The 57,333-nt window shown below is 51.1% G+C and carries 54 protein-coding genes and 6 pseudogenes (1 of these 60 running past the window's edge); 28 read left to right on the top strand and 32 right to left on the bottom strand.

From position 1 onward, the window contains the following. Positions 1-26 precede the first annotated feature (26 nt). A complete protein-coding gene (locus OQV00_RS16400) occupies positions 27-821 on the bottom strand; it encodes a triose-phosphate isomerase (protein ID WP_163980652.1) in 795 nt (264 codons plus the stop codon). A 245-nt stretch (positions 822-1,066) separates the two neighbouring features. On the opposite strand from OQV00_RS16400, the gene pdxA reads away from it, so the two are divergent. The 7 genes from pdxA to tkt all read left to right on the top strand — a co-directional run bounded on the left by pdxA (position 1,067) and on the right by tkt (position 8,807). Further along, complete coding sequence (gene pdxA / locus OQV00_RS16395; protein ID WP_004860567.1) at positions 1,067-2,074, top strand: 4-hydroxythreonine-4-phosphate dehydrogenase PdxA; 1,008 nt, start codon at positions 1,067-1,069, stop codon at positions 2,072-2,074. A gap of 36 nt (positions 2,075-2,110) precedes the next feature. Then, on the top strand, positions 2,111-3,829 hold the full coding sequence (locus tag OQV00_RS16390) for a four-carbon acid sugar kinase family protein (RefSeq protein WP_088402228.1): 1,719 nt from the start codon (positions 2,111-2,113) through the stop codon (positions 3,827-3,829). Between the two features lie 92 nt (positions 3,830-3,921). Next, positions 3,922-4,941, top strand: a complete 1,020-nt coding sequence (locus OQV00_RS16385; RefSeq protein ID WP_004860575.1) for a 2-keto-3-deoxygluconate permease — start codon at positions 3,922-3,924, stop codon at positions 4,939-4,941. Between the two features lies 1 nt (position 4,942). After that, positions 4,943-5,317 carry a PTS glucitol/sorbitol transporter subunit IIA gene (locus OQV00_RS16380; RefSeq protein ID WP_032717213.1) on the top strand — a complete coding sequence of 125 codons (375 nt, stop codon included), beginning with the start codon at positions 4,943-4,945 and terminating at the stop codon, positions 5,315-5,317. 28 nt (positions 5,318-5,345) lie between these two features. Then, positions 5,346-5,804, top strand: a complete 459-nt coding sequence (gene rpiB, locus OQV00_RS16375) for a ribose 5-phosphate isomerase B (protein WP_004860583.1) — start codon at positions 5,346-5,348, stop codon at positions 5,802-5,804. A gap of 30 nt (positions 5,805-5,834) precedes the next feature. Then, positions 5,835-6,785 carry a transaldolase gene (gene tal, locus OQV00_RS16370; RefSeq protein ID WP_004860586.1) on the top strand — a complete coding sequence of 317 codons (951 nt, stop codon included), beginning with the start codon at positions 5,835-5,837 and terminating at the stop codon, positions 6,783-6,785. A gap of 18 nt (positions 6,786-6,803) precedes the next feature. Further along, positions 6,804-8,807 carry a transketolase gene (gene tkt / locus OQV00_RS16365; protein ID WP_266279050.1) on the top strand — a complete coding sequence of 668 codons (2,004 nt, stop codon included), beginning with the start codon at positions 6,804-6,806 and terminating at the stop codon, positions 8,805-8,807. A gap of 104 nt (positions 8,808-8,911) precedes the next feature. Here tkt and OQV00_RS16360 read toward each other — a convergent pair whose 3' ends face one another. Genes OQV00_RS16360 through OQV00_RS16350 form a run of 3 tightly spaced genes read right to left on the bottom strand, consistent with a single transcriptional unit; the run spans position 8,912 to position 10,662 of the window. Next, complete coding sequence (locus OQV00_RS16360; protein WP_032717221.1) at positions 8,912-9,202, bottom strand: pentapeptide MXKDX repeat protein; 291 nt, start codon at positions 9,200-9,202, stop codon at positions 8,912-8,914. A 49-nt stretch (positions 9,203-9,251) separates the two neighbouring features. Continuing rightward, a complete protein-coding gene (locus OQV00_RS16355; RefSeq protein ID WP_370590903.1) occupies positions 9,252-9,998 on the bottom strand; it encodes a molybdopterin-dependent oxidoreductase in 747 nt (248 codons plus the stop codon). A gap of 52 nt (positions 9,999-10,050) precedes the next feature. After that, on the bottom strand, positions 10,051-10,662 hold the full coding sequence (locus tag OQV00_RS16350; RefSeq protein ID WP_416309822.1) for a cytochrome b/b6 domain-containing protein: 612 nt from the start codon (positions 10,660-10,662) through the stop codon (positions 10,051-10,053). Positions 10,663-10,806: 144 nt separating this feature from the next. Here OQV00_RS16350 and OQV00_RS16345 point away from each other — a divergent pair, with 144 nt between their 5' ends. Next, a complete protein-coding gene (locus OQV00_RS16345; RefSeq protein WP_004860603.1) occupies positions 10,807-11,526 on the top strand; it encodes a response regulator transcription factor in 720 nt (239 codons plus the stop codon). Positions 11,527-11,831: 305 nt separating this feature from the next. Further along, positions 11,832-13,469 carry a long-chain fatty acid--CoA ligase gene (locus OQV00_RS16340; protein WP_044351710.1) on the top strand — a complete coding sequence of 546 codons (1,638 nt, stop codon included), beginning with the start codon at positions 11,832-11,834 and terminating at the stop codon, positions 13,467-13,469. 24 nt (positions 13,470-13,493) lie between these two features. Here OQV00_RS16340 and OQV00_RS16335 read toward each other — a convergent pair whose 3' ends face one another. The 5 genes from OQV00_RS16335 to potA form a co-directional block, all read right to left on the bottom strand. Further along, positions 13,494-14,015, bottom strand: a complete 522-nt coding sequence (locus OQV00_RS16335; protein WP_088884055.1) for an isoprenylcysteine carboxylmethyltransferase family protein — start codon at positions 14,013-14,015, stop codon at positions 13,494-13,496. A 106-nt stretch (positions 14,016-14,121) separates the two neighbouring features. Beyond that, the gene (gene potD, locus OQV00_RS16330; RefSeq protein ID WP_004860611.1) at positions 14,122-15,168 is read right to left on the bottom strand and encodes a spermidine/putrescine ABC transporter substrate-binding protein PotD; all 1,047 of its coding nucleotides are present in this window, start codon (positions 15,166-15,168) and stop codon (positions 14,122-14,124) included. Further along, entirely contained in the window at positions 15,165-15,950 is a 786-nt protein-coding gene (potC, locus tag OQV00_RS16325; protein ID WP_004860615.1) for a spermidine/putrescine ABC transporter permease PotC, read from the bottom strand. Before potC ends, potD begins: the two co-directional genes overlap by 4 nt. Next, positions 15,947-16,804 (bottom strand): spermidine/putrescine ABC transporter permease PotB, encoded by an 858-nt coding sequence (gene potB, locus OQV00_RS16320; RefSeq protein ID WP_266279043.1) that lies wholly within the window; start codon positions 16,802-16,804, stop codon positions 15,947-15,949. Before potB ends, potC begins: the two co-directional genes overlap by 4 nt. Beyond that, entirely contained in the window at positions 16,788-17,906 is a 1,119-nt protein-coding gene (potA, locus tag OQV00_RS16315) for a spermidine/putrescine ABC transporter ATP-binding protein PotA (protein ID WP_004860620.1), read from the bottom strand. Before potA ends, potB begins: the two co-directional genes overlap by 17 nt. A gap of 274 nt (positions 17,907-18,180) precedes the next feature. Between potA and pepT the strand changes: the two genes are divergently transcribed. Further along, a complete protein-coding gene (pepT, locus tag OQV00_RS16310) occupies positions 18,181-19,410 on the top strand; it encodes a peptidase T (RefSeq protein WP_004860623.1) in 1,230 nt (409 codons plus the stop codon). A 299-nt stretch (positions 19,411-19,709) separates the two neighbouring features. On the opposite strand, the gene OQV00_RS16305 is transcribed toward pepT, so the two are convergent. From OQV00_RS16305 to rluE, 8 genes are all read right to left on the bottom strand, one after another. Beyond that, positions 19,710-20,831, bottom strand: a complete 1,122-nt coding sequence (locus tag OQV00_RS16305; protein WP_004860624.1) for a ribosomal protein uL16 3-hydroxylase — start codon at positions 20,829-20,831, stop codon at positions 19,710-19,712. 124 nt (positions 20,832-20,955) lie between these two features. Further along, positions 20,956-22,422: a two-component system sensor histidine kinase PhoQ gene (gene phoQ, locus OQV00_RS16300; RefSeq protein ID WP_266279040.1), complete on the bottom strand. Its 1,467-nt coding sequence runs from the start codon at positions 22,420-22,422 to the stop codon at positions 20,956-20,958. Continuing rightward, positions 22,419-23,093 carry a two-component system response regulator PhoP gene (gene phoP / locus OQV00_RS16295; RefSeq protein ID WP_004860631.1) on the bottom strand — a complete coding sequence of 225 codons (675 nt, stop codon included), beginning with the start codon at positions 23,091-23,093 and terminating at the stop codon, positions 22,419-22,421. Before phoP ends, phoQ begins: the two co-directional genes overlap by 4 nt. 690 nt (positions 23,094-23,783) lie before the next feature. After that, a complete protein-coding gene (purB, locus tag OQV00_RS16290; RefSeq protein ID WP_004860634.1) occupies positions 23,784-25,154 on the bottom strand; it encodes an adenylosuccinate lyase in 1,371 nt (456 codons plus the stop codon). A 3-nt stretch (positions 25,155-25,157) separates the two neighbouring features. Next, positions 25,158-25,799, bottom strand: a complete 642-nt coding sequence (gene hflD, locus OQV00_RS16285; protein ID WP_004860640.1) for a high frequency lysogenization protein HflD — start codon at positions 25,797-25,799, stop codon at positions 25,158-25,160. 59 nt (positions 25,800-25,858) lie between these two features. Then, entirely contained in the window at positions 25,859-26,965 is a 1,107-nt protein-coding gene (gene mnmA, locus OQV00_RS16280; RefSeq protein WP_015584630.1) for a tRNA 2-thiouridine(34) synthase MnmA, read from the bottom strand. Positions 26,966-27,021: 56 nt separating this feature from the next. Then, on the bottom strand, positions 27,022-27,480 hold the full coding sequence (locus OQV00_RS16275; protein WP_004860645.1) for an NUDIX hydrolase: 459 nt from the start codon (positions 27,478-27,480) through the stop codon (positions 27,022-27,024). Between the two features lie 20 nt (positions 27,481-27,500). Further along, entirely contained in the window at positions 27,501-28,151 is a 651-nt protein-coding gene (rluE, locus tag OQV00_RS16270) for a 23S rRNA pseudouridine(2457) synthase RluE (RefSeq protein WP_044351071.1), read from the bottom strand. Between the two features lie 233 nt (positions 28,152-28,384). On the opposite strand from rluE, the gene icd reads away from it, so the two are divergent. Continuing rightward, complete coding sequence (gene icd, locus OQV00_RS16265; protein WP_004860652.1) at positions 28,385-29,635, top strand: NADP-dependent isocitrate dehydrogenase; 1,251 nt, start codon at positions 28,385-28,387, stop codon at positions 29,633-29,635. Between the two features lie 100 nt (positions 29,636-29,735). Here icd and OQV00_RS16260 read toward each other — a convergent pair. The 4 genes and pseudogenes from OQV00_RS16260 to OQV00_RS16245 all read right to left on the bottom strand — a co-directional run. After that, positions 29,736-29,855: pseudogene (locus OQV00_RS16260) on the bottom strand (integrase); the annotation flags it as partial. A gap of 53 nt (positions 29,856-29,908) precedes the next feature. Beyond that, entirely contained in the window at positions 29,909-30,670 is a 762-nt protein-coding gene (locus OQV00_RS16255) for a GDSL-type esterase/lipase family protein (RefSeq protein WP_266279037.1), read from the bottom strand. Positions 30,671-30,679: 9 nt separating this feature from the next. Further along, the gene (locus tag OQV00_RS16250; protein ID WP_266279035.1) at positions 30,680-31,906 is read right to left on the bottom strand and encodes a hypothetical protein; all 1,227 of its coding nucleotides are present in this window, start codon (positions 31,904-31,906) and stop codon (positions 30,680-30,682) included. A 251-nt stretch (positions 31,907-32,157) separates the two neighbouring features. Beyond that, positions 32,158-32,541: pseudogene (locus tag OQV00_RS16245) on the bottom strand (hypothetical protein); the annotation flags it as partial. Between the two features lie 90 nt (positions 32,542-32,631). On the opposite strand from OQV00_RS16245, the gene OQV00_RS16240 reads away from it, so the two are divergent. The 3 genes from OQV00_RS16240 (at position 32,632) to OQV00_RS16230 (ending at position 34,428) form a co-directional block, all read left to right on the top strand. Further along, positions 32,632-33,180 (top strand): recombinase family protein, encoded by a 549-nt coding sequence (locus OQV00_RS16240; protein WP_088884171.1) that lies wholly within the window; start codon positions 32,632-32,634, stop codon positions 33,178-33,180. A gap of 158 nt (positions 33,181-33,338) precedes the next feature. Continuing rightward, complete coding sequence (locus tag OQV00_RS16235; RefSeq protein WP_088884049.1) at positions 33,339-33,956, top strand: hypothetical protein; 618 nt, start codon at positions 33,339-33,341, stop codon at positions 33,954-33,956. Next, on the top strand, positions 33,949-34,428 hold the full coding sequence (locus OQV00_RS16230; protein WP_073972301.1) for an NUDIX hydrolase: 480 nt from the start codon (positions 33,949-33,951) through the stop codon (positions 34,426-34,428). Before OQV00_RS16235 ends, OQV00_RS16230 begins: the two co-directional genes overlap by 8 nt. Positions 34,429-35,021: 593 nt before the next feature. Here OQV00_RS16230 and OQV00_RS16225 read toward each other — a convergent pair. Then, a complete protein-coding gene (locus tag OQV00_RS16225) occupies positions 35,022-35,567 on the bottom strand; it encodes a hypothetical protein (RefSeq protein WP_266279031.1) in 546 nt (181 codons plus the stop codon). A gap of 85 nt (positions 35,568-35,652) precedes the next feature. Beyond that, complete coding sequence (locus tag OQV00_RS16220) at positions 35,653-35,898, bottom strand: hypothetical protein (RefSeq protein WP_126509804.1); 246 nt, start codon at positions 35,896-35,898, stop codon at positions 35,653-35,655. 587 nt (positions 35,899-36,485) lie between these two features. Between OQV00_RS16220 and OQV00_RS16215 the strand changes: the two are divergent. Next, positions 36,486-37,750 (top strand): annotated as a pseudogene (locus tag OQV00_RS16215) (Y-family DNA polymerase). Positions 37,751-37,915: 165 nt separating this feature from the next. Here OQV00_RS16215 and OQV00_RS16210 read toward each other — a convergent pair. Together OQV00_RS16210 and OQV00_RS16205 are read right to left on the bottom strand one after the other, a co-directional pair. Continuing rightward, the gene (locus OQV00_RS16210; RefSeq protein WP_266279029.1) at positions 37,916-38,629 is read right to left on the bottom strand and encodes a hypothetical protein; all 714 of its coding nucleotides are present in this window, start codon (positions 38,627-38,629) and stop codon (positions 37,916-37,918) included. 129 nt (positions 38,630-38,758) lie between these two features. Next, positions 38,759-39,430: an SOS response-associated peptidase gene (locus OQV00_RS16205; RefSeq protein WP_266279027.1), complete on the bottom strand. Its 672-nt coding sequence runs from the start codon at positions 39,428-39,430 to the stop codon at positions 38,759-38,761. Between the two features lie 864 nt (positions 39,431-40,294). On the opposite strand from OQV00_RS16205, the gene OQV00_RS16200 reads away from it, so the two are divergent. From OQV00_RS16200 to OQV00_RS16185, 4 genes and pseudogenes are all read left to right on the top strand, one after another. Next, a complete protein-coding gene (locus tag OQV00_RS16200) occupies positions 40,295-41,152 on the top strand; it encodes an endonuclease/exonuclease/phosphatase family protein (RefSeq protein WP_266279025.1) in 858 nt (285 codons plus the stop codon). A gap of 3 nt (positions 41,153-41,155) precedes the next feature. Further along, a complete protein-coding gene (locus OQV00_RS16195) occupies positions 41,156-42,487 on the top strand; it encodes a phospholipase D-like domain-containing protein (protein WP_266279023.1) in 1,332 nt (443 codons plus the stop codon). Next, entirely contained in the window at positions 42,471-42,950 is a 480-nt protein-coding gene (locus OQV00_RS16190) for a hypothetical protein (RefSeq protein ID WP_266279021.1), read from the top strand. Before OQV00_RS16195 ends, OQV00_RS16190 begins: the two co-directional genes overlap by 17 nt. Positions 42,951-43,030: 80 nt before the next feature. Further along, positions 43,031-43,099 (top strand): annotated as a pseudogene (locus OQV00_RS16185) (HumD family translesion DNA polymerase); the annotation flags it as partial. A gap of 193 nt (positions 43,100-43,292) precedes the next feature. On the opposite strand, the gene OQV00_RS16180 reads toward OQV00_RS16185, so the two are convergent. Beyond that, positions 43,293-44,090 (bottom strand): hypothetical protein, encoded by a 798-nt coding sequence (locus OQV00_RS16180; RefSeq protein ID WP_266279019.1) that lies wholly within the window; start codon positions 44,088-44,090, stop codon positions 43,293-43,295. Between the two features lie 196 nt (positions 44,091-44,286). On the opposite strand from OQV00_RS16180, the pseudogene OQV00_RS16175 reads away from it, so the two are divergent. Both OQV00_RS16175 and OQV00_RS16170 read left to right on the top strand, forming a co-directional pair. Beyond that, positions 44,287-44,454 (top strand): annotated as a pseudogene (locus OQV00_RS16175) (NADP-dependent isocitrate dehydrogenase); the annotation flags it as partial. 100 nt (positions 44,455-44,554) lie between these two features. Next, a complete protein-coding gene (locus tag OQV00_RS16170; RefSeq protein WP_266279017.1) occupies positions 44,555-45,523 on the top strand; it encodes a hypothetical protein in 969 nt (322 codons plus the stop codon). Here OQV00_RS16170 and OQV00_RS16165 read toward each other — a convergent pair. After that, positions 45,513-46,236 (bottom strand): annotated as a pseudogene (locus OQV00_RS16165) (tyrosine-type recombinase/integrase); the annotation flags it as partial. The gene OQV00_RS16170 and the pseudogene OQV00_RS16165 sit on opposite strands and share 11 nt — an antisense overlap. 120 nt (positions 46,237-46,356) lie before the next feature. Between OQV00_RS16165 and OQV00_RS16155 the strand changes: the two are divergent. Next, positions 46,357-46,548, top strand: coding sequence for a hypothetical protein (locus tag OQV00_RS16155; protein ID WP_146106762.1), 192 nt, complete (start codon positions 46,357-46,359; stop codon positions 46,546-46,548). A 9-nt stretch (positions 46,549-46,557) separates the two neighbouring features. Here OQV00_RS16155 and OQV00_RS16150 read toward each other — a convergent pair whose 3' ends face one another. Beyond that, complete coding sequence (locus OQV00_RS16150) at positions 46,558-47,241, bottom strand: class I SAM-dependent methyltransferase (RefSeq protein ID WP_075808703.1); 684 nt, start codon at positions 47,239-47,241, stop codon at positions 46,558-46,560. Positions 47,242-47,606: 365 nt separating this feature from the next. Further along, positions 47,607-48,833 carry an MFS transporter gene (locus OQV00_RS16145; protein ID WP_162661444.1) on the bottom strand — a complete coding sequence of 409 codons (1,227 nt, stop codon included), beginning with the start codon at positions 48,831-48,833 and terminating at the stop codon, positions 47,607-47,609. Positions 48,834-49,566: 733 nt separating this feature from the next. Between OQV00_RS16145 and OQV00_RS16140 the strand changes: the two genes are divergently transcribed. The 6 genes from OQV00_RS16140 (at position 49,567) to OQV00_RS16115 (ending at position 54,345) form a co-directional block, all read left to right on the top strand. Beyond that, the gene (locus tag OQV00_RS16140; RefSeq protein ID WP_004860689.1) at positions 49,567-49,695 is read left to right on the top strand and encodes a hypothetical protein; all 129 of its coding nucleotides are present in this window, start codon (positions 49,567-49,569) and stop codon (positions 49,693-49,695) included. Between the two features lie 431 nt (positions 49,696-50,126). Beyond that, positions 50,127-50,765, top strand: a complete 639-nt coding sequence (locus OQV00_RS16135; RefSeq protein ID WP_004860693.1) for a LysE family translocator — start codon at positions 50,127-50,129, stop codon at positions 50,763-50,765. A 35-nt stretch (positions 50,766-50,800) separates the two neighbouring features. Next, positions 50,801-50,995, top strand: a complete 195-nt coding sequence (locus OQV00_RS16130; RefSeq protein ID WP_266279014.1) for a hypothetical protein — start codon at positions 50,801-50,803, stop codon at positions 50,993-50,995. Between the two features lie 278 nt (positions 50,996-51,273). Further along, positions 51,274-52,818 carry a sensor domain-containing diguanylate cyclase gene (locus OQV00_RS16125; protein ID WP_004860698.1) on the top strand — a complete coding sequence of 515 codons (1,545 nt, stop codon included), beginning with the start codon at positions 51,274-51,276 and terminating at the stop codon, positions 52,816-52,818. A gap of 405 nt (positions 52,819-53,223) precedes the next feature. Continuing rightward, entirely contained in the window at positions 53,224-53,763 is a 540-nt protein-coding gene (locus tag OQV00_RS16120) for a DUF2058 domain-containing protein (protein ID WP_004860702.1), read from the top strand. A gap of 105 nt (positions 53,764-53,868) precedes the next feature. Continuing rightward, positions 53,869-54,345, top strand: coding sequence for a GNAT family N-acetyltransferase (locus OQV00_RS16115; RefSeq protein WP_004860706.1), 477 nt, complete (start codon positions 53,869-53,871; stop codon positions 54,343-54,345). 172 nt (positions 54,346-54,517) lie between these two features. On the opposite strand, the gene OQV00_RS16110 is transcribed toward OQV00_RS16115, so the two are convergent. From OQV00_RS16110 to OQV00_RS16100, 3 genes are all read right to left on the bottom strand, one after another. Continuing rightward, positions 54,518-55,549 (bottom strand): methionine synthase, encoded by a 1,032-nt coding sequence (locus OQV00_RS16110; RefSeq protein ID WP_032717234.1) that lies wholly within the window; start codon positions 55,547-55,549, stop codon positions 54,518-54,520. 27 nt (positions 55,550-55,576) lie between these two features. Further along, positions 55,577-56,560 carry a DUF1852 domain-containing protein gene (locus OQV00_RS16105; protein WP_004860711.1) on the bottom strand — a complete coding sequence of 328 codons (984 nt, stop codon included), beginning with the start codon at positions 56,558-56,560 and terminating at the stop codon, positions 55,577-55,579. A 395-nt stretch (positions 56,561-56,955) separates the two neighbouring features. Then, positions 56,956-57,333, bottom strand: the 3' portion of a protein-coding gene (locus tag OQV00_RS16100) for a cold-shock protein (RefSeq protein ID WP_032717235.1). The gene runs 99 nt beyond the window's last position; 378 of the gene's 477 nt are visible here — the last part of the coding sequence; its start codon lies beyond the right edge, outside the window — the gene reads right to left on this strand; it ends in the stop codon at positions 56,956-56,958.

Genomic DNA, 57,333 nt, shown 5'->3' with positions numbered 1-57,333 from the left:
TTTCCATCTCTGATGTCCGCCTAATATTACTGCGACTTAAGAATAAATTCCTGTGTAACGCGTTGAACGATTTCACAATAGCCAGTGGCGTCCCAGGCCGCCCGGCCAATGAAGAGACCGTCGACATCCTCTTGTTGCAGTAATTCCACCGCATTTTGCTTGTCAACGCTGCCGCCGTAGAGCAGGGGGATTTGCAGCCCGGTTTCCTGACCAAAAAGTTCACATAGCCCCTGGCGTAGCGCCCGATGGATCTCTCCTGCTTGCTCCGGACGGGCCGGCGTACCCTGTTCGCCAATCGCCCAGATTGGTTCATAGGCAACAAGCGTGTCTACAACCTGCTGCCGGCTTAAGCCATGAAGGGCGATTTTCATCTGACGGACGACCGTTTCGCGCGAGACCTGCCAGCTTTTCTCTTCGGCGCTGTCGCCAATACATATCAGCGGACGCAAGCCATGACGCAACGCGCTATGGACCTTTCTGTTAATGGCGGCGTCGGTTTCGTTGAAGGCACCGCGTCGTTCGGAATGACCGAGCTCAACAAGCGTCGCTCCCGCTTCCAGCAGCATGTCTGCGGATATTTCACCTGTCCATGGACCGCTGTCGGCTTCATGCATATTTTGCGCGCCGGTCAGACAGCGAATATGTCGCTCCTGCAAATAGCGGCTGACCGGATGAATGGCCGTAAAAGGAGGGATGACAAAAGGCTGAATATCCGGATGAACAACCTGCCCCAGACGCTGCGCCAAAATCTCGCACCATTGCATCGCTTCGGAAAGCGGCTTGTTCATCTTCCAACTGGTGCCTAACCAAATTGTCTTCATCTTTCGTTCTCCATCGTAAGTAAATCAATGCGTTGTGAACATGGTTTATTCACCGCTGTGAAAGATTGAACTTTTTATCACTGTGTGAACATATGTTAGATCACATTTTTTTATTAAATAATTCGGTTGATTTTTTTATGTGACAAAGATCACCAATATCTTCTTAATCCTCAGGTAATGTTTTGCTCATATGATTAGCAAGTGAACATATGAACAAAATGACGTTCAACTACGAGAGGCCCACGATGTCACAAGAAAAAAAACCTGTTGTCGCAATCACTATCGGCGATCCTGCTGGGATCGGCCCGGAGATCACCGTTGCCACCATGATGGATAAAAGCGTGTATGACGAGTGCCAACCTTTTCTGATTGGATCGATCCCCATTGTCGCCCGGGCGATGAAGATCATGGGATGTGATTTTGCGTTGAACAAAATCACACACCCGGAGGAAGCGCTGTATCGCTGGGGAACCATCGATGTGATGGAAACCGGCGATTACGATTGCGACAGCATTGAATGGGGAAAAGTGCAGCAGTTGGCGGGAAAAATGTCGCTAGATTATGTGATGAAATCCATCGAATTAGGTAAAGCAGGCCTGATTGATGTGGTCTCGACGGCGCCGATTCATAAAGAAGCGATTAAGCTGGCAGGCTGTAAATTACCGGGTCATACCGAGATCTATCAGGTTGAAACGCAGTCAGATTATGGCCTGACGATGTTTCATGTTCAAAAATTGCGGGTGTTCTTCGTCAGTCGCCACATGGCGTTGAAAGCGGCGTGTGATTATGCCAACAAAGAACGCGTGCTGGCCTGCGTACAGCAAATTCACCATGAGTTCACCGCCCTCAAAATTGCCAATCCGCGTATCGCGGTTGCGGCGCTTAACCCGCACGCTTCTGATAACGGCCTGTTTGGTCACGAGGAAGCGGACAACCTGATTCCGGCGGTGAAGGCGGCGCAGGAGATGGGAATCAATGCGATTGGCCCGGTTCCGGCGGATTCGGTATTCCATCTTGGCAAGCAGGGACGTTATGACGCGATCCTTTCCCTGTACCACGACCAGGGGCATATCGCCTGCAAAACCCTCGACTTTGAACGCTCCATTACTATCACCTTCGGCCTGCCGTTTATGCGCAGCTCCGTTGACCACGGGACCGCTTTCGATATTGCCGGTACTGGCAAAGCAGGAACCGTCAGCATGCTGGAATCGACGCTGGTCGCGGCGCGTTACTGGAAAATGAAACATCAATAATCGCGGGCGTTAATGCGAATCAATGAGGACAAAGAGATGGAAAAGCATCTGTTGATTAGCAAAGGCAGTAAAGGCTGGGGTGGGCCGCTGACGATTGATATCCATCAGAGCAAAAAGATTGCTTATATCACCGGGGGATTGGTTCCCCCGGTTGTTGAACGACTGAGTGAGCTGACCGGCTGGCCTTCCGTTGACGTCTTTAAGAACGGCGAGCCACCGGAAGACGAAATTGGTTTGATGGTTATTGATTGCGGCGGTACGTTGCGCTGTGGGCTCTATCCGAAACGGGGTATTCCGACTATCAACCTGCATCCAACCGGTAAAAGCGGTCCGCTGGCGGAGTTTATTCATGAAGGCATCTATGTTTCCGGCGTGACGCCGGCCTGCATCGAAATGGTCTGGCCGCAAGGGGAAGGCGGTAAGCTGGGGATCGTCGCCGACGATCTGACCGGTGCGACCACCGTTGGGGTATTACTGGCGCGCAGCGGTTTAAAAACCGCCGCGTTCTTCGATACCGAATCCTTCGCTCGCAATGAGGTGGAGTATCCGGCGATGGTGGTCAGCAGCGACAGCCGTCCTCTGCCGAAAGCGGAAGCCCAGCAGCAGGTCAGCGCCGCGGTGAAACAGCTGCAGACCCGCGGCGCGCACTACTTTACCAAGCGTATCGATACCACCCTGCGCGGCGGCATAGGTTTTGAAATCGACGCCATGCTGGAGCAACTGCCGCTGGAAACGGTTGCCGTTGTGGTGCCGGCTATGCCGCAGTCGCGGCGTATTCTGGTTGGCGGCTACTCGGTGATTGACTCCGTCGCGCTTTCACGCACAGATGTGGCACGCGATGTACGCACTCCGGTTACCGAGTCCTGGGTGCCGGGGCTGCTGGCGGCGCAGACTCATCATCAGGTTGGACATATCGCGCTGGCCTCGGTGATGAAAGGCGAGGGGCAGTTGCAGGAGGATCTCCAGGAACAGCAGCAGCGCGGCGTGCGGGTGATTGTGGTCGATGCCATTACCGTGGAAGATGTCGATGCGATTGCCGGGGCGGTGGTTGCGCTGAACTGGAACGTACTGGCGGTCGACCCGGGCCCCTTTACCGAACGACTGGCGGTGCGTCGTGGCCTGATGCGGGAGACGCGAAGTAGCGTATCAGCGACGACGGCAGCGGAAAGCCAGCGCGGATCGATTCTTGTGGTTGCCGGCAGCGCAACGCCGGTGACGAAAAAGCAGCTCCAGCATCTGATCGCCAATGATGAAAGGGTTTGCCACATCCCCGTTGACGCCGAACTGTTGGTCGACAGGAAAAACGCCGCTGAAATCGAAGTTAATCGCGTGGTACAGCATGCCCGGCAGTGCGTACCGGCGCAGCAGAACGCCATATTCGTTTTTGAATCAGCGTTAACCGGACGACTGCTGGATCTACAGGAAGAAGAACAGCGCTTTGGTCTGGCGCACGGTCAGGCTGCGAAAAATATTAACCAGGGATTGGGGAATATTGTCCGTGAAGTGCTTAGCTGCGCGTCGGGAGAAATTAAAGGTCTGTATATGACCGGTGGCGACACGATGGTGAATGTTCTTAAAGAACTCGGCGCCACGGGAATTGAAATGATTGACTATGTGATACCGCAAACCGATATGGTGCGTATTATCGGCGGCGATTATGCCGGCCTGATTTGCATTGGCAAAGGCGGTTTAACCGGGCCGGATGATATTATTAGCACCATTGTCGAAAGAATTTATAAAGAAGCACAGCAATAATTAATAATTCATATAAATAAAAATCGGCGTAATGGTCGTCTGGGTAGTATTGCGTCGTTATCTCTGTCAAATCATAATTTATGAGTTACCCTATGAACATAAATATACTTGAAAAGATGAATAAGGTGCCAGGCGGTTTAATTATTATCCCACTGCTTGCGGCGATTTTTATTAATACCCTGGCCCCCGAAGTGCTGGGCATCGGCGGCCCGACAACCGCATTATTCAAAGTCGGTTCCAGCGCGATGATGGGGATTTTCCTACTCATTTGCGGCACCTCGATTAATATCCGTCAGGCCGGGCTGCCGCTTTATAAAGGTGCGGTACTGCTATTCCTTAAATGTCTCGCCGGCGCGCTGGCAGTGTGGGCTGCGGGGGCGCTGTTCGGCCCTAACGGTTTCCTCGGGATTTCCACGCTGGCGCTGATTGCCTGTTTAACCAGCTCCAACAGCTCGCTGTATATCGCGCTGTGCAGCAACTACGGCGATGCCAGCGACGCCGGGGCGATCTCCGTCTTCTGCGTCAAGGACGGCCCGTTTGTTACTATGATGGTGCTGGGGGTCAGCGGCCTGGCCAATATTCCTTTCGCCGCGCTGCTGTCGATGCTGATCCCGCTGCTGATTGGGATGCTGTGGGGCAACCTTGATGAGCGCTTTAAACAGCTGTGCGCCGCCGCTCAGCCGCTAATCATTATTATTATGTCGTTTGCTATCGGCGCCAATTCCAGTATCAACACGGTATTTACCGCCGGTCTGTCGGGGATCCTGCTCGGCATTATCTCTGCGGTGACCGGCATTGTGTTCTATTTTATCTACAACCTGTTCCTGAAGAAGAAAACCGCGCTGGGAGCCGCGCTGGGTACGACGGCAGCCAGCTCGGCGCTGACGCCAGCAATGGTCGCTCAAGCCGACCCCTCGCTGGCGATGTACGTTGATGCCGCCACCGCACAGCTGGCGACGGCGAGCATCATCACGATGATTACCGCGCCGGTACTGGTGGCCTGGTTTGATAAACGTCTGAAAAAGCGCGCGCCGGTGGTTGAACCGGTGAAAGAAAAGAGCAGTGAAGAGAAGGTGGCATTATCTTCTCATGCCGCAAAAGGAAACAAATAATATGACTGTGCCGTTGTATTCATTACTTATCACGGCTGTCGGGGAGTATGTTGAAAACTATCTGCAGGAACAGAAGCTAATCTTATTCTCTGAGCCCGTTCCTGACGATATTGCGATGTATTGCGCGGTACACCGGGGCAGTGAGCTAACGGCTGAATTATCACCCGGGCAGATAATGAAAATAAATCAGGCTATTTATCGGGTGACGGCGGTAGGTAGTGTTGCAACGGCAAATTTAAAACAGCTTGGCCATATCACTTTAAATTTTGATGGTGCTGCAACGGCTGAATTACCGGGGATGGTACATCTGTGTGGTCAATCACCACATGATATCCAGCGTGGTGACCGAATATCTTTCTATCAGGATCTAAATTAAGACCTGGAGCTAAATTAAGGAAATTATCATGAAAACAATCGCTATTGGTGCGGATGATGCCGCCTATGCTTTCCGCGACGCTATCGTCGCTTATCTGAATGGGCTCGGGATGAAGGTCGCGGATTACAGCAGCGATAAACGCCAGGGCAGTACGGTCTATCCGGATGTTGCTCATGCGGTGGCGATGTCGATAAAGCAGGGCGAGCACGATCGCGGCATCCTGATTTGCGGCACCGGTATTGGGATGAGCATTGTGGCGAATAAAGTACCGGGAGTACGTGCCGCCCAATGCCACGATACTTTCTCCGCCGAGCGGGCGCGCAAAAGTAATAACGCGCAGATTATTACCCTTGGCGCGCGCGTGATTGGTCCGGAGCTGGGCAAAAAAATTATTCAGGCCTGGCTTGAATCCGAATATGAAGGCGGCGGCTCCGCGTCAAAAGTGGAGCGTATCGACTATTACGAACACCAGCACGCCAGAGATTAATATCCGCAGTCGTAATATAAGGAACAGACTATGAGCCAGTTAGACGAGCTGAAAAAATATACCACCGTGGTGGCCGATACCGGTGATATCGAATCGATTAAAAAGTTTGCCCCGCAGGATGCCACCACCAACCCTTCGCTGGTGCTGAAGGCCGCGCAGCTCCCGCAATATCAGGCGCTGATTGCCGACGCAATCGGCAAGGCGCGTCAGCAGGGCGGCAGCGCAGAAACCCAGCTGATTAACGCCTGTGATCAGGTCGCGGTGGATATCGGCACTGAGGTGCTACGTCACGTGCCGGGGCGTATTTCTACCGAAGTCGATGCCCGTTTTGCCTGGGATCGCGGGATGTGCGTGTCGAAAGCGCGCAAGCTTATCCAGATGTATGCAAAGAACGGCATTGGGCCGGAGCGCATCCTCATCAAACTCGCCGCCACCTGGGAGGGCATTCGCGCCGCAGAGGAGCTGGAGCAGAGCGGCATCAACTGTAATCTGACCCTGCTGTTCTCCTTCGCACAGGCGCGGGCCTGCGCCGAAGCGGGCGTCTTTTTAATCTCGCCGTTCGTCGGGCGTATTTATGACTGGTATCAGAAAAACCAGCCGCAGGCTGAGTATCAGGTCGACAGCGATCCGGGCGTGGTTTCCGTGCGCCAGATTTATCAGTACTACAAATCTCACGGCTACGACACCGTGGTGATGGGGGCTAGCTTCCGCCGCATTGAGCAGATCCAGGCGCTGGCGGGCTGTGACCGTCTGACCATCTCCCCGGCGCTGCTCGATGAGCTGGCCGCCAGTGCAGGGACGCTGAGTCGCCAGCTGGCGCCAGGCTGCGTCACGGAAACTCGCCCCAGCCCGATGACGCAGGCGGCGTTCCTCTGGCAGCATCATCAGGATCCGATGGCGGTGGAAAAACTGGCGGAAGGTATCCGGCTGTTCGCCGTCGATCAGGTCAAACTGGAAAACCAGATTCAGCAGATGCTGTAAGGGCAGGGAAAGAAGCTCATGAACACCACGAAAACCCCCCGCCGTCTGTGCGCCAACGCGCTGCGTGCGCTGAGCATGGACGCGGTACAGAAAGCCAAATCCGGCCACCCCGGTGCCCCGATGGGGATGGCTGACATTGCGGAGGTCCTGTGGCGGGACTTCCTGAGACATAACCCGAACAACCCGGCCTGGGCCGACCGCGACCGCTTTGTGCTGTCCAACGGCCACGGCTCGATGCTGATTTACAGCCTGCTGCACCTCACCGGTTATGATCTGCCGATCGAAGAGCTGAAAAACTTCCGTCAGCTGCACTCTAAGACGCCGGGCCACCCGGAAGTGGGCTACACCGCTGGCGTAGAAACCACCACCGGCCCGCTGGGTCAGGGTATTGCTAACGCCGTGGGCATGGCTATCGCGGAAAAAACGCTGGCCGCGCAGTTCAACCGTCCGGGCCACGATATCGTTGACCACTTCACCTACGCCTTCATGGGCGACGGCTGCATGATGGAAGGGATCTCTCACGAGGTCTGCTCCCTGGCCGGTACCCTGAAACTGGGTAAACTGGTGGCGTTCTATGATGACAACGGTATCTCCATCGACGGTCGTGTGGAAGGCTGGTTCACCGACGACACCGCTAAACGTTTCGAAGCCTACGGCTGGCACGTGGTGCGCGGCGTTGACGGTCACGACGCAGACGCCATCAAACGTGCGGTAGAAGAAGCGCGTGCGGTCACCGACAAACCGTCCCTGCTGATGTGCAAAACCATCATCGGTTTCGGTTCGCCGAACAAAGCCGGTACCCACGATTCCCACGGCGCGCCGCTGGGCGATGCAGAGATTGCGCTGACCCGCGAACAGCTGGGCTGGAAATACGCGCCGTTCGAAATCCCGTCTGAAATCTACGCACAGTGGGATGCGAAAGAAGCAGGCCAGGCGAAAGAAGCGGCCTGGAACGAGAAGTTCGCTGCTTATGCGAAAGCCTTCCCTCAGGAAGCCGCTGAATTCACCCGTCGTATGAAGGGCGAAATGCCGGCTGACTTCGACGCCAAAGCCAGTGAATTTATCGCTAAGCTGCAGGCTAACCCGGCGAAAATCGCCAGCCGTAAAGCGTCGCAGAATGCGATTGAAGCATTTGGCCCGCTGCTGCCGGAATTCCTCGGCGGCTCTGCTGACCTGGCGCCGTCCAACCTGACTCTGTGGTCTGGTTCGAAAGCGATTAACGAAGACACCGCCGGTAACTATATCCATTACGGCGTGCGTGAATTCGGCATGACCGCGATCGCCAACGGGATCGCTCTGCACGGTGGTTTCCTGCCGTACACCTCCACCTTCCTGATGTTCGTGGAATATGCCCGTAACGCGGTGCGTATGGCGGCGCTGATGAAACAGCGTCAGGTGATGGTCTACACCCACGACTCCATCGGTCTGGGCGAAGATGGCCCGACGCACCAGCCGGTAGAGCAGGTGGCGTCCCTGCGCGTGACCCCGAACATGTCCACATGGCGTCCGTGTGACCAGGTGGAATCGGCGGTGGCGTGGAAATATGGCGTTGAGCGTCACGACGGCCCGACCGCGCTGATCCTCTCCCGTCAGAACCTGGCGCAGCAGGATCGTACTGCAGAGCAGCTGGCGAACATCGCTCGCGGTGGCTACGTGCTGAAAGAGTGCGCCGGTCAGCCGGAGCTGATCTTCATTGCCACCGGCTCTGAAGTGGAGCTGGCGGTGGCCGCGTGGGACAAACTGACTGCCGAAGGGGTGAAAGCGCGCGTGGTCTCCATGCCGTCTACCGACGCGTTCGACAAGCAGGATGCGGCGTACCGTGAATCGGTGCTGCCGAAAGCGGTCTCTGCTCGCGTGGCCATTGAAGCCGGCATCGCCGACTACTGGTTCAAATACGTCGGCCTGAATGGCGCTATCGTTGGCATGACCACCTTCGGTGAGTCTGCGCCGGCAGAGCAGCTGTTCGAAGAGTTCGGCTTCACCGTCGACAACGTGGTCGCGAAAGCGAAAGCGCTGCTGTAGTCATAGCGTCGCAGAACGCGCGGGCTTTGGCTCCATGAAATGAAAAGGGGGTTACCTGACCAACCGGCAGGCAACCCCTTTGACCTCGTCGCCGGGCGGCGCGGTTATTGTTTACCCATCGCGTCTTTGCCCATTTTGTCTTTCGACATTGAATCTTTGGCCATACCATCTTTGCTCATGGCGTCCTTGCTCATACTATCCTTCGACATAGCGTCCTTTGACATCCCATCTTTCGACATACACTCTTTTTTCATGCTATCTTTCGTGCAGTTGTGAGACATCTTACCCATATTATCTTTGGCCATGTTATCTTTCGCCATATTATCGGCAGCGTAGACGCTGGATATACCGAAAAATAAAGCAGAGCACATCAGTAAGGTATTCATTTTTTTCATTTGGTAATTCCTTCATGTTGTATAAATAACGGATGATGACGGCCATAAATTAACTACCCGCGAACCAGTTATAACCCTGGTCTTCCCAGTAGCCGCCGGGGTAACGATTGGTCACTTCAATCGCCATAATATGCTTCGGGTTTTTATAGCCGAGCTTGGTTGGAATTCTTAACTTCATCGGAAAACCATATTTACGCGGCAATAGCTGGCCATCGTAGGTTAATGCAATAATCGTCTGGGGATGGAGCGCAGTGGCCATGTCAATACTGGTATAATAATTATCAGCACAGCGAAAACTGACGTAGCTGGCGCGCAGATCGGCACCGATCCTTTTGAGGAAGAGGGCAAAAGGAACCCCGCCCCATTTACCAATGGCGCTCCATCCTTCCACGCAAATATGCCGTGTGACCTGGCTGACCTGCGCCATTGTATGGAGTTCGGCCAGTGTCCAGGGGCGTTTGTCCGTTACTAATCCCGTAATTTCAAGGCGATAATCGCCGGCATCGATCGTAGGCGCCTGATCCTCGCTATAAAATGCATTAAACGGGAAAGGGCGAGCGATCCTACTTTCGGGATAAACCGGCGCAAGGTTATCAGGATTAAATAACCAGTGTTGAATACGATCGTTAAATCGGGAGATCTGGCTTAAGGTTTTTTCGACCTCGCTGTTATTGCTGATATCGCAACCGGTTAACAGCATCAGGCCGCCAAAGGTTAATCCCTGCCTGATAAAGCGGCGGCGGCCTTCCGATGAGAGCTGCTTGTTAATTTCCCGGCTCGCCTCCTGAACGACGATTGTCTTGTCGGCTGCGGAGAGTAAATTTTTATGATTGTTCACTGTATTATCCTTATCGTCCGCGGAGCATCGCCAGTAACGTTTTCGGGACCAGCAGCACCATCAGCAGATGAATAACGACAAACCCCATCAGCGCGGACATCGCCAGGAAATGAATCACCCGTGCATTGTCATATCCCCCGAGTAAGGTTCGTAGCAGCGGAAACTGCACAGACTTCCAGATAACCAGACCGGATAGCGCCAGAATAATGCTATCGAGCATGACGAAGAGATAGGTCAGTTTCTGGACGTAGTTATAATGGCCGGGATTGTCATGTGTCAGCCTGCCGCGTAATGCGGAAATAAAATCGTGAATGACCCCTCGTGGCGACAGCGGCCAGAATTGTTTTTTTAAGCGTCCGCTGACAACATTCATCAGCAGGTAAAATACACCGTTAAGAGCAAATAACCACATTGCTGAAAAATGCCATTGCAATGCGCCGGCCAGCCAACCGCCAAGAGTCAGTGCATCCGGAATATCAAAATTAAACAACGGTGATGCGTTATAAATACGCCAGCCGCTGGTCACCATAATTAATATCGAAAGCGCATTGACCCAGTGGCAAATTCTTAACCACAAAGGATGAACGATAGCGGGTTTCACCTGACCTGAGGGGCTGTTCATCATGATATTCCCGGTTATTGCGTTAATCACAGTGTGGCCTGAATCTGTTCGCCGATGTATCACGAAAAGTTAAATTAAATGTGATAACTCGCGATGCAAATGTCGTATAGACTTTCTCTGAAAGCGATCAATAAGGCGGCAGCGATGAAGCCCAAAAAAGTGTTAATTATTGAAGATGATGAAAATATCGCGGAGCTTCTGCAGCTACATTTATGCGAAGAGGGCTATGAAATCAGCCATGCTGCTGAAGGCGTCGGTGGGCTGGCGATGGTCAGGCAGGGCGGCTGGGACGCGCTGATCCTCGATCTGATGTTACCGGGCATCGACGGTCTGGAGATCTGCCGGCATGCTCGCACTATGGCAAGCTACATGCCGATAGTGATAATCAGCGCGCGCTCAAGTGAAGTCCATCGTGTCCTGGGGCTGGAGCTCGGGGCAGATGACTACCTCGCGAAACCCTTTTCAATGCTTGAACTGGTGGCGCGAGTGAAGGCGCTCTTCCGCCGTCAGGAGGCCATGACCCAGAATCTGATGCAGGACGCCGGCATGTTGCATATTGACCGGCTGGCCATCGACCCGCTTGCGCGCGAAGCGCGCCTGCGCGATCTCCCGCTTGACCTGACGCCGCGCGAGTTCGACCTGCTGTGGTTCTTTGCCAGGCATCCCGATAAGGTCTTTTCCCGCATCAGCTTGCTCAACCAGGTCTGGGGCTATCAGCATGAAGGGTATGAGCATACGGTCAACACGCACATTAATCGGCTGAGGATGAAAATAGAAGATAATCCGGCGGAGCCGGAGTTTATCCTGACGGTTTGGGGAAAAGGCTACAAATTTACGGCCCCGCACCCCGAGCCTGGCTGCTGAAACATTCCGCCGGCGCGAGTCGAATGCGGCGCGAGTACCACTCGTACTTTCTTCGCTGCGCGCCGCTGTCTCGCTCGCCGTTCACCGGCTTCTCTTCTGCCGATAGCGCGCGCTGTCGCGGCGGGTGAAAAGCCATCTCCCATCACATTCCCCGCCGCCAGACGAGAATTGTTGTGCGTGAACGCTAAATTTTGCACATCTGTTTTGGTTGGCTGCCCGGGTTGTTGCCAGATTTAGTGAGAGTTCGCGTGCACACCGGACCGCATCACTTACACAACATATCAGCCAGTCGCGGAGTATCAGTCATGCATCCACCGATGATGTATCAGGATTTAACGACCCGGGCGCTCATTGAACATGCCGCGCGATATCATAGCGATACGGGAATTGTCTCGGTCGGGACGTTGGGGGGAAGGGAGTACAGTACCTGGGGAGAGGTGGCGGATAACGCCCGGCATCTGGCCTCCGCCATGCATCTGCTGGATCTCCCGGCAGGCGCCCGTTGCGGCACGCTGGCGTGGAATAATCGCCGTCATCTGGAAATCTATTTTGGCATCAGTTCTGGGGGATGGGTGACGCATACCATCAATCCACGCCTGTCCGCGGAACATCTCGCCTTTATCATCAATGATGCCGCGGACGAGATTCTGTTTTTCGACTACACCTTTCTGCCGCTTATCTGCGCGCTGCGGCCCCAATTGCCAACGGTAAAGCATTTTGTTCTGCTGGCGCCGCGGAATGACGAAGCGCTCGCCGCGCTGGATGCGCTGCTGTTTTTTGATGAGCTGGTCGCTGAAGCGGATCCGGCGTATCGCTGGCCCGAGGTGAGCGAAGATTCTCCAGCCTCGCTGTGCTATACCTCCGGGACCACGGGGAAGCCGAAAGGGGTGCTGAATACCCACCGCTCGCTGGTACTGCATACGCTGAGCGGCAATCAGCCGGATGCGGCCGGTATATCGGCACAGGACACGCTGCTGCCGGTGGTGCCGATGTTCCACGTCAATGCCTGGGGCACGCCTTTTATTGCCGCGATGGCGGGCGCTCGCCTGGTTCTGCCGGGGCCGAATCTGGACGGCGACAGCCTGCTGCGGCTGCTGAGCGAAGAGCAGGTCAGCGTCGCCTTCGGCGTTCCGGTCATCTGGGCCGGTTTGCTTGCCGCGCTGCGTAAATCGGATATTCGCCTGCCGCATTTTAAACGATCTTTTGTCGGCGGGTCGGCGCTGCCGCCGTCGATGATTGAAGTCTTCCGCCGCGATTATGATATTGCGCTGATTCATGCCTGGGGGATGACCGAGACTTCGCCCATCGGCACCATCAACACGCCGCTGAGCAAACATAAGGCCCTGACCCAGGAGACACAGGAAAAACGGGGGCACGGTCAGGGACGCGTCATTTTTGGCATCGATCTGCGGGTGGTGGATGCGCAGGGCCAGACGCTGGCCAACGATGGCGAAAGTCAGGGCTATCTGCAGGTGCGCGGCCATTGGGTGGCGGCAAATTACTATGGTCGTCCCGATACGGCGTTGACCGATGACGGCTGGTTCGATACCGGCGATATTGGCACTCTTGATGAGAATGGCTACCTGGTGATTCACGATCGGGCGAAAGATATCATTAAGTCCGGCGGAGAGTGGATCTCGACGGTGGAGCTGGAGAATATTGCCCTTGCCCATCCGGCGATTCGCAGCGCGGCGGCGATTGCGGCGCAGCATCCGCGCTGGGATGAGCGTCCGGTGCTGCTGTGCGTCAGGGCGGAAGGGGGCGAAATTGAAGAGCCGGAGCTGCTGGCCTGGTACCAGGCACGGGTGCCGAAATGGCAGCTGCCGGACCGGATTCTGTTCATCGATGCGCTCCCCGTCAGCGCCACCGGTAAAGTCCTGAAAAACCGACTGCGCGCCGAGTTCGGTCAGATTCTGATGGCGGATGGGCGCGAGGCGGGCTAAATCGGTTTCTGGCCGCCCTAAGGTTTATGCCCCGTGAGCCAGGGGCATAAGCATTTTGCTTTCTCTGTAAGCGGCGAACAGTAAAAAAATGATGATATAAAGACAACAGATCAACGCCATCGCGCTGATGTAAGCCGGCAGGTGGGTGACGTAAATCATGCTGCACGAGAGAATGACCAGAACGATGCCGGTATACATAGGGTGGGGAAGCCATCTAAAAATGCCGGTTCTGATAGCCGACACGCCGGGCAGATAGTAACCCGCCCAGGTATGGCACCGGCCTAAATCAAGTTTGCCTTTTATCATCAGGATATTACCGATCACGGCAATCGCCAGACATCCCCATTCAATCAGGCTAATGGTTGCCACCAGAGACAGGCTATAGCCAAAAATAAGGATCGGAACCAGCCACATGAACCTTAAGAGTTTGATCGCGGCGACAGGAAACAGAGGAGAGGCCTCGGCCGGCTGCTTGCGCGGAATGATAAAGGCGGTAAATACGACCAGATTGAGCAGTGCCAGAAACAGCCATACCGTCGCCATCATGATTAACCTCGAGCCGGACATTCAGCGGTGTCATGAGGAAAAGTGTAGCTGAGCCACGCAGAGAGAGGACAAAAAAACGGCGGAGCCGGGGCTCCGCCTGACGGGATTAACGGCCCGCTTTTAGCTTCTGATAATACTCTTCATACAGGGTGCTGGCGCTGCCGACATCGTTTTGCCATTCGCCTTTGGCGATGGTGTCGGCATCCGGGTAGAGTGACTTATCATTGGCGACTTCCGGGCTGAGCATTTTACGCGCGGCGAGGTTTGGCGTCGGGTAGCCGATGGTTTCCGCCACCTGTTTTGCCACTTCCGGGCGCAGCAGGAAGTTAATCAGCTTGAGCGCGCCGTCGACGTTTTTCGCATTCGCCGGAATCGCCAGGCTATCCATCCAGAAGATCCCGCCTTCTTTCGGCCAGACGACCTCGAGCGGCGTGCCTGACTGGCGGGCAACCCATGCCGAACCGTTCCACACCATGCCGAGATTCACTTCGCCTTCCATATAGGGGTTGGCCGGGTTATCGGAGTTAAACGCCGCCACGTTAGGCATCAGTTTTTTCAGCTCGTTGTAGGCGGCTTCAATCTCTTTCGGGTCGGTAGTATTGCCGGAATAGCCCAGCTTACGTAAGGCAACCTGGAACACTTCCCGCGCATCGTCGGTCAGCAGCAGGCTGCTCTTATACTCTGGTTTCCACAGGTCGGCCCAGCTGGTGACGGTTTTCGGGTCGATAGCATCGCTATTGACGCCAATGGCCGTAGCGCCCCAGATGTAGGGAATGGAATAATCGTTGCCCGGATCGAACGGTTTATTCAGCATCTGCGGATCGAGGTTATTGAAGTGAGTCAGCTTGCTCTTATCGATCTTCTGCAACATGCCTTCTTTACGCATCTTGTCGACGAAATAGGTGGAAGGCACCACCAGATCGTACGCCCCGTCTTTATAGGTTTTGAGTTTGGCATACATGGTTTCATTCGACTCGTAAGTGGAATAGATAACCTTGATGCCGGTCTCTTTGGTGAACTGCTCCAGCAGACCCGGCGGCACATACTCGGTCCAGTTATAGAAATAGAGCGTTTTGCTGTCGTCCGCATGCGCGGCGCTGATACCCATTACCAGAGCGCCCGCTGCGAGCAGGTGGCGTGACCATTTTTTCATTTTAACGTCCCCTGAGTTTTATCACGTGCAATCAATTGGCTGGCGATGACCATCACCAGCGACAGAACTAACAGAATCGTCGCCAGGGCGTTCACTTCCGGCGATACGCCCACTTTGACCATCGAGTAGATCTTCAGTGGCAGGATCTCGTAACCCGGGCCGGTTACGAATGACGATACCACCACATCATCCATCGATAGCGTAAAGCTCAACAGCCATCCGGCGGCCACGGCAGGCAGCGCCAGCGGCAGAAGAATTTTACGCAGAATGGTCAACTCGCTGGCGCCCAGATCTTTCGCCGCCTCCAGCATCCGCACATCAAAACCTTTGAGACGCGAATAGACCGTCACCACCACGAAAGGCAGGCAGAAGGTGATGTGCGAAAACAGCAGCGACCAGAACCCGAGCTGGATGCCGATCAGCATAAACAGCACCAGCAGGGAGATGGCCATGACGATATCCGGCGACATCATCACCACGAACAGCATCCCGCTGACGAACGGTTTACCACGAAAACGATAGCGATACAGCGCGACGGCGGTCAGCGAGCCGATCAGCGTCGCAAAGGTGGCCGATAGCACCGCCATGGTCAGCGAGTGCTGTGCTGCCTGCAGCAGGCTATCGTTGTTCATCAACAGGCTATACCACCGGGTGGTGAAGCCCTGCCAGTTAATACCAAAGCGCGAACTGTTAAACGAGTTGACGATCAGAATAATGATCGGAATATAAAGGTAAGCATAAATGGCGGTCATAAAGCCGCCGCGCAGCAGTCGACCGATCATTCGAGCTCCACCTTCTTATTCAACAGACGCGCCGCGCGCCAGTAAATTAACAGCATCAGGCCCATAACCAGCGTCAGAGTAATGCTGGTTGCGGCGCCAAACGGCCAGTCGCGGATATTCAGGAACTGACTCTTGATAACGTTACCGATCAACAGGTTTTTAGCGCCGCCCATCAGATCCGAGACGTAGAACAGCCCCATCGCCGGCAGCATCACCAGCAGGCAGCCGGCAATAATGCCCGGCATCGTCAGTGGAATAATGATGCGGATAAAGGTTTGCAGCTTGCTGGCGCCCAGATCCCTTGCCGCTTCCAGCAGAGGACGATCCAGCTTCTCAATACTGGAGTAGAGCGGCATCACCATAAACGGCAGCAGAATATAGACCAGTCCGATGATGACCGCGGACGGGGTGTACATGATGCGCAGCGGCGTATCAATCACCCCCAGCCACAGCAGAAACTCGTTGAGATACCCTTTGGTGCTGAGGAATATTTTCAGCCCGTAGATACGGATCAATGAGTTGGTCCAGAACGGCACGATCAGCAGAAACAGCAGCAGCGGACGCACTTTTTCCGGCAGCCTGGCCAGAAACCAGGCGAAAGGATAGCCGAGCGTCAGGCAGGCCAGGGTCGCCAGCAGCGCCATATTGAGCGAGTGCAGCAGCACGTCGTAATAGAGCGGATCCAGCAGGCGCGTGTAGTTATCCAGCGTGAAGACCAGCTTGACGAAACTGGCGTCGTCGCGGGTCAAAAAACTGGTACCGATGATCATCAGGTTGGGCAGGAACACAAACAGCACAAGCCAACCCACGATAGTGGCGATCACCACATTCTGGAATTTACTTGTGTTCTTCATCTGCCAGCACAACCTCCCAGCTTTCTACCCAGTTAATGGCCATTTTCTGGTCAAGCGGGTGGTCAAAGTCCGGATCGTCTTCGTTAAAGAATTCACTGACCATCACCATTTTGCCATTTTCCAGTTCGACAACCGACTCCAGCGTCATGCCTTTGTAGTTGCGCTCGCGGATGTAGCCGATCAGTCCGTCGGCATCGCTGCCGTCGTGGACTTCATCGACGCGCAGATCTTCCGGGCGCAGCAGAACGTTCAGCCGCTGGCCCCGCTCGACGGGGAAGTTGACGTAGATATTGCATTCACGGCCTTCAACACTGGCGCGGACGCGCTGCTCGTCAAGGCGTTCAATGACCGTTGCATTAAACAGATTAATCTCGCCGATAAAACTGGCGACGAACAGGTTTTTCGGCTCTTCGTAGATTTCACGCGGCGTGCCGTCCTGCTCGATTTTCCCATCGCGCATGACCACGATGCGGTCGGACATGGTCAGGGCCTCTTCCTGATCGTGGGTGACGAAGACGAAGGTGATGCCAAGCTTACGCTGCAGCGCCTTCAGCTCGTTTTGCATCTGTTTACGCAGCTTGTAATCCAGCGCCGACAGGGACTCATCCAGCAGCAGCAGGCGCGGTTTGTTGACCACTGCCCGGGCGATAGCCACCCGCTGCTGCTGGCCGCCGGAGAGCTGATGCGGTTTGCGTTGGGCAAACTCCTCCAGCTGGACCATGCGTAGCGCATCGAGGACGCGAGGCGTGATTTCCGCCGCCGGCGTTTTCTGCATCCGCAGACCGAAGGCGACGTTTTCGAATACGCTCATATGGGGAAACAGAGCGTAGCTTTGAAAGACGGTATTGACGTGGCGGTTTTCCGCCGGAACATGAGTGATGTCCTGATCTTCGAGATGAATTCGCCCGCTGTCGACGTTTTCAAGCCCGGCAATAAGACGAAGAACGGTGGTTTTACCGCAGCCAGAGGGGCCAAGCAGGGTGAGAAACTCACCGTTGTTGATGGTCAGATTCAGATCTGAGATAACCGTTTTTCCATCAAAGCTTTTGCGAATTCCCGCCAGTTGCACCAGCGGCGAAAGCGAACGCGGTTGTATATTCAATTTTTAACTCTGTCCCATGTAGACGCAGCGGACGATTGACCGTTGCGGGGTTTGTGGTTAACCACCTTTGCGGTTGCGCATAATAAACGAGGGCAAGCATTCTACGGCAATCGCTTGCGATCGCCAATGCCTGTCTCATATGGATGCACGACCTTTACAACAATACGTCGGTTCATGTATTAAATTTTTATTTGCCGGGCTAAAAATGACCTGACGCAATATTTGTCTTTTCGGGCTTATGAATAATGTTGTCACAAAAGATGAGGGTGGCTACATGGATAAATTGCTTGAGCGTTTTTTACAGTACGTTTCTCTGGACACACAGTCGAAGCCTGGCGTGCGTCAGGTTCCAAGCACGGAAGGTCAGTGGAAGCTGTTACGCCTGCTGCAGGCGCAGCTGGAAGAGATGGGACTGGTTAATGTAACGCTAAGTGAGAAAGGGACGGTGATGGGAACCCTTCCGGCCAACGTTGCCGGCGCTATTCCGCCCATTGGCTTTATTTCCCACGTCGACACGGCGCCGGACTTCAGCGGCAAAAACGTAAACCCGCAAATCGTTGAAAACTACCGTGGCGGTGATATCGCTCTCGGGATTGGCGATGAAGTGCTCTCCCCGGTGATGTTCCCGGTCCTGCACCAGCTGCTCGGGCAAACGCTGATCACCACCGATGGCAAAACGCTGCTTGGCGCCGATGACAAGGCCGGTATTGCCGAGATAATGACCGCGCTGGCGACGCTGAAGGCGAAAAACATTCCTCATGGCGATATTCGCGTGGCCTTCACGCCGGACGAAGAGGTCGGGAAAGGGGCGAAACATTTTGACGTCGCCGCGTTTGACGCCCGCTGGGCCTATACCGTCGACGGCGGTGGCGTGGGCGAGCTGGAGTTTGAAAACTTCAACGCCGCGTCGGTGACCATTAAGATCGTGGGCAATAATGTCCATCCGGGCACCGCAAAAGGGGTGATGGTGAATGCGCTGTCGCTGGCGGCACGGATTCATGCGGAAATCCCTGCCGACGAGGTGCCGGAAACCACCGAAGGCTACGAAGGTTTTTACCATCTGGCGAGCATGAAAGGCAGCGTTGACCGGGCCGAAATGCACTACATCATTCGCGACTTTGACCGTAAGCAGTTCGAGGCCCGCAAGCGCAAAATGATGGAAATTGCCAAAAAGGTCGGTAAGGGGCTGCATCCGGATTGCTATATTGAGCTGGTGATTGAAGACAGCTATTACAATATGCATGAAAAAGTGATGTCGCACCCGCACGTCGTCGAGATTGCCCGCCAGGCGATGGTGGATTGCGATATTGAACCGCAAATGAAGCCAATTCGCGGCGGTACCGACGGTGCGCAACTCTCCTTTATGGGACTCCCTTGTCCGAACCTGTTTACCGGCGGCTATAACTATCACGGCAAGCATGAGTTCGTCACGCTGGAGGGGATGGAGAAGGCGGTTCAGGTGATTGTGCGCATCGCGGAGCTGACGGCAAAACGCGGCGTCTGATCGCGGAGAGCCGCCGGATAGCGCGGCACTTATCCGGGCTATACGTCCGGTAAGGCGTGAGCCGCCACCGGGCAATACATGCGGTGCGATACACAATCCCGGCACCCGGCCCGGAGGCCCGGTAAGGCGCAAGCCGCCACCGGGCAATATATGCGGTGCGATACACCATTCCGGCGCCCGGTCCGTAGGCCCGGTAAGGCGCAAGCCGCCACCGGGCAATACATGCGGTGCGATACACCATTCCGGTGCCCGGTCCGTAGGCCCGGTAAGGCGCAAGCCGCCACCGGGCATCGCGCGGTTTAGTCCTCGAAGAACCAGTAGCCGCAGTTGACCAGCGCAGCCAGCATCGCGAGGAACGACGGGTCTTCCAGCGCATCGCCAAAATGTTCCGCGTTAAGCGACAGATGCGTTGCCAGCGCGTCCAGCGCCGGACGGTGCGGCGAATTAATTTTCTCGCCGTTGACGAACACCTCGCCATCGATACGCAGCACGCGTAGCCCGCCCAGCCGCACCAGGCGATCGCCCTGTTGCAGCGCGTCGTAAATCTCATCAGGCTGATACGGCGGCTCGGCAGGAGCCACGTCCAGCTCGTGGCGGGACTGGGTGATAAACTCGCCAAACCACTGCTTAAAATGCTCTGGCTGGTTAATCAACCCCAGCATCATATCGCGCAGACGGTCGAGTTCAGCCGGCAGAATATCCGCTGGGTGATCGCGGGAAGGCACATCCGGATCGGCATAGCGCTGGCTGCCCAGTTCACGCTGCAGAATATAGTCGGCAAAGCCGCTGAACAGCTCGCGGGCATTTGGCGCGCGATAGCCCACCGAATAGTTGAGCGAGTTTTCCAGGGAATAACCCTCATGCGGGAATCCCGGCGGAATATAGAGAATATCGCCCGGCTCCATCTCTTCATCAATGATGGCGTCGAACGGATCCACCTGCAGCAGGTCCGGATGTGGGCAGTGCTGCTTCATCGGGACTTTATCGCCCACGCGCCAGCGACGCCGGCCGGTTCCCTGGATGATAAACACGTCGTACTGATCGAGATGGGGACCTACGCCGCCGCCGGGCACGGAGAAAGAGATCATCAGATCATCAATACGCCAGTCGGGGAGCGCGCGGAAGGGCTGCATCAGCGCGGCCGTCGGCTCGTGCCAGTTATTCACCGCCTGCACCAGCAGCGACCAGTTGTTTTCGCTCAGGTGATCGTAGCTTTCGAAAGGGCCATGGCTGACCTGCCATTTCCCGTCCTGGTGGCTGACCAGGCGGCTATCGACTTCGCTTTCCATCGCCAGCCCGGCCAGTTCATCCGGGCTAATGGGATCGACGAAATTAGCGAAGCCGCGCTTGAGGACTACCGGGCGTTTTTGCCAGTAGCGTTCGATAAAGTCAGGCCAGTTGAGCGTTAGTTGATAATCCATTTTATTTATTCCACAGCAGGTGTCTGTCTGGGATTATACACGCCATGCTTCAAACTGCCTCTTTGTTGACGGCGATTGTGCTTCGCAGTCACAGAGTTTGCCCAGGCGCGGGAAGCGGGGCGGTTCAGCTTTCCGTATCATCGGGCAGCTGGCGGCCGAAAACGACCTCCATGCAGGCTCCGCCGAGCAGACTTTCGCCGGTGAGAATGTCGCCATCGTATTGCTCAACGATCTCCCGGGCGACGGAAAGTCCTACGCCCTGACCTGGTCGCAGCGTATCGGCTCGTTGCCCGCGATCGAATACGGCAGTTCGCTGGTTCAGCGGGATACCGGGGCCATCATCTTCCACCAGAATATGCAGGTGGTTGTCGTTGGTCTGACGCACGGAAACTTCGACAAATTCCAGGCAGTATTTGCAGGCGTTATCCAGCACGTTGCCCATCACTTCCATAAAATCATTCTGTTCGCCGACAAAGCTGATCTCCGGAGAGATATCGAGACTGATATTGACCCCTTTGCGCTGGTAAACCTTGTTCAGCGCCAAGGTCAACTTGTCGAGCAGCGGCGCAATGGGGTGCAGTTCGCGGCTGAGCAGGGTACCGCCGCTGCGCATACTGGCGCGATGCAGGTAGTAGCCAATTTGCTGTGAGATGCGGCTGATCTGCTCCAGCATGATCGGTTCTGCTTCATTGAGGTCAATCTTCTCGCCGCGTAAAGAACGCAGGGTGCTTTGCAGCACGGCCAGCGGCGTTTTCAGACTATGGGTCAGATCGGTCAGCGTGGTGCGATATTTGTCGTAGCGCTCGCGCTCGCTTGTCAGTAGCCGGTTAAGGTTGCTGACCAGTCGGGTCAGTTCGCGGGTGGTATTCGGATTGAGCATTTCGCGGTGATGCTCTTCCAGCTCGCGGACCTCTTTTGCCAGCGACTCGATGGGGCGCAGGCTCCACCAGGCCGCCACCCAAAGCAGCGGGATCACCAGCAGCAGGTTGGCAACCAGCACATAGATAAACCAGCTCCAGACCATATAAGAGCGTTTCAGCTCGACAGGAATGGTGTCGATCACCACGATGCTCAACTGCGGCAGCTTATCGGTTGCCGGGTAGATATTGATCGCCACCGAGTGGGTCATTTCGGAACCATCATCCTGCTGGCGAAGAGCGTCCAGCTCCTCCTGGAACTGATGATTGTTGCGCAGCAGCATGCTACTGCTGTCAACGTCGGACTCGATTTCGTGGAAGCCGTTTCTTTTCAGCCATTCAGGTTGAATGCGTTTTGCCAGCCAGCCGACATCGCGCTGCATCCACAGCAGTTTGCCTTTGGCATCGTATATCAATGTCACCGTCGGGCTCTGCATGTTGAGGTTTTCGGGGATATCCACGTCGATATGGTTGTTTTCCCACTTTGCCAGCATATAGAACAGGTTACTTTCGCCGCGCAGCAGGCGGAAGGTGGTTTTATCAAAGCTGACGCTGTAGCCCACCAGCGCAACCATGCCGTAGGCCAGCGAAAGCACCAGCACCACTGCCGCCGTCGCCAGCAGAAAACGAACGCGTAAAGAAAGCGGCAAAATATGCCGGAGCGGGCTTTTCATTCGCGTAGTTCAAATAAATAGCCCTGGCCGCGCACGGTCGTAATGACGTCATGCGGATGCTGAGTCTGAATTTTTTTCCGCAGCCGCCCCATCAGTACGTCGATGGTGTGACTTTCGCGCAGTTCAGCATCGGGGTAGAGCTGGAGCATTAATGAATCTTTGCTGACGACTTTGCCACGGTTACGGATCAGCGTTTCCATAATGGTATATTCAAATGCGGTCAGCTTGATGGGCTGTTCGTTAATCGATAGCTCGCGGCGTGACAGGTCAACCTGGAAAGGCGGCAGAGAAATAACCTGTGACGCCAGACCGCTGTTGCGACGCAGTAGCGCCTGCATGCGCGCCGCGACCTCTTCAATATGGAACGGTTTGGTGACGTAGTCGTCCGCCCCGGCGCTCAGCACCTCGACTTTATCCTGCCAGCCTTCACGGGCGGTCAACACCAGTACCGGAACCGACACGTCATGACTGCGCCAGCGGCGAATCAGTGAAAGACCGTCTTCATCGGGCAGACCCAGATCGACAATGGCGATATCCGGCACGTGCTCACCCAGATAGTAATCGGCTTCCTTTGCATCTTCTGCTGCGTCCACCTGATGGCCTAATTCCTGGAGCTGAACTTTCAGGTGATGGCGCAGTAAAGCGTTATCCTCAACGACGAGTACGCGCATGCCTTTTCTCCCGTTTATTTTGGTTTCGAATAGTGTAGCGCTGAATAGATATACTGAATTTAAACGGCTGTAAATGAAAGGCTTGCGATGTAACTTCGCCAGCCGTTCTGCTTTCTGGCCTGCCACGCCGCTGGAGAGAGGGCGGTAGCGCCAGCGCCCGATATACATCCGGCAAGAGAAGGGGCATATCGTGGGCATATATTGGCAAGTTTATCCTCCTGTTGCCAGCCCGACGAACATTGTGTGGATAAAATGGTGGGGCTGCCCGGGAAGAGTATCCCGGCGCAGAGCGTTCAGGGATGAGACTGAGTGGGTTGGAACCGGCTTCCTGATGCTAACAGCATGTTTAATCTTAGTTTTCTTTTCGTCAGTTTTGGCTGAAAACCCCGCCAGAAACGGCTGACAAAGAGCAACTAAAAGAATCCGCATCGTATCAGCGATGACGACGGAGCTCTCAGCAGCGCGCAGGTGAAGGAGGGGGGAAACTCAGGCTGGGTTAAGAGACGATGAAATGGAAAGCGGCGCAACGATGGAGGATGTGACGAAAAAAGCAAACTCAGGCGGGTGACGGGGGGATTTATCGCCCTGACGACGTCATGACAAATTGATGGCCGGAATAATTCCCGGCCATCTGTTTCTCTGCATTCACTCACTCTTCGCCGATTTCCGAAGGAAGGCGAGACCAGGCGATTACTTCAGTTCGTCAACCATAGTCGTCGCGCGACCGATGTAGTTAGCCGGCGTCATGGCTTTCAGGCGAACCTTCTCGTCTTCCGGCAGCGGCAGGCTGTCGATGAACTGTTGCATCCCTTCCGCGTCCACGCGCTTACCGCGGGTCAGCTCTTTCAGCTTCTCGTACGGTTTTTCGATGCCGTAGCGGCGCATCACGGTCTGGATCGGCTCAGCCAGCACTTCCCAGTTATGATCCAGCTCGTCCAGCAGGCGATCGCCGTTCAGCTCCAGTTTGCTGACGCCTTTAAGGGTCGACTGGTAAGCAATCAGCGCATAGCCGATACCCACACCGAGGTTACGCAGTACGGTTGAATCGGTCAGGTCGCGCTGCCAGCGGGAAACCGGCAGTTTGCTCGCCAGATGCTGCATCATGGCGTTAGCCAGGCCGAGGTTACCTTCGGAGTTTTCGAAATCGATCGGATTCACTTTATGCGGCATGGTGGATGAACCGATTTCACCGGCGATCGTCTTCTGCTTGAAGTGGTTCAGCGCGATGTAGCCCCACACGTCGCGATCGAAGTCGATCAGGATGGTGTTGAAGCGGGCGATGCAGTCGAAGAGCTCGGCAATATAGTCATGCGGCTCAATCTGCGTGGTGTACGGGTTCCACTGAATGCCCAGCGAGGTAACAAACTCTTCGCTAAACTGGTGCCAGTCTACTTCCGGATACGCCGCGATGTGGGCGTTATAGTTACCCACCGCGCCATTGATTTTGCCCAGAATTTCTACCTGGTTCAGCTGACGATACTGACGCTCCATACGGTAAGCGACGTTAGCCATCTCTTTACCCATTGTGGACGGCGTGGCCGGCTGACCGTGAGTACGGGACAGCAGCGGTACATCGCGATACTGAACCGCCAGGTCTTTCACCGCGTCGATAAGCTTGCGCCAGTACGGCAGAACCACCTCATCGCGCGCGGTTTTCAGCATCAGCGCGTGGGAGAGGTTGTTAATGTCTTCGGAGGTGCAGGCGAAGTGAATGAATTCGGATACCGCATGCAGTTCCGCGATATCGGCCACTTTTTCCTTGAGGAAATACTCTACCGCTTTCACATCGTGGTTGGTGGTACGTTCGATGGTTTTGATGCGCTGCGCATCTTCAACGCTGAAGTCGGCAACGATTTTATCAAGGAAACCGTTTGCGTCGGCAGCAAAAGCAGGAACTTCCTTGATCGCTGCGTGCGCGGCTAACTTCTGCAGCCAACGTACTTCAACTTGTACACGGAATTTCAGCAAACCGAATTCGCTGAAGATACCGCGCAGCGCGCTGACTTTATCGCCGTAGCGTCCATCGACAGGGGAAACGGCGGTCAGTGAGGATAATTCCATAGATCACAACTCCGGGGTTAAATGAGCAAGAATTTGTTTTGCCTGGTTAACCAGACGATTACGAGAAAACATGAGCTGCATGCGCCCGCCGCCCACCTGATGCCAGAGCACGGCGGCACGAATGCCTGCCAGCAGGGAGGCGCGGACCTTGGCCTGAACCTGCGGGCTTTGCAACACGGCCGGTGAGCCGGTCACCTGAATACGCGGACCAAGTGGACTGATGACGTCAACATAGATGCCCGCCATGGCGCTGAGCAGCGTTTCAGACTGCAGGTCGAAATGTTCCAGCTGACGGCGCAGACCGGCGATGCGGTTGCCAAGGGTATCCATCGCCCCTTTGCTGCCGTCAAGCTTACGCTCGAGCACCATCAGGCTTAACGTGTAGCGGGTCAGCTCGGCATTGAGGCCCTGGCGACTGCCGCTGTTGAGCACGCCAAGCAGCGTTTCCAGCCCGAGGCGAAGATTGGCTTCACTACCACCGAACACCGCCAGCGTTGAATCCGGGTTGAGATCGATGATGCTGTTCAGCGAAACGTGCAGGGCATCGCTGTCGCAATGGCCCTGGTGCGCCAGCTGCTGAACCAGACGGGCGGCCTGGCAGATGCCCGCCAGCGCCAACGTGATGTCATAATAATTCTTCGCCACACCTACTCCTTGTAAACCGTCGGGGAGGGTTTTGTCTCACCGGCGGTAAAAACTGTCTGTCAGGACTGCAGCGGCAGACGCTGCTCGATCACGCCGCCGCCGAGGCACACTTCGCCAAGATAGAAGACCGCCGACTGGCCCGGCGTCACCGCCGCAACCGGTTCGTCAAACAGCACTTCGATGCGCTCGTTATCCAGCGCGTTCACGGTGCACGGGATATCGGTCTGGCGATAGCGGGTCTTCACCGTGCAGCGCAGAGTGCCGGTAACCGGTTCGCGATCGACCCAGTGCAGCTGTTGGGCAATCAGGCCCCTGGACATCAGACGCGGGTGGTCGTGGCCTTGAGCTACGACCAGAATATTGTTTTCGACGTCTTTATCAACCACGTACCACGGGTCTTCGCTGCCTTCTTTGGTGCCGCCGATGCCGAGGCCTTTACGCTGGCCAAGGGTATGGTACATCAGACCCTGATGCTCACCGATTTCGTCGCCGTCAACGGTGACGATTTTGCCCGGCTGAGCAGGAAGGTAGCGCCCGAGGAACTCGCGGAATTTACGTTCACCGATAAAGCAGATCCCGGTAGAGTCTTTTTTCTTCGCGGTGATCAGGTCGAGATCTTCCGCGATCTTGCGCACCTGCGGCTTTTCCAGCTCGCCAACCGGGAACAGGCTCTGGGCAATCTGCTCATGGCTGAGGGTGTACAGGAAGTAGCTCTGATCTTTGTTGCCGTCCAGGCCGCGCAGCAGCTGGCTTTTACCGTTGACATCGGCACGGCGCACGTAGTGACCGGTCGCAATATAGTCGGCGCCCAGATCTTCTGCGGCGAACTCCAGGAAGGCTTTAAATTTGATTTCTTTGTTGCACAGAATGTCCGGGTTCGGCGTGCGCCCGGCTTTGTATTCGGCCAGGAACAGTTCAAACACGTTGTCCCAGTACTCTGCGGCAAAGTTAACGGTATGAAGCTCAATCCCGAGCTTATCGCAGACGGCTTGCGCGTCGGCGAGGTCGGCAGCGGCGGTGCAGTATTCCTCACCATCGTCTTCCTCCCAGTTCTTCATGAACAGGCCTTCTACCTTATAACCTTGCTGAAGCAGCAACCAGGCAGAAACAGAGGAGTCGACGCCGCCGGACATGCCGACGATCACTTTTTTTTGGCTTTCTGACATTGGAATATTCACCACATTGAACTTCAAGGCGGCATATTCTAGCACGCACGAGCGGCTCAGGCACCCCCCAGGAGCGGCCAGTTAAACGCACCAATTAATGACAGCGGATAGCGCGGGTCCTGTTGATAGCTGCGGATGCTTTCGGCAACCAGCTGAGAGCGCAGATTTGATGCCGTCAGGATCTCTTGCGCGCTCAGCCACAGGCAGCGGTCGATATCGCTGTCATGCGGCTGTGTGGCGCACGTATCGTTAAGTTCGATGGCGAACAGGAAGCGTAAAAACGGCGTATTGTCCGGCGCAATCCACTGATGCATGCGGATAAAATGCTGTGGCGTGGCGCGAATGCCGGTCTCTTCCCACAGCTCTCGTTCGGCGGCCTGCACCAGCGTTTCATCTGCTTCGAGGTGTCCTGCCGGCTGATTCCACAGCGCTTTGCCGTTGATGGTTTCCTCAACGATCAGAAATTTGTCTTTCGCGTGTACGACGCAGGCGACGGTGACGTGCGGTTTAAACATACTTCCCGTTCCTTGTGTGATTAGCCGACCTGGCGCCACTCGCCGTTGGCCAGTCCGTCGAGAGTATAGCCGCCCATGGCGTAACGAATAAGCCGCAGCGTGGGGTAACCTACGTGAGCGGTCATGCGTCGCACCTGGCGGTTGCGTCCTTCATAAAGGGTGATTTTCAGCCAGCTGGTGGGTATGGATTTGCGTTCGCGGATAGGCGGGTTGCGCGGCCACAGCCAGGCCGGTTCAGCGACCCGCTCAATACCTGCGGGCAGGGTAGGACCATCGTTGAGCGTGATGCCGGCGCGCAGCGCGGCCAGCGCATCTTCCGTTGGCAGGCCTTCAACCTGAACGTAGTAAATTTTACCGGTGCGCTTGCCGGGTTGAGTCAGCGTAGCCTGCAGCGCGCCATCGTTGGTCAGCACCAGCAACCCTTCGCTATCGCGGTCAAGACGACCCGCGGCGTAGACCCCGGAGATGGAAATAAAATCTTTCAGCGTGCTGCGCCCGGCTTCGTCCGTAAACTGCGGCAACACATCGTAGGGTTTATTGAACAAGATCACGCGTTTTGGCGCGTGTTCTTTGCGTTGTCTGGCGACTTGTTGTGAGCTGAATCGCTCAACGCGATGTTTTCTAAATGAAGTTTTCTGCATGGTATTTTCAGGTCCTGACAATTGCCGCATTATAGCCTAATTACGAATGCCTTTCATGGACGCAAACATTCAGGTAGTATTGACATGCTCATCACAATTTTTTAACAAAAATATTGCTCAAACTGATTCGCGCTACTAGAAGGCGGCACGGACGCGAATCTCCGGTTAGCGGGATGACCCGGTGGCGGAGTGGGCGGATAAAGCCAACGCTCGGTTAGTGTGAAAAGGAAGAGCAGAACCAGAAGCGCTCGAAGGAGAGGTTAATGGAAAGCAAAGTAGTAGTTCCGGCGGAAGGTCAAAAAATCACCCTGCAAGATGGCAAACTGAATGTCCCTAACAACCCGATCATCCCGTTTATCGAGGGTGATGGTATCGGTGTTGACGTGACTCCGGCGATGCTGAAAGTGGTGGATGCCGCCGTTGAGAAAGCCTATAAAGGCGAGCGTAAAATTTCCTGGATGGAAATTTACACCGGCGAAAAATCGACCCAGGTGTATGGCCAGGACGTCTGGCTGCCTGCCGAAACTCTTGATCTGATTCGTGACTATCGTGTTGCTATCAAAGGCCCTCTGACGACGCCAGTTGGCGGCGGTATTCGTTCTCTGAACGTAGCGCTGCGCCAGGAGCTGGACCTCTACGTCTGCCTGCGCCCGGTTCGTTACTACCAGGGTACTCCGAGCCCGGTTAAACACCCTGAGCTGACCGACATGGTTATCTTCCGTGAAAACTCCGAAGACATCTATGCGGGCATCGAGTGGAAAGCGGACTCTGCTGAAGCAGAAAAAGTGATCAAATTCCTGCGCGATGAGATGGGCGTGAAGAAAATTCGCTTCCCGGAACATTGCGGTATCGGTATCAAGCCGTGCTCTGAAGAAGGCACCAAGCGCCTGGTTCGCGCGGCGATGGAATACGCTATCACCAACGATCGCGATTCGCTGACCCTGGTACACAAAGGCAACATCATGAAGTTCACCGAAGGCGCGTTTAAAGACTGGGGCTACCAGCTGATCCGCGAAGAGTTCGGTGGCGAGCTGATTGACGGCGGCCCGTGGCAGAAGGTTAAAAACCCGAATACCGGTAAAGAGATCATTATCAAAGACGTGATCGCCGATGCTTTCCTGCAGCAGATCCTGCTGCGTCCGGCGGAGTATGACGTCATTGCCTGTATGAACCTGAACGGCGACTACATCTCCGATGCTCTGGCAGCGCAGGTTGGCGGTATCGGTATCGCACCGGGCGCGAACATCGGTGACGAATGCGCGCTGTTCGAAGCGACCCACGGCACAGCACCGAAATATGCTGGCCAGGATAAGGTGAACCCGGGTTCTATCATTCTGTCCGCTGAGATGATGCTGCGCCATATGCAGTGGTTCGAAGCCGCAGACCTGATCGTTAAAGGCACTGAAGGCGCTATCGCCGCTAAGACCGTGACCTATGACTTTGAACGTCTGATGGAAGGCGCTAAACTGCTGAAATGTAGCGAGTTTGGCGACGCGATCATCGCGAACATGTAATCAGCCATCGCTGATTAAAGACAGAAGGGAGCCTGGTGGCTCCCTTTTTTACGATCGTTCAAAAACTTTCCCCAAAATCCTCCCCGAAACTGGCTTAAAATCATACGGTTTTTTGACCTACAACGAGCCAGTCTTTACCCCGGTCATCGTTGTATTTATCCGTCATTTTTTTGGATTTGTACCCCAATAATTTCTGAGTATCTATACCTTGTTCCCGGTATCCTCATCATGGATGATCCGATTTTCAGGCAGGGAAAAGAGGACAATATCGGGTTAAGAAATTTTTCCAATACATCCCATGCACGCCCGGCTGAACTGTTCAGACCAGAAACATCTGGAAACACCAGGAGTTTTCTTAGAGTATGGACTGTGCGCAAAGACGCACACAGCAATAATGTCATTTAGTATTTTTCCCCCGGTGTGCCTCCGGGGGCTTTTTTTTACCTGTTTGTTAAAGCACGAAAAACAGCATCTTTGATTAGATAACCACCTGTTGCTGGATCCGGGTGGATGCCATCCTCGGCAAACCAGGAGTGAATCGAGCCATAAGCATAATCTGCCGGATTTTCTCCAAAAATGTTCTGCAGATTGATAAATGCGCAGTTCAGCAGCCACTTTTTTGGCCCGCTTCGCCATTGCCACCATTGAAACAGGGTTATCCGTTCGCTCATTCTCACATGGCATAACAAACAGAATGTCAGAACCAGGCAACGTCGCACGGATACGGGCAATAAACGACCGCAGGTTTGCTTCAAATGTTGATGCTCCGCCGGTGATACGCTGATCGTTTGTTCCGGTGAGGATAATGACGGTATCAAGAGCTAACTCGGTTAGTGCGGCGGCGAATGCCACAGAGTCCATACTCAGCCAGCTCGCTAGGCTGGAGCCCGAGGCGCCTAATTTGTGGACACGAACGCCTGCGCCGGTAGCCAGGCAGTTAAGTCCACACAATGAAACCGTTCCGGATACAACTTCGATGTTCAGCACGTTCGACGCGTTCACCACTGAAGGCGGGTTGATATTGGTAAACAGCAACTCACTACCCTATACGTTGAGCGTCGTCCACGCACCACCGTCCCAGTTATACCGAATAACGCCGTCAGCCGTACCCACGTAACCCAGACGGCAGGTTGACCAACCGCCGTCTGAAGTGCCAGGTACCGTGGCCTTCAACGCATCCCCTGGTGTAGAGGACGTAACTACGGCAGTATCAGGGCTGGAGTTCGTGGGGTTTTTAGTCCCGCTGTAACTGAATAACCAGTTACCAGTCCAGGTGAACAACGTTTTCAATACGTCCGAACTGCCAGGAGAAAACACGTTAGCGTTGATTATGCTTTCTGAGGTGGCATGTCTTCCAAGCGACGTCCATCCAACCCCCGATCCAGCGCCATACTTTGCTCTCAACGCCTTCGCTAATGGCTGTGAAAACCGGTTTGGCTGTGTTGGCCAGGAGTCGCCAAAGATACCGACGGTTAGAATGGTTGATGCTCCTGATTCCAGCTGGCTTAGCTTCATGCGACCAACACGGATTTGATACGCGCGCTCAACGTAATCCGATACGGTGTCGATCTGGGTCGCCGGGAGCAGCGACGGGTCTAGCTGGAGAGCGTACGGCTGATGGGGCGTTGCCTCGCCACCCTTTTCGAACTGCATCGTATCTATAACCGAGTTAGCAACTGACATCCTGATATAAGCAGCGCCTTCCGGAATTGTCAGGGTTCGTGCGGTTGTTGGTATACCCTGCGCTGCCGTGCCCTTAATGTAGGTTTTATTAGAATCATAGTACGCAGTCTGGTGGGAATAGCTCTGCGTATACTGATTACCCGCCACTACCGGAATAAAATCAGATGCGGAATACGAGACGTTAGCAATGAGATTTCCGGTTGTAGAGTTTACGTAATAGCCCGCGGTCACCGCTGCTTTATCGAACAGATTTACACCCGGAACAAAAAAGGCAGCTTTTTCTACTGTCACCGCTTTTTTCTGTATCGCATCGGTCGAAACCGCTCCCGTGCTGAGAGGGACGGGATAAGGAGAAAGAGGACGGCCAGGAACGACCAGGTTAGCGGAGGAGCTTGCAGTAATTACGAACACCGCGGACAGCTCAACCAGTCCAGCATTAGCCGTATTTTCCACCCGGATATCTAACCTGACTGCCCCGGCGGGAATAGACAACGTGTTTGTAAAACTGTTCACGTCCGTCGCAGTGGCATATTGCAATCCCTGTGTGCCAATCTGTGTACCAGAGGCATCCCTGAAAACATAAGCCACGCGACCGCCTACGTTGCCATACCATGCAGTAACCCGCGTACTGATTACATCTCCCTCCTTCAAACCGCAATCAGCAAGCCATGCCGTTCTCGCTGCCACCCCCCCGCCACAATGGCCGGGAACCCCATCCTTGAATTTGTGTTCGCCGCTGCTGTGATTGACCCCAGAGGAATATGTGTTTTCCCACCGAGCGAAGGGTAAAGAAGAAGCAATTCGCAGAGCGGATCAAACAACACATTAAGACCGCCGAAAACTGCCCTGAAAATGGCATCCACGGTCTGCTGGGAGGGCATTTTTCGGCCGGTTGGCTGTAGCGTTCCGGCGTTATTGATAACCTTAACTGCGAGCGCACTGTCTTCCGGGCTGCGGTAATACGTGGTCGACCCCACCGGTATATTCGCGATATCCGCCTGCGCCGCCGCCAGCGTCTGGTATTGCTTGCTGAGCGGGATAAGGTTCTGCCTGACCTCATCGTTTTTCGCCATCATCTGGCGCCAGGTTTCCAGCGGTTTCCCTCCTCGGTCATCGACCGTCGCCTCTGGACCGTTCACCAGCCGATCGGCCCGTTTAACGTTATCCAGGAAAATTTCAGGCGTGGTTGTTCCCCGCGGCGGATTCAGTTCATCTGCTGCCATGTTTTTTGCTCCAAAAGTCATTTCGCCTAAACGAGGGTTTGTGCGAAAGGCAGGAGTTTTTTACAATCAACTATTTCAATGGGTTACGTTATGCTGATTGGTTATGCACGGGTGTCCACCGGGGATCAGAACCTCGATTTACAGAAAAACGCACTGATTCGCTCAGAATGTGAGCTGATTTTCGAAGATACAGCGAGCGGGAAGAATGCCCGGCGCCCGGGATTAAAGCGCGCGCTGCGGCGACTCCGCCCGGGTGATGTGCTGGTGGTCTGGAAACTGGATCGGCTGGGGCGCAGCGTGCGGGATTTAATCACGTTGGTGTCAGAGCTGCAGGCGCGTGGGGTGAACTTTCGAAGCCTGACCGATAGCATCGATACCAGTACGGCAGCCGACCGCTTCTTCTTTCACGTCATGAGCGCCCTAGCAGAGATGGAACGAGAGCTGATCGTCGAGCGTACCCGTGCCGGTTTAGTTGCGGCGAGGGAGCAGGGGAGAGTCGGCGGCCGCCGACGGGTCATGACCCCAAAAGTCATTGAGCGATGCCGCAGAATGCTGGATACGGGAGCAAACCGGCAGCAGATAGCAGATGTCATCGGAGTAGGGGTAAAGACTATTTATAAATATTTTCCTGCCCAATAAAGAGGCTCACCTGCGAACTGTTTGTGAAGTTTGCAGGTGGTTAACTAGCTTTCTTATGTATAGTATGTTGAAGACACTGAACTTTTAATGTGACATTAAGCGGCAGTGGTATAGAATTATCTAAACTGGACATAACATGTTTATAAATAGGGGGGGTGATGTCAGTCTCTAAAGATTTTCTGCTTTCTGTATATGAGCGGTGCAATGAACATTTGAAAGAACAGTCGACCAAACGCGATCAGGCGATAGCTTTTTATCTGGTTGTTATATCCTTTTATTTTGGGTCATACTCAGCAATTAGTAAGTTACTGGTAAGTCCATACTCCCCTATTTTTTTTAATGTGGTTATATGTCTGATTAGTGGCATGACAATCAGAACGTTGTCTGGTTTACGTTCTTGGCATATGCAATATGCTAACTCGGCGTTAGTGCTTAATAAGGTAATATCGAAAAACATCTTCGAATTAGATGCTCTTAATTTAGAGGTTAAGTCTTTTTTCTCTAAGAAAGAAAAAGAATATCATGAAATGTCGCTTGCTAAAATGTTCTCTGGTATTGAAAATCGAGTCATTTTGGGGATGACGTTTATTTCCGGATTTCCGGTTGTGATGTTAGTTAAAGAGGTTATGTCTTTACTCAAAGTAAGCAATAAAGAAATCATAGTGTTAGTTGAGTGTGCGTTTTACCTGGCATATGTTGTATATTATTTCTACAATACTATAATGATAATTCGTGAGTCAGCAAATCATAAAACTTGGATTGTGAATTTTGAATAAAATCATTCTTGAAAATCATTATTTAACAGTGTTAACTAATGAGTCTGGGCACTTGCGCATAATCCAAAAACATGGAGGGGCTGTTGTTATCCCTGAGTGTAATGGGAGATATGCATTGATCCAACATTCAAGAGATGGGACTGATCTCATTGAATTTCCAAGAGGGTTTATTGAAAGTGGTGAATCTCACATAGATGGTGCCGAAAGGGAGCTTAAAGAAGAATTAAATTTTTCTTCGATAAGTAGTTATATATTAGGTGAGTTGGTTACTGATTCAGGATTAATTAATGACAATGTAAGAGCAGTTGTTTGTGAAGTAAGAGACCCATCACAACTATCACTGCAATCAAGCGAAGGTGTTATGGGGTGTCACTTTTATACTTATGACGAAATTATTTCATTGGTAAAGGATGGAAGGATTAAAGATAATTTTACTCTGGCATCCTTGATGTTGTTGCAAGCAAAGCGATAATAGTTGTTAATACTATTTTCTTCAATTGTCGTTACGATTTTCTAAATTACATCATGCGCGTTTAATCCATTGTACGCTGAGTAGCCTGGAAGCTCGCCTGCGAACCGTATGCAAGAGCTCGCAGGTGAGCAATGGCTACATTGGCAGAATGTAGCCATTGGATATTTTACCGTTGTCCGCTTTGAGAAAGCATTACAGACATTTCTCAAAAGAAGTTATAGCCAATCTTTTACACCGATTCACACCGCGGTCAGACTGACCTGACCTGACCTGACCTGACCTGACCTGACCTGACCTGACCTGACCTGACCTGACCTGACCTGTCTCTGCGTAGAAGGCGGTTGTCGCCAGTTGCCAACTGAACGATAACAGGTATCCTGATATAAAATCCGGATCCTTCATTACATCGAAGGTTATTATGTTTGCAGGCTGTGTGTAGTGTGCTTGTTTTCATATTACTTAACCCTGATTTTGTGCATAAGAAGAGCTAATAAATTTGTAATGGTTGATAGTATGAGTGAGTTATTTTTTCTTTTTTAATAAATTGGCGAATTCATTAAACTCATGTTTGTTGGTTATATGAAACTTGTTCATTATGTTTTTTTGTGAGAAAATATGGTTTTATAATTTATGCCTAATTCTTCTGATATGTCAGTTGTATCAAAACCCATGCTTGTAGCATATAATATTTTAAGCTGAAATGAAGTTGCTGTTTTGAATTTACAGTTTAGGCATTTATGTATTTTATCTATCTTGGGTTCAGACATATTTTTATCTTTGCTTAATCTAATGTTTTTTAGTATCTTGTTTTTTATACTGATAACATCATCTTGGTTGTGAAGGAATATTGAACTATTAATACAGTTCGGAAGAGCGCTTTTTGAAATGTTGTTTTTTTGTGAGTGGAAAATAAAGATGGTTGTTTTGTTTATTTTTTTGTTTAATGCTTCGTGACATAAGAAAAACTCTCCTGCCACCATTTCTGTGAAAATAATATCTGCATTATCGACTTTGTTTAAGTTATAGTGAAAATGAAAGTTGATATTTTCAAAATCTGCTGCTATTTCATTTAATAAACTAATTATAGCAAGATTAATGTAATTGTTTTTTAAATTTAATACAACGATGTTACTGATCATTTTGCGTTCACAGGTGATAGGTTTTTATTATATGACAGTATTAACCAGACCTATTGGGTTAATGATGTGTTGTAATTAAGATATTTCACATTTTGTTTACTTGCAATAGATAAATTAAAAATGAGCTTGCAACTGGTTTTTGTAAGAAAAATCCTAATTTATCGAATTTTGATATGGTAGAGCATGTTTTTATATTTAAGAAATGCAAATAAGCAGCAAGGTTATTGGCATAATTTGGAATGCTGTCAGATGTTGTCCCATCATCATTAGCACAAGCTCGGCCTCCTAAATTATTAGGTTCGCAGTCAGACGCATATGAAAGTTTGGCCATGCAAAGATAGCCACTGCCGTCGTGGATGGGTAAAGATGATTTATTGTGGGATGAAGATGCCCAACAGCGAGTCGCATGCAAGCAAGTCACTATGGTGGCAGACCATAGCCAGGAAATATTATCCTCGCGCTGCTGGCAAAACCATCAATCAGTTCAGAGCAGAAACCACTTTAGGACTTACCTGACTCAATACATCAATATGTTACGGCAGTGGCGATAATTGATAGCTGTAACCAATATTGACCGGGCGGATCGATAAAACTGCTGTATATGTAAACAGTATTTATCGGAGGCCACTATGCTCCATTCTGAACCAATTTATGCAGCTAGCGGCATAAGCCAGCACGCGATGTTTATCGATACACAGCGCGGAATTGCGGTTGTTGAGCGCTCATCATCACCCATCGCTACTGCGGTTTGGCTCGTTTCGTTTTGTGGATGCCAGCAGTTCGCCCGCTTTCTCGGCGCGTGCTTATTACTGAAGATGGGGAGTCGATTAAAGGTGATGCGCTGGTAGATGTGGAGCTGATCGGTGTGGTTACGCACATAATCAATAAGCCTGGCTTTGATGACTGTCCGGTGGTGTGATGTTTGCGTTGTGCGATGTGAATTCGTTTTATGCCTCGTGTGAGACCGTGTTTCGCCTGGACCTTAAGAGGCGGCCGGCTGTTGTCCGCAGCAACAATGATGGCTGCGTGATAGCACGTTCTGCTGAAGCAAAGCCGTTCGTGAAGATGGGGTCCCATATTTTAAGCAGAAGGATATTTTCCGCCGGCATGGCGTGATCTGTTTCAGCAGTAACTACGAACTTTATGCAGATATGTCGAACCGTGTGATGACAACGCTCGAAGAACTATCCCCGCGGTGCGAAATTTACAGCATCGATGAAGCATTTTGCGATCTGACTGGAGTCCGTAACTGTCGTGATCTCACTGAGTTTGGCCGTGAGATTCGCGAGACGGTATTGAGCAGAACATATCTCACAGTTGGCGTCGGGATTGCTCAAACCAAAACCCTGGCGAAGCTGGCAAATCACGCAGCGAAGAAGTGGCAACGGCAGACTGGCGGGGTGGTTGACCTGTCCAATATCGAAAAGCAGCGTAAGTTGATGGCTGCACTCCCAGTGAATGAGGTCTGGGGCGTTGGGCGCCGCATCAGCAAGAAATTAGAGGCAATGGGTATTAAGACGGTATTGCAGCTGGCGGACACCGATATCCGGTTTATCCGGAAGCATTTTAATGTTGTGCTGGAGAGAACCGTTAGAGAGCTACGAGGTGAGCCTTGCCTTGGTCTGGAGGAGTTCGCGCCGGTAAAACAGGAAATTGTCTGTAGCCGGTCGTTCGGTGGGCGCATAACTGAATACCATGAGATGCGGCAGGCGATATGCAGCTATGCATCTCGCGCAGCGGAGAAACTCCGTGGTGAGCATCAGTATTGCCGGTTTATCTCCGCTTTTGTCAAAACCAGTCCCTTTGCGCTCAACGAGCCGTATTACGGCAATAGCGCATCGGTAAAGTTGCTGACTCCTACCCAGGATAGCAGGGACATTATCGGCGCGGCCACCAGGTGCCTCGACGCTATCTGGCGAGACGGGCATCGCTATCAGAAAGCAGGCGTTATGCTTGGGGATTTCTACAGCCAGGGCGTAGCGCAACTTAATCTCTTCGACGACAACGCTCCACGGCAGAACAGCGAGAAACTGATGGAAGTACTCGACCAGCTAAACTCTAAGGACGGAAGGGGAACGCTGTATTTTGCAGGGCAGGGGATCCAGACTGCCTGGCAGATGAAGAGGGAAATGCTATCACCTCGTTATACGACGAGATACAGTGACTTGCTCAAAGTTAGGTGATTCAGATCTTTAATAGTGCTTTTTACTCTCTCTGGCTGTACTGTTATCTGAGTCCACTTAGAGCGAAAAGGTGATGTTTGCTAATACTTCAATTGTAAAATATGTGAATATCGGATAATAGATTTTACGAAAATGAGCAATCAACGCATGCTTTTTTGCGACTTGTTATCTCCGAAAAAAAATGGAGGGGGGACATGTTTTTCTTCTTAATAAGTTTTTTACAGTAAAATTTGGACCCCAGCTCATTTCTAATGATTCAACGTCCCCATGCTCAGGTAAGTTAATAAATAATTTACCTTTCTGACCGTCAAGTTGTATCCATTCACCAATTATTATCGGTACTGTACCATTTGGTGTACCTTGCAGTATTATTTTTCCTGGAGATCTTTCATTTAAATTAGAGTACTGCCCAATACGTCCTGGCTTACTAAACGTGATATCTCCCCAGTTTCTACCACCTTGCCAGCATGTGTATGAAAAATAGGCTTCAAAATATTCACTCTCTATTTCCTTTAACGGATAGGGTTCGCCTTTAATGTAGTTTGAATTTGTGTCAAAGAAGGTATTTAGATAAGTTTCATAGGAAGGGTTTTTTATGTCTGTTTTATGATTTACTTCTTGATGAAGAATTTCCTTTTTGTTTATTAAACCCTCTTCATGCCACAGCTTAGGGAATCCCAGCAATGTTAGAAGTAAAAATATTGGGGCAATGATTTTTAATGATTTCAATACTTCCGCTCTGATTTTTGGGACTTTTAATGGCCCAACTTCTGCACCTTCAACCCACGGAGCCAAAGTTAACGCAAGGGATACAAGAGCTATGGATATGGCTAAAGATTCAGGAATCCCAAGGTATTCATAAGTGCTTTTAGAATTCATCACATTCACCCAAGCCTAATGGTCATTAAAAACATTGTAGTCAATGTATCAGTACATTTATCAATTAGAGGTATGAGTTCGTTCCTTGCACTGAGCAGTCAATCATTTGTGACAATATGACATCTGTCTTTAACGGATGTTTTCTATCAGTTCTGGCCCCTGATTCTTCACGTTCCCCACGGCGCGTGAAACAGGATGCCATGCGAAATGATCTGCTGACACTGAACCGTCGGCAGCTATCTCCTCCGCCTCTTTCCCACCTATATCCTGCCTCATCCATTCTCGTGCTGCTTCCGGCGTCAGAATCAGTGGCCGGCGTTCGTGAATATCTATGAGACCTTGATCAGCTGCGGCGGTCACAATCAAAAAGCCTTCGGCTTCATCCCCGCGCTCGAAAGGGACGCTACCAATTGCTGCCATGAATATGGGCTTACCGTCTTTACGGTGGATGAAATAGGGCTGCTTCTTGTCTCCATCTCGCTTCCATTCAAACCATCCATCGGCAAAGCAGATCGCTCGACCGTGCTGCCACAGGGGTTTAAACATCCTGCTGTTGGCTGCGGTCTCAACCCTGGCATTAATCAAGGGCGGTTTATCCCACCAACCTGGCGCGTAACCCCAGTGAACCGGGTTGAGGTGCAACTGCTCATCGCGTTCGCTCAGGAGCAAAACTTTAGTCCCTGGCGCCACGTTGTACCGGCCGATTGGTTCTGGATCATAGGCGATGTCACGCTCAGCTTCTTCGGCAAGGTATGCCAGATATTCTTCGCGTGTCTGTGATTGGGCAAATCGTCCGCACATGGTTACCTCCAGTAGTCATTCTGAAAGTATAGAAGACAGAAAATTGAGCATTTCTTAGGGAGGAAAATAGCCCCGGAATAGTTGTTATTGATGGGGTTTCTCCCCCGTTTCACCCCACTAACTCCCCGCGCAAAAAGCAGGTATAAAAAAACCAGCCTTAAAAGGCTGGTTTCTCAGGGATTTTTGGTCGGCACGAGAGGATTTGAACCTCCGACCCCCGACACCCCATGACACCGTTAGTAAAGCGCTGTAAGTCGTGCCATTGCTGGTGGTGTATGGTGTTTGTATGTATAAAAAAACAGTGCTATTTTTAGCCAAAATCCGCTCTATATACATCAATGAGTTAGATGGGGTTTCTCCCCATGCATTTATATTTAATTCTGCGGTATAAGCTCAGACACTACTTGACACAGACAGAATTCAATCACATCCAACAGCCCCCAACTATCAAAAAGCGGAACTACCCGATTGTTTCCATTGCTAATGAAGGTTTCATAAACGTCGCGGGGTGTAAGTAAGCTGAGGGCTACTCACCCAAAATGCACATGAGCCGTGTGAGCTGAGTTTTATTTTTGCTCAGCATATGTTCTAAATTTTATGTTGTCGTCTACATTTAAAAGAATTGCTTTAAAAATATAAGCATCAGCATAGTTATAGCAGTTAAAAGTTACCGGTGGAATATGAAAACCTATATTAGGTAGGAGGGGCAAGATTACTATGCTTATTCATGTAGTCCTGCCAGTACCATGCGAAAATCAAGCAGTATCACATTAGTTAATAGAGAGAAATTTCATCATGATAAGGGGTTGTTCTCTCCAAAAGCATATCCTGGCCATACTACAGTTTCTGCTGATGATTTGTGTAGTGTTGACGGAAAATCAAAAATCAGCATATGCAAGGAATGGCCTGACAATTACTTCTTGGAATGTTGCTAATCTCCATCACGTCCCTGGCTATGCCTATCGAGGTGAAAAAGGTACATGGCGCACCTTCGCTGATCTGGAGATCATTAAGCAGGTGATCTCAAGTCAGACTCCAGACATAATTCTGCTACAAGAAGCCTCCGGCGAGTTAGCTGTCCGGGATGTTTTAGGCGAGGGTTATCGCATGATTGGAACGAACGAGTATGATCGTCGTCGAGATAGCATTCTTTTGCAACAGCGTGATGTCTATCCTTTCGTTGCGGTGCGCGCGGAGCTTGATTCCTCCATTATCACCCATCTAAGTATAGGATTATTGAATGGAACTGACCCTGCACCAACACGGGATATTCAATACCTTAGTATCAAGGTGGGTGATAGATCCGTCGGCCTAATCCACATTCACACTAAGAGTTCGTGCCCCAATACGTCAAAAGTTGAGAGCATCAACCGATCCTGTCAACTTAATTTCTCCCAGTTTCGGCTAATCAGCCAACTGGTTATTAAGGCTGAGACTGATGATACCGTGTTAGTTATTGGTGATTTCAATCGCGAGCTTCTTAATAGGCGACTCAGCGATTGGAGAAAGTTGTATGCGCCGTGGGCAAAAACTTTAATTGCACCCTTACCTTGCGTACTCAGGAAAACGTCCGAGCCGATCGACTTTGCTATTGTTGCTAAACAATCAGACGATGCTGTTCTTACACAAATTGACGCTATGCCCAAAGAATTTCCCAAATTGGCGCATCCCGAACGAGTCAGCGATCATTGTCCGTTGACCATTCGCATAAACTTCAGGTAAGAGATGGGTATCGATATGGGAAAGATGGTTGCATTGTTCGCGATCACGTTATTGTGGACAGCTCAGGCACTTGCCGTTGAGCAGGCTCATATCAATGGTTTCTTGGGAAACATTCCCACATGTACGGCGCTGTCGAGTGGTCGTGTAGCCAACACGCTATCCGATAATTTTCGTCAACAACCTGCAGCATCAATCTTCTGCGATGAGGTGGACCTGCTGCACAACCAAAAGAACCCAATCGTACAGTTTCTAAAAATGCACTCACCAGTTGACCGTATAGACGGCATGTATTTTGCTATTAGCGACAGCGATTTTGCCAATGCGTTATGTAGCATAGTCTCAGATAATCTACATTTTACTAGACTCGTCTGGGGAGGGGGGAAAGAAGGTGCTAGGTGGGCAGATCGCCTTACCGAGTGTATCAGACGCAAAATGTCCAAAGCCAAGCTTGTAGTGCAGGGCACTGGTCAGATACCTGGTATAAGTTCATTTCACCCAAAATTTCTTCTGCTCAGCAGTGACGATCTTCCTCATGCGGACCTCATTATTAGTAGCGGTAACCCGACGCGTCGCTCTCCGAACAATCTGGATGATTATCTATCGCTTTCTATTCCGAAACAGGACAGACTATTTCTATGGCATCAATGCATCTCAGAAGAGTTCCTTATTCCTGGAGCTATGCAGAACATAGGTTCACTTGCCGAAGCGTATAAACATTGCTCGCTTGCTCATTTGTCCTTTAATGACGAAGAGACGCAACCTTATTTACTCCCGTTTGATAGGGAACAATTTTTGTCGCAATTTGCATTCTGGGCGGGGAAGTCCACACAGATTGACATCATCTCCCAAGGCTATAACTCTCTGGATTTGTCCAATATTGTCAAGGCTTCTGCTCAGTCTGGCACGAAAGTTCGGGTTATACGTGATGACGATCTTCTTCTGTCTAACAATTCGGCTTTGGAAGGTGAAATGCTAAATGCTATTGAGGAGTATTATACTTGGGATCACCATATTTGCGCCCCAAATGTCTCGACCCGTTTCTTGCTGACCAATCGCGATGTCAACTATCTCCATGCCAAGTTCGTTTTGTTCTCTGGTGAATTCGGCAAGCGGGTGCTGTTCGGATCAGCGAATCTCACCCATGCGGCATTGTACTCGAATATCGAGAATGTATATGTCAGCAGGAATCCTGAACTAACTTCGGATTTTCAAGTATATTTCGAAACTCTGTGGAATAAGTATGCGCTGACTGTATCACAGATAATCCCTAACTTCGCCAAGATAGGGGTGCTTATTGCAACTAAGAGGAAAGACTACTATGAGTGTAACAACTGATCTCCAAGCTTCGCACAAAGAGCTAAATATAAAGTTACAGGAGAATTTAGCAAATGCATTCTCGGAGGCAGAGCGAGTGATGGCGCTTCTTGCCAATGCTGTAGCCTTACATAGCCTGTATCTAAAATATAGTCCATTCGAGGAAGAGCTTACGGCAACTAGTACTTGGGAAATAGTAACAGACGGGGAGGCATTTGCACAATCGTCAGTTCCTTCTTTTTTGAAAGTGCTAGATGCACAACTTAAGGCAGACATTTTATTGAGCGAGAAGACCAAAATTATGACGTCGTCCAATGACGAAGGGGTATGGGAATATACAAAACAATTCATCAACGCGTGTAAAGAAAACCTCAAGGAAAATTGGGAAAAAGGAATTGATATGGCTATACAATTCCGTGATGATGTTCGTGAATGGTATAACAGTACGATGGCGTGGCTAGAGGAAAAGATCAAAGAAATCTAAAGGATAAGCCGAGGAATGGACATAGCAAACATTCCTGACTTTAACTCATAGAGAAACTTCGAGATCGGTCTTGTAAATAGTTTGGTGTGATAACTTACATAATCAATGATGCACGTTTAGGGGAGTTCGATGATTGCCATGTTATGTGAATTTTGACTGGGTTTTACCCTATTAACTCCCCGTACTAAAAGCATTCCCAAAAATTCATCCATAAATGGCTGGTTTTTTGGGGATGTTGGTCATGCTAGAGTATTTTAACCTCCGACTTTATAATAGAAGGTAATATTTATAAACATGTTTACCAAAATATAGCACAGAATTTTTACTAAAACCTTTAGGTTATTAATCTTTGGTGGGTGGTGGTACAACTGAACAGTACATAGGACCAGTATAGTCAATAGGTTCACCATTAATTTCTTCAGCCATTTTGTTTTTTTCATCCATCCAGCCTTGAAAGACCGCTAAACGTTCATTGAGTAAGGGATGGTTCTCGGAAGATGCTGCGATAAGAAATGCAATTGCTTGACCAACCTCAACGCAAGCAAGTAAGGTGTAATTTATATACCAGCTATTGGGGCCATAAACACCAGTAAGTTCCCATGCATCGAACTTATCATCTGGCGAATCAATTTTTGTTAAATGGTTAAATATAGATTTCATGTTTGGGTGAGCACCGAAATCGATACAAGCATCATAGTGCGCCTTCACATATTCAGCCATCTCAGTGGATTGTTCCTGTAATGCATTTGCTGTCTTGTTCACAGTAAAAGTATTACGACATTTATTTAACGCGGATTGAGACGTATGCCTATCTAACCAAATCTGAGCCTTACTATTGTCCATAGCTATTAGGTAGGCATAAGAAGCAGATTCAAGAGCTGTGCGTAATATAGGGAAAACAGGAACTGTATGTCCAGACAATGCTTGTCGTACCGATGCTAACAACATCACATAGGAGTTTAAAGCAAGAAAACCAGCAGTTGGGTGCATCTCTATTCCGTTGGCTAGGATCTCCTCTTGGAATATTTCATCCATATGGTCAACCATGTACATCAATTGGGGTGGGGTAGTAACGTGATCTTGGGCATTTTCGAGAGTTGCCAGGAGGTAATCGTGGATAGAGTTTGCATTTACTTTCAAAATAAAGTCTCCAGCTCGGATTTTCTTGGGAATACTATCTTTAGTTTAAATTTTTATCAAAGATAAACCTTTCCCCAAAACAAACAAGATATTTCGTTTAATCAGTGAGTTAACTAAGATGAGATCTCGTCCGTGTTGTTAAGCAGAATGATAATAAAACTGCTGTGATTCATGGTGTTACTGCGCTTATGTTCATATAATGCTGCGCCATATGCAGTGGTTCGAAGCCGCAGACCTGATCGTTAAAGGCACTGAAGGCGCAATCGCTGCCAAGACCGTGACCTATGACTTTGAACGTCTGATGGAAGGCGCTAAGCTGCTGAAATGTAGTGAGTTTGGCGATGCGATCATCGCGAACATGTAATCCACTTGATGGGTTAAACAAAAACGGGAGCCTCGGAGCTCCCGTTTTTTATTATGTGTTTTCTGACGGTTATCAAAATTAATTATCAAAAAAGGGTGTGATGATGACGATGAGCAGGAAAACTTTTTTTATTGAAACACAAAATATCAATGAGCAAATGGGTGAGTTTTTGAACTTCACTTGGGCAAGTTATGCTGGGCTCCGAGAAATGTGGTGGCAGGTTAAAGGTTTTACACATTGTTTCCCCGAGATGAATAATAAAATTTTAAAAGAAAAATTTTTGACAGGTTTGGAAATACCCGGTGGAATTGATCTAGAATCAGTTTGTTTAAGCCAGGAATGGGATGCACATGTACACCGTTTTAGTAAATCACTCATCTTTGAGGCTTGCACTATGTATGAAGCTTGGGCCGAAAAAATATGTGATTACGTGCTACCAGGAGATGAGAAAGCAAGAAAATCACTTCAGTTTCCCACTACGAACGGAAGTGACGGATATATGAAGGTTGTTAACAAGGTCAATTTGAATGCCTCAGGATTTATAAAAAATAATTTTTTCGGTATTGTTTCTTCTAATAAAATGAATCGGTGGGTTAGGATTAACGATTTCCTAATAATGTACCGATACTTCAAAGAACTCAGAAATTCATTCATACACGGTTCAGGGAATGTCAACCAAGAAATAATAGATTGTTATAGTGAGGTTGAATCTATGCATAATGCTCGTGGGCAATTGACAAAATTCCCTATAAATTTATCTCGGCCCACGATAGACAGCAAAATCATAATTCCCATAAGGGATTCTGTAATTTTTTATAGTTACATTAAATATATTATAATTACTTTCGATGCGGCCCTTTGTGTTTCATTGAGCTCAGAAAATTATATGAGTCATCGAATAAAAGAATATATAAACTCTAATAAAAAACAAGTGTATCATATTCCTCATAATACTTCCAAAAAGGAAAGGGTGGTAAAGAAAATATTATCAGGATCATTCTTCCCATTTAGTTCTAGTATAGATCCTATTGTCGATTGGTTGGTTCACCGGAACCTGGTTATTCGTTAAATAAACTACTTGCTCGTTCGATATGGCTCCAATCTTTACCTCTATCATCATGATATCTAGCTGTTTGCTGGGGTGATTTATGCCCCAGAAAACTTTGAGTATTTACTCCTTGGACATCATACAGCCGCTCTGCTAAACACCGTTGTTCATGGAAAGTTGCTGGCGTGCCATCCCCCCAATTAATCTCTGCTTTATCCCGCGCTTTACTAAAATTTGTTGTTATTGGGTTAGACTTCACTTGTGAACCACGTTCAGCCATTGAGGTCGCACGGAAGAAATGAACTAAATAAGAGCTCACCACATTATCACGGCAACGCGCAACTACATCCCTCAAACTCCAGTCAATCGCGTTAAGTCTTAGGGATAGGGGGATCGCCAGCTTGCTTCCCGTCTTCTCCTGAACGACATGAAGATGGTCATCCCAAATATCGCTGTACTTCATATTCGAAATATCACCGAGGCGCTGACCAGTAACGAGCGCCAATAGTATTGCATTGCCCATATACTGATGGCGGACGTCAGCTATCGCGAAAATCTTTTGCCATTCATCGAGGTTTAAACACTGTCTGGCGATTCGGCGGCGAGGCTGTTTAGTAGCAAGAGCTGGATTATATCCAGGCGGCACCTCACACATAATGTTGTGCTTCTTTGAACACATCAATTAACACTGAGTGTATGACCTGAGCCATTCTCGGCTGGCCCTCTGCAACATAAGACTACTGACCCTTGCAGCGGTCATTATAGTATCTGTCTGTTAGCTGTTGAGCCTTATGTCCCAGTAAATCCTTCATGCTTATGCCCTGCGCTTTATAAAGCCGTTCGGAAAGCGATCTTTGTTCGTGGAACGCGATATCAGCGGTATCCCTGTCACCCGTAGAATCATCGGGCAGGCAATAGCCACCATCTCTTCAGCGCTGCCGGTCAGACACCCTGCGGCTCATCAGGGTATGTTATGTCGTGGTAAGCCGGGCCTGTCGGCTTCTCTCGCCAGGGCGGTCGACGTCGCTGGCGGATGGCTGGTGTGATTAGAATGATCAATCCGCCGCAGACTGATTCACTGAACATACCAGGGTGGCATGATCCCACCATGGGTTGCTGTTCACGCGGGTCGCAAGTACATCAAATTGCGCCTCCCTGAGCTCATTGATTAAGGCCGGGAGTGGTCTCAGCGTTCGCCAGGGCTGACCATTTTTGAGTAAATGATGCTTCGCGGCGTGATATGTCGCTCTGTCTTCAGGGTAACGAGGGGTTCCACACATGGAGCCGACGACAAATCGTCCTCCGGGTTTGAGTAATCTTCTCACCTCCGCAAAGCAGCGGGTGCGGGCATCATCAATCAGGCAATGCAAACAACTACCATCAATAATGAGCTCAAACGTGGCATCCTGACATTGATGGATATCACCGACATGACCGACAAGAAAGTGTGCTGAAAGACCGACGCGCTGAAAACGCTCTTCTGCCCATCTGATGGCGGTTTCTGATAAATCTATCCCCCACACAGCAAATCCCTGTTCGGCAAGATACTGGGCGGCCATGGCTCCGTTCCCACACCCCAATTCAAGTATCGGCGCGCCGGGATGAGGAAGGTAGTGATGTAAGTTGAGCCAGTGAAAGATCTGTTCCTGCTGTTTTTTGGCCCTGAGATAACCTTCCCCAGCCCAGGCGGTAGCGCCATTAGCCCGCAGTTGCCGATATGTTTGTTCATAGGGATTCATAGTGAAAATGCCTTTTTGTCAGCGGCCATAGTCGCCAGTTTATATGCCATAGGGCTATGGGATGAAGCGTTTGTGTGGCGAAAACAGCATGCGCGGCATGCAGTAACAGGGCTGTATCCGGCATAAAGTCGAGATTGTTGGCGAGTGACACCAGACGCTGTCGTTATAAAACCCGTAGCGCAGGGCCGGTTTTGCACGAACCCTGAAGTCCCCTGATGAACGATGAGGCCTCTCTCTGATAAGTCACCTCACATCCGGCAAACCTGTGTTATTTTACGCTCGTAGCGTCCGCGTGTTCCTTGCGCAAAAAACGGGCCGGCACTCAAGAATGCCCAATATGTGACATCCGGCCGGAGTGAGCGGATTTAAGAACCGTCTTCAGCAGTACGCGACGCCGTTCGGCGTGCTTTCCTGATAGCCTGATCGTACTGCCAGGTGGATACCAGACATATCAGTAAGACCGGTAACATCATCAGGCCCAGCAGCTTCCAGCCCAGCAATGCCAGCATCACACCCGCCCCTGATGTGGCGATCGCGGAGAAAATAAAGCGGCTGGTTTCGGCCAGACCCTGCGCTTTTTTTCGCTCATGATCACGATAAGAGAGACTGAGCAGCGTAGAGCCCCCCACAAACATAAAGTTCCATCCGACCCCCACCAGAAGCAGACTTAAGCTGTATGCCAGCATCGTTTCCCCGGTCAGGTTAACCACGATAGCTGACATGTTGAGAGCGATCCCGCTATATAACAGTACGGTGAGCCCCACTTTTCGTATCAGGAGACCGGTAAACAGCGAAGGGACATACATTCCCAGCAGATGCAGCTGAATGACCAGGGCACCATCATTCATTGAATGGTGGTGCGTCACGGAGAGTGGGGCCGCCGTCATGAGAAACAGCATCACCAGGGAGCCAACAACCAGGTGAAACCAGGCGGTGCGATAATCCGGGCGTTTCATTAATTCCCGACTGGTCGGTGACCGTTCTGAAGGCGCAGCGGTGTCCGGAGTAGGGGAATATTTTTTCGCATGACCGAAGAACAGGGCCAGATTAAGTGCAGACAGAATACCCAGCGCGGCCACCACGAGATAAACGCCGGCAAAGCGAGGTAGCTCCGGGACATCCCGCGCAACAATCGTCAACAGCGGCCCCAGGATTGCCGCTACAACACCGCCAACCATGACCAGAGAGATAGACTGCCCCTTCACTTCCGGCGGGGAGTGATCGGCGGCAACCAGACGATAGTACTGGCTGAAAGCCTGATAGACGCCAACAAGAAAGCAGCCGGTGCAAAAAAGTAAAAAACTGCCCTTCAGCACAGCGACAAAAGACAATAATCCGCCGGCGGTACCGCATCCAGACCCCAACATAAACGCAAGTTTCTCGTTTCCCCGCCCGATCATGCCGGCAGCAAACAGACTCGAGAACGCGCCGGCAACAGTGATGAGCGCAAATGGCACGGTGGCCAGTTCATCCGACGGGGCCAGCTGATAGCCCACCAGAGTGGCAATTGTCAGGTCAACAGAGACCGCACAGGTAAAAAACAGATTACTGACCGCAAGGATAACGGGGATGCGGCCTGGTATGTATCGCATGATGCCCTCCTGGAGGGATGAACTGAACGGAAGTAAAGCGCAAGCATCCTCCGTTAAACGCTGCATTAACTGTTCCAGGCTGATGCCGGGAGGAACTTTTCCCCGCACATTGCGTTTATAAGCCGCAACGTCTTCCTGTGATGTCTCGATATGTTCACCGACAGACAATAAAACTCGCCGTAATCAAGCGGCAGCTCCTGAGCATAAATCGCATGGCGTGGACAGGGAAGAGCAAAGAGCAGCGGTTGCCGGCGGGCGTCTCTTTTAACGCGAAGGTTCCGGTGTGCATTTTTTGAGCTTCCATCCGTTATCCCTTCACTCAGTCCGCTATAGGTATTGCCACTCCATTGCCTGAGCAATAAATAAAGCAATATGGATGCCATAAAAAATGCGGATTTGACCCGTTATTCATGGCGCTCCTGCACCGTCCGCAAGCAAAGTTATCATTCTCGGGGCAACGCGCTTAATGACACCACGTTATTATTAATTATGAAATAGATAAATTATTTACCGATCGGGATTTAAATTAAAAAAGTCATTGGCAGCTCGCGGCGGCCTTATCATAAAGTTCAGCCGTAATACAATGTATCCGAAGCCAACCGGTTTAGCGGTCATTATCCTTCCCCTGCGTTCCAGCCTCAACCAATGACGGCATGCTCAGTCAGGCCTTGAATGAGTATGGTCAACTTCTGCGGGAAATCATGTTGAGCTCTACCGCATTTAAGGACGAAATATGCCGGATGTTTACGAACACCCTGAAAGCGCTTCTCGTAACGAAGCGGCGCAACGCTGCGTCTATCGCATCATGATCGCATCGATCGCGCAGGCCGCAGAGAAAACGCAGAGCATCCTCCTGCAATAGCGTTCTGCCGGAGTTAAAGGCAGTGATTTTTTTGCAGGCTGCAAGAGTCAATAACATAAAATACGGGAATGAAATTCGGAATATTTATCATCGCTGGTTCCGAAATAGACTTCATCGTCATCGATGTGATTAAAGTAGCAGCAAATAGGGCAAAATTTGTAAGATATAAAATTTAATCAATTGATTTTTAAGGTATCAGCAAAATTTTGTGACAAGAATAAAATGTTACTATAAAGTAAAATTTAGTGTATTCACTGTTCTGTTGTATCACGAATACTTCTGAAAAAAGGGGCTGGCTCCGGCGGGAAATTGACGCTGCCAGTGAGTGCCTGTCAGATAGCACCGTATTTGTCGACTCACTATATCGGGATCATTCCCGCTGATCTTACCGGGGTGCAGAGGCGCCCTTGCAGCTGACAGGATGTATCCTCATGCAACAAATCGCTTTTTATATTCTTATCGCCAGCCTGACCATCGCCAGCCCCGGCCCGGGCGTTTTGTTCACCCTGACGAACACGCTCAACTATAACTTGCGCCATGCCATGGCCGGGATCATTGGTGTCGCCGCCGGAATGGGGGTGATATCGATCGTCGCGGCCAGCAGCATTGGGGCGATCATTACCACCTCCTGGCTGGCCCTGCTGGCAGTGAAAATCATCGGGGCCGCTTACCTGATTTATCTCGGCAGCAAATTATTCCGTTCAGTACCCCGGGCGATGAACAATAACGCGGCCACAGCGGGAAGCGATGTCGCGCCGTCCACCGGTAAAAGCTTCCGCCAGGGGATGCTGGTTTCTCTGCTGAACCCTAAAGCCATCGTCTTTTTTATGGCCCTGTTCCCGCAGTTCATTAACCCGCAGCAGCCATTTGCCCCCCAGTTTTCGATACTCTCGGCTATTTTCTGTCTTTTGGTGATCGTCATCCACTCGCTTTACGGATTTTTCGCACACTCCGTAAAGATGAAGATGTCTTCCGGTCATCTCTTCAGTAAACTCAATAAAACCGGTGGGGTGGTGTTCATGTGTTTTGCTGCAGGCCTCATCATTTCCGCTCTGCAGCCTTACATCTGAACCTCTGCTCCCTTATCGCCCAGGGCGTCGTGAACATGGATATTTTGTTGACTATCGCTGATGACCCTGCGATCCATCTTGTTGACCACCTCCCATTGAATATCCCGGCCTGGTGGGGGGAGAATGCTGGACTCACCGTGACAAACCTTATCCGCAGAAACCAGGGCGATAACGTTCCTGAACATATCTCGCTGACCCTGGCCGTATGCCGTGATGCCGGAATTTATTAAACCGGGTACACCGACACAGAATAGTGACACCTGAAAAGCTGCGGCTGATGACCAGGAAGGCGCAATGATCAACAATAAGGTGGAGCGAAAACAGAGTAGTGATAATACCTGCTCAGGTATTTGCTATCATCCCCACATGAACACGTGAATGTTGTCTATGACGGCAAAACAGCAGCAATGAAAGTCCTGTCAGAAGGGAAGCCCTTAGAGGGCTGCGTCAGCTACATAAGATAAAATTGACGGCAGGTCGCCAGGATGTTCTGAAATACAGGTGATAAATGTTTCAAAAAAAACCGTTTCTCCTCCCTCTGCTTATTGCGCTCTACTCCGGAGGAGCTATCCTGACAACTATTCTTCTCCTTGCCGGTATCTATTTCTTTCAAAAGAAAGAAATAGAAGATTCTCTCCGTGAGAGCAACCTGGCTTACGCGATGAAAATTGCGGATACCACAGACCGATATCTGGCCATGGCCCAGCGTGAATTAGCCTGGACAGCGTCTGAGTTACAGAGCACCGATGCATCCGTGGCCAGGGATGAGGTCGAGCGTCTGCGGATCCGGTCAGCGGTATTTAACTCGGTTGGGGTGGTTGATGCGAAGGCGGTGATTGTTGCCACGTCACCTTACTTGCCCGCACTGACAGGCGTCAGAGTACATTCCGAAGCAAGCCAGGCTGCTCTGGTTGCGCGAAAACCACTGATTTCTGGTCCGTTCACGTCGATTGCCGGAAATGACATGATAATGCTCTCGCATCCACTCCGTTCGCCAGATGGTCACTATCTGGGGTATCTCGGCGGCAGCATTTATCTGAAAAAACAGAGTATGCTCAGCGATCTTATTGGCCTTCATTTTTATAAAGATAATGTCTCTGTCACTATTGTCGATCGCGATGGCAAGGTTATATTCAATACTGTTCCCACGATGACCCGCTCGCCCGTCAATCTCACGCCGCAATTGAAAACGTATATGAGCAACAACTTAAACGGTTCTTTTGTCGGACGAGATTATTTGGTTGGCTATGCGGGTCTTAAGAAATCTGACTGGAATATTATTGTGTCGACGCCGTCAGAGGTCGTCACCAGTATGTTGCTCAATACTGTGAAGAAAATTTCCGGACTGGTGCTGGCGATACTGTTCTTTATTACTACAGGGGTGGCTTTTCTTTCTTCCCGTATCGCAAAACCGCTGGAGCAGCTTGCGCGGCTGGTTCAGGCCAATGACAGTCTCATGTCGCCAGAGAAACTCTCTTCGATCAGGGCCTGGTACCAGGAGGCGTATTTACTCAGAGATGCGATGGAAAAACGTTTTCGTTTAGTCTCTGCACAATTTGCAGCGCTCAGTGATGAGGCGATGACAGATCCTTTGACGGGTTTATATAACCGGCGTGGTTTCTATGAGCAATTAACGTATATCAAGAACCTTAAAAATCAGTGCGCAATCGCAGTAGATATCGATCATTTTAAAACGATTAACGATCGTTTCGGGCACAGTGCGGGGGATACCGTGCTGGTTCATACCGCGGATTTGCTCAGACTGACATGTCGAAAAGAGGATGTTATCAGCCGCTTTGGGGGCGAGGAGTTCGTTATCCTTTTGGCGGAAACCACGCTCGCCGAGTCTGCTGCGATAGCCGAACGGATCCGCCAGGTCATATCGGATACCGAGTTCTCTGAGGCCGGACACCTTACGGTCTCGATCGGTGTGGCGGGGCTAAAAGATTATGAGGGTGACTACGAGCGGCTTCTCATGGAAGCTGATTCCGCGTTATATCAAGCGAAACGACAAGGACGAAACAGAGTCGTGGTCAGTGGGCATAGCCAATAGCCAGGATTGTCAGAAGGTAATGCTCTCAAGTGGTGAGTGTTCGTTTGTTTCTTAATGAACACAGCGTTGCTGGCCCGGACTTTTTCCGACGCATGTCCAGTAATACCGTCGGTGAATCGGGTAAAAGCCTGCGGACGCCATGTTGGTTTCCAACGTCTTTAAATCCGACATGTCGCGGATGTTTACGCATATTCTGAGAGTGGTTTTCAGACCGGAACCGGCGCAACGTTCCGCCTGCATCACCCTTGACCTTGCCCCATTTCGAAATGGAATTCTGCCATGCTTCCCTCGACCTGTAAGGCCGCCGCTTCCATAAACCAGCTCGCCTTGCGGCGATGCAATCTGGCACAGCCGCCAATATTCCCGCTATAATCGCAGAAATTTCTCAACGGGTTCAGAGACGAAATGACAAAACTCACCTTACAAGAGCAGCTGCTGAAAGCCGGGTTAGTGACCAGCAAAAAGGTCGCTAAAGTGCAAAGAACGGCCAAAAAATCACGGGTTCAGGCACGTGAAGCGCGAGAAGCGGTGGAAGAAAACAAAAAAGCGCAGCTCGAGCGTGATAAGCAGCTGGGTGAACAGCAAAAGCAGGCCGCTTTAGCCAAAGAATATAAAGCCCAGGTGAAGCAGCTTATTGAAATGAACCGGATTGTTCCGGCAAAAGGCGACATTGGCTTTAACTTTACCGACAACAACCTCATCAAGAAAATTTTTGTCGATAAGCTGATTCAGGCTCAACTGATTAGCGGCCGTCTGGCGATCGCGCGTCTGGTGCCAGACAGCAGCGGCGAGAGCGTATACGCGATTATTCCGGCTAACGTCGCAGATAAGATTGCACAGCGCGATGCGGACAGCATTGTGTTACACAGCGCGCTCAGCCAGGAAGAGCAGGATGAAGACGATCCGTATGCTGATTTCAAAGTACCTGATGATTTAATGTGGTAGCTGGCCTCGCCGCTCGTCATCTGTCGCTGTGGATGGCCGCGTCAATGAAAAGGGATGAATGCATCGTCTCGCTGCGAAAATATCGCCCCCTCAAAGGATGAATCAATGATGATGTTCCGCCCCATGCGCGAAGAAGAATATCCGGCATATCTGGAATACTTTATTACGGATTATGCGCGTGAAATTGCCGCCAACTATCGGCTTAGCGCAGAGGATTCACTGACAAAAGCGACGCGTGAAATCGCCGAGGATCTTCCTGAGGGGGTGAATACCCCCGGGCAGGTTTTGCTGTCTCTTTTTAGCCAATCAGACAATCGCGACGAGCACGTCGGCTACCTCTGGTACAAACCCGATACCGCCGCGCGAACCGTGTTCATCTTTGATTTTTATATCTTCAACGCCTGTCAGGGGCAGGGGCTGGGCACGCAGGCGCTACGCGCCTTTGAGCGGGAGATGCGGGAGCAGGGGATCGAACAGATTCGACTTCGCGTGGCCGGAGATAACCAACGCGCCCGCCACGTCTACGAGTCCACCGGCTTTTGGGTGACGGGAATCAATATGAGTAAGACGTTATCCGATTAACGCCCGCGGAGACAGCGTTCCGACGGGCTGCACGGCGGTTAAAGGGAGAGATGAACGCACGGCACCTCAGGCTTTCTGTGCGGTCGTATTGCGCGCTGTTCGGTCCGGCCAGGGGGATAGCGAACCGAACGCCTGATCCGGACTTTCTTTCAGCGCGCTGGCTCCGCCAGCGTTATTTCGCCAGCAGCTCCTGGCGGACGATCTCTGCGCCGGCACTTAGCGCATTGAGCTTGCCTCTGGCGACCTGACGAGACAGGGGCGCCATCCCGCAGTTGGTCGAAGGATAAAGCTTATCGGCATCGACAAACTCAAGCGCTTTACGTAGCGTACCGGCGACCTCTTCCGGCGTCTCAATCGCCTGGGTTGCCACGTCAATCGCTCCCACCATCACCTTTTTGCCGCGAATCAGCTCCAGCAGATCCATGGGGACACGCGAGTTATGACACTCCAGCGAGATGATATCGATATTCGATGTTTGCAGCCTTGGGAACGCCTCTTCATACTGGCGCCACTCTGATCCCAGCGTCTTTTTCCAGTCAGTATTGGCTTTGATGCCATATCCATAGCAGATATGTACCGCCGTTTCACATTTTAGTCCTTCAATGGCTCTTTCTAACGCGGCGATCCCCCAGTCATTCACCTCATCAAAAAAGACATTAAATGCCGGTTCATCAAACTGGATAATATCGACACCCGCCGCCTCTAATTCTTTCGCTTCCTGATTGAGAATTTTGGCGAATTCCCAGGCCAGCTTTTCACGGCTTTTATAGTGGTTATCATAGAGGGTATCGATCATCGTCATCGGTCCTGGCAGAGCCCATTTAATAGGTTGTCTGGTCAGCTGACGTAAAAACCGGGCATCTTCAACGAAAACGGGCTTCTGACGCGCCACTTCACCCACAACCGTCGGCACGCTCGCCTCATAGCGATTGCGAATTTTCACCACCTCGCGTTTCTCAAAATCGACGCCGCTGAGATGCTCAATAAAGGTGGTGACAAAGTGCTGGCGCGTTTGTTCGCCATCGCTGACAATGTCAATTCCTGCGCGTAACTGATCATACAGCGACAAGCTTAGCGCATCTTTTTTCCCTTCAATTAATTCCTGGTCGTGTAATTTCCACGGAGACCATAGTTTCTCAGGCTCTGCCAGCCAGGAAGGTTTAGGTAAGCTGCCAGCCGTCGACGTGGGTAATAATTTTTTCATAATAGAAAACCTTGTATGTTCGGTAAATTAAAGCGCGTAGCCAGCAGACCATTTCTCAAGAATATTCTGGTAAGGCTTGATAAAATGCTCTTCAGTAAATTTTCCCTGTTCAATCGCCAGTTGGCTGCGTTCTTCCCGATCATAAACAATTTTAGTTAATGAATGATCCTGGTGATTCAGGTTCGGTTGATAATATTGCCCTGCGGCGGCGTTGGCATTATAAATTTCAGGCCGATAAATCTTCTGGAACGTCTCCATTGTACTGATGGTACTGATAAGCTCAAGATTAGTGTAATCACTAAGCAAGTCACCAGAAAAATAAAATGCTAACGGCGCAACGCTATTCTGCGGCATAAAATAGCGAACCTTTAATCCCATTCTGGAAAAATATTGTTCAGTCAACGACGAGCCATTTTGCTGGTATTCGATACCCAGTACCGGATGCTGATTTCCCGTGCGCTGATAGGTGTCTTTGCTCGATACGCTAAGGCAGATTACCGGCGGTTTGTTAAAGTTCTGCTGGTATACCGTTGAATTAACGAAGTGTTTAAAGATATTTCCATGTAATTCACCAAAACCATCCGGGATGCTAAAGGCGGATTGCTGTTGGTTATGCTCTAACAGTCGCACGCTAAAATCATAATCGCGTACGTAAGAGGAGAAATTATTCCCGGCGAGACCGTCAATACGTTCGTGCGTTTTTTTATCGAGAATGTTCGTTTTTAATATCTCAATGACCGGAAAGCTGCCGCTGCGGTGCTGGTCAGTGAGTGTCATTTCAACTGAAATAATTTCAAGCTCAACAGAATAACGATCGCTTTTCGGGTTATCCCAGTACGCCAGCGCATTAAAACGATTGTCAATCATCGTCAGCGTGTTACGCAAGTTCTCCTCGCGATTTTCCCCTCTGGCCAGATTCGCGAAGTTGGTTGTAATTCGCGTATTTTCAGCGGGGTTATAATGCGCGTCAAAACGACTACGTTTAATAGTAAAAGCAAAATCTTTATTCATCGCGATGGTGCACCCTAAGTTCTGATATGAAAACTGAAGTTATTCCCTGAATCCCAGCATATCCTTTCTTTTTATCTGGTTATTTCATTCAGCGATCATCATATTGTCTCTGATTAATAGAGCATATTTTATGCCAGAGTCCCTGGAGGAGTGAAAGCGACATAATTTCATTACAACATGAGTCATCTTCATGGTCGAAGAGCAAACCCATGGTAGCAAGGCTGACGAAGTGCCGGAGCATCACTGCGGATAGCCGGCGGCAGCCCACGCATTATGGTCGCAATATCGGAATCCAGTTGCAGAACCGGGGCAAGAGAGGGCGTATGGAGAGCGGTTTGAGGGGCCGGCAGGCTGCATCAGAAGGGTGCAGCCTGCCGGCCTGGATCAGAGTACGATCAGACTTTAAGCAGTTTCACCGTGGCATCGATGTCAATTTCATCTTCTGAGAAGATCAATGTCGTGCCCTGAAAAGTGGTGATCGCCAGTTTTTTCAGCGAGCGCATGTCACCGGGCTTAACGTCGGATTTCGGCTTGATGCTGCTCATCAGGATCCCCACGGACAGCACCGCATTTTCTTTATCAATGCGGGTATCGGCAGGTACCTCTTCGCTGTAGACCAGGTAGGATTTGATCGACGTGAGCTTCAGGCGCTCGCCGGCGATATAGATATATTTGCTTTCTGGTACCACTTTCACCGCGTACGCTGACAAACCCTTGTTATTGGTGGTGGGTTCGAAGGTCACCGCCGCATCTTTCTTAATCAGCTCAGGATT

It is taken from the genome of Klebsiella sp. DY2415 (assembly GCF_026314315.1).
Lineage (GTDB): Bacteria > Pseudomonadota > Gammaproteobacteria > Enterobacterales > Enterobacteriaceae > Klebsiella > Klebsiella ornithinolytica.
Note: the sequence above shows the minus strand (reverse complement) of the source record. Positions and strands in the feature narration are given on the sequence as shown.

What these genes read in the sequence shown, in the direction of transcription:
- rluE (WP_044351071.1), bottom strand. Translation starts at nt 28,151, where the DNA reads ATGCGGCAATTGTCAGGACCTGAAAATACCATGCAGAAAACTTCATTT.
- potD (WP_004860611.1), bottom strand. Translation starts at nt 15,168, where the DNA reads ATGAAAAAATGGTCACGCCACCTGCTCGCAGCGGGCGCTCTGGTAATG.
- OQV00_RS16385 (WP_004860575.1), top strand. Translation starts at nt 3,922, where the DNA reads ATGAACATAAATATACTTGAAAAGATGAATAAGGTGCCAGGCGGTTTA.
- OQV00_RS16120 (WP_004860702.1), top strand. Translation starts at nt 53,224, where the DNA reads ATGACAAAACTCACCTTACAAGAGCAGCTGCTGAAAGCCGGGTTAGTG.
- OQV00_RS16115 (WP_004860706.1), top strand. Translation starts at nt 53,869, where the DNA reads ATGATGATGTTCCGCCCCATGCGCGAAGAAGAATATCCGGCATATCTG.
- phoP (WP_004860631.1), bottom strand. Translation starts at nt 23,093, where the DNA reads ATGCGCGTACTCGTCGTTGAGGATAACGCTTTACTGCGCCATCACCTG.
- potC (WP_004860615.1), bottom strand. Translation starts at nt 15,950, where the DNA reads ATGATCGGTCGACTGCTGCGCGGCGGCTTTATGACCGCCATTTATGCT.
- OQV00_RS16125 (WP_004860698.1), top strand. Translation starts at nt 51,274, where the DNA reads ATGTTTCAAAAAAAACCGTTTCTCCTCCCTCTGCTTATTGCGCTCTAC.
- OQV00_RS16345 (WP_004860603.1), top strand. Translation starts at nt 10,807, where the DNA reads ATGAAGCCCAAAAAAGTGTTAATTATTGAAGATGATGAAAATATCGCG.
- OQV00_RS16390 (WP_088402228.1), top strand. Translation starts at nt 2,111, where the DNA reads ATGGAAAAGCATCTGTTGATTAGCAAAGGCAGTAAAGGCTGGGGTGGG.
- OQV00_RS16240 (WP_088884171.1), top strand. Translation starts at nt 32,632, where the DNA reads ATGCTGATTGGTTATGCACGGGTGTCCACCGGGGATCAGAACCTCGAT.
- potB (WP_266279043.1), bottom strand. Translation starts at nt 16,804, where the DNA reads ATGAAGAACACAAGTAAATTCCAGAATGTGGTGATCGCCACTATCGTG.
- OQV00_RS16220 (WP_126509804.1), bottom strand. Translation starts at nt 35,898, where the DNA reads ATGGCCAAACTTTCATATGCGTCTGACTGCGAACCTAATAATTTAGGA.
- rpiB (WP_004860583.1), top strand. Translation starts at nt 5,346, where the DNA reads ATGAAAACAATCGCTATTGGTGCGGATGATGCCGCCTATGCTTTCCGC.
- OQV00_RS16340 (WP_044351710.1), top strand. Translation starts at nt 11,832, where the DNA reads ATGCATCCACCGATGATGTATCAGGATTTAACGACCCGGGCGCTCATT.
- OQV00_RS16150 (WP_075808703.1), bottom strand. Translation starts at nt 47,241, where the DNA reads ATGAATCCCTATGAACAAACATATCGGCAACTGCGGGCTAATGGCGCT.
- phoQ (WP_266279040.1), bottom strand. Translation starts at nt 22,422, where the DNA reads ATGAAAAGCCCGCTCCGGCATATTTTGCCGCTTTCTTTACGCGTTCGT.
- OQV00_RS16225 (WP_266279031.1), bottom strand. Translation starts at nt 35,567, where the DNA reads ATGATCAGTAACATCGTTGTATTAAATTTAAAAAACAATTACATTAAT.
- OQV00_RS16105 (WP_004860711.1), bottom strand. Translation starts at nt 56,560, where the DNA reads ATGAATAAAGATTTTGCTTTTACTATTAAACGTAGTCGTTTTGACGCG.
- OQV00_RS16130 (WP_266279014.1), top strand. Translation starts at nt 50,801, where the DNA reads ATGGATATTTTGTTGACTATCGCTGATGACCCTGCGATCCATCTTGTT.
- OQV00_RS16380 (WP_032717213.1), top strand. Translation starts at nt 4,943, where the DNA reads ATGACTGTGCCGTTGTATTCATTACTTATCACGGCTGTCGGGGAGTAT.
- OQV00_RS16195 (WP_266279023.1), top strand. Translation starts at nt 41,156, where the DNA reads ATGGGTATCGATATGGGAAAGATGGTTGCATTGTTCGCGATCACGTTA.
- pdxA (WP_004860567.1), top strand. Translation starts at nt 1,067, where the DNA reads ATGTCACAAGAAAAAAAACCTGTTGTCGCAATCACTATCGGCGATCCT.
- tkt (WP_266279050.1), top strand. Translation starts at nt 6,804, where the DNA reads ATGAACACCACGAAAACCCCCCGCCGTCTGTGCGCCAACGCGCTGCGT.
- OQV00_RS16135 (WP_004860693.1), top strand. Translation starts at nt 50,127, where the DNA reads ATGCAACAAATCGCTTTTTATATTCTTATCGCCAGCCTGACCATCGCC.
- OQV00_RS16145 (WP_162661444.1), bottom strand. Translation starts at nt 48,833, where the DNA reads ATGCGATACATACCAGGCCGCATCCCCGTTATCCTTGCGGTCAGTAAT.
- OQV00_RS16275 (WP_004860645.1), bottom strand. Translation starts at nt 27,480, where the DNA reads ATGTTTAAACCGCACGTCACCGTCGCCTGCGTCGTACACGCGAAAGAC.
- OQV00_RS16170 (WP_266279017.1), top strand. Translation starts at nt 44,555, where the DNA reads ATGATGACGATGAGCAGGAAAACTTTTTTTATTGAAACACAAAATATC.
- tal (WP_004860586.1), top strand. Translation starts at nt 5,835, where the DNA reads ATGAGCCAGTTAGACGAGCTGAAAAAATATACCACCGTGGTGGCCGAT.
- OQV00_RS16350 (WP_416309822.1), bottom strand. Translation starts at nt 10,662, where the DNA reads ATGAACAGCCCCTCAGGTCAGGTGAAACCCGCTATCGTTCATCCTTTG.
- OQV00_RS16110 (WP_032717234.1), bottom strand. Translation starts at nt 55,549, where the DNA reads ATGAAAAAATTATTACCCACGTCGACGGCTGGCAGCTTACCTAAACCT.
- OQV00_RS16205 (WP_266279027.1), bottom strand. Translation starts at nt 39,430, where the DNA reads ATGTGCGGACGATTTGCCCAATCACAGACACGCGAAGAATATCTGGCA.
- OQV00_RS16400 (WP_163980652.1), bottom strand. Translation starts at nt 821, where the DNA reads ATGAAGACAATTTGGTTAGGCACCAGTTGGAAGATGAACAAGCCGCTT.
- OQV00_RS16210 (WP_266279029.1), bottom strand. Translation starts at nt 38,629, where the DNA reads ATGAATTCTAAAAGCACTTATGAATACCTTGGGATTCCTGAATCTTTA.
- OQV00_RS16140 (WP_004860689.1), top strand. Translation starts at nt 49,567, where the DNA reads ATGCCGGATGTTTACGAACACCCTGAAAGCGCTTCTCGTAACGAAGCG.
- OQV00_RS16305 (WP_004860624.1), bottom strand. Translation starts at nt 20,831, where the DNA reads ATGGATTATCAACTAACGCTCAACTGGCCTGACTTTATCGAACGCTAC.
- OQV00_RS16360 (WP_032717221.1), bottom strand. Translation starts at nt 9,202, where the DNA reads ATGAAAAAAATGAATACCTTACTGATGTGCTCTGCTTTATTTTTCGGT.
- mnmA (WP_015584630.1), bottom strand. Translation starts at nt 26,965, where the DNA reads ATGTCAGAAAGCCAAAAAAAAGTGATCGTCGGCATGTCCGGCGGCGTC.
- pepT (WP_004860623.1), top strand. Translation starts at nt 18,181, where the DNA reads ATGGATAAATTGCTTGAGCGTTTTTTACAGTACGTTTCTCTGGACACA.
- icd (WP_004860652.1), top strand. Translation starts at nt 28,385, where the DNA reads ATGGAAAGCAAAGTAGTAGTTCCGGCGGAAGGTCAAAAAATCACCCTG.
- OQV00_RS16190 (WP_266279021.1), top strand. Translation starts at nt 42,471, where the DNA reads ATGAGTGTAACAACTGATCTCCAAGCTTCGCACAAAGAGCTAAATATA.
- OQV00_RS16235 (WP_088884049.1), top strand. Translation starts at nt 33,339, where the DNA reads ATGTCAGTCTCTAAAGATTTTCTGCTTTCTGTATATGAGCGGTGCAAT.
- purB (WP_004860634.1), bottom strand. Translation starts at nt 25,154, where the DNA reads ATGGAATTATCCTCACTGACCGCCGTTTCCCCTGTCGATGGACGCTAC.
- OQV00_RS16335 (WP_088884055.1), bottom strand. Translation starts at nt 14,015, where the DNA reads ATGATGGCGACGGTATGGCTGTTTCTGGCACTGCTCAATCTGGTCGTA.